Here is a 57671-nt window from a genome sequence, read left to right on the forward strand (position 1 = left end):
TTTAATCTATATGTAGATTATTCTCATAGTAACAAGGCTATTTTTTCGCTACAATCAAATGAGGCTAATAGGAAAAACTCCTATTTCCCTCGTTGCAGATTGTCTTTTATGAAAGTTTATCAAAGAAGCTTTCTGCTACTATTAGGTCTTATCCATATTGAGCTAAATAGTGTTTTGGCTTAATAAAATCAAGTCTCAAAATCATAGCAATTCATCAAAACAATCTTACGACCATGCGCGGATGCTTACTGCAAACTTGCGCTTCATAACAAGGATGACAACATGAGAAAGACTGATACATGGCAAGATAACAAAGACATTATTGCTGAGCTTAAGCTAAAAGACAGTCATTTTGCGACGATCTTTGATGAGCATACCCAGCTAGATCAGCAGATTAATCAGTTGGATAAAAACTTGGTGACACACACCAGTCGCGATGAAGAAATTGAACTGATGAAACGACGAAAACTGCATTTAAAAGATGAGATTTATAAGATAATTGATAAAAACAAACTACAATCTCATGCTTAGCGCTGCACTTATTATCACGATGCATGAATAAAAATACTTATTGATAAATAACATAAAAAGACCCCATCAACTTATGCTGATGGGGTCTTCACTTATAATGCTGATTTGATTCAAAGTATAATATACAGCACTACAAATATCTAAAGTATTGAGCCAGTTCGTTAAATCAAGAGTTAGATTTTACCAACTAAATCAAGACTTGGTTTTAGCGTTTCTTGACCAGCTTCCCAAGCGGCAGGGCAAACTTCGCCATCGTTTTCACGAACATATTGAGCTGCTTTCACTTTACGTAGCATGTCTTTTGCACTACGGCCAATACCACCAGCATGAATCTCAGCAACTTGAATCAAGCCGTCTGGATCAACTAGGAATGTACCGCGTTCAGCCAAACCTGCTTCTTCGATCATGACGTTAAAGCCACGAGTGATACGGCCAGTAGGATCGCCGATCATTGGGTATTGTACTTTACCGATCGCTTCTGAAGAATCATGCCATGCTTTATGCGTGAAATGAGTATCAGTAGATACTGAGTATACTTCTACGCCCAAACCTTTAAGCTCGTCGTAATGAGCCGCCATGTCTTCAAGTTCAGTTGGGCAAACAAAGGTAAAGTCAGCTGGGTAGAATAAAAAGATTGCCCAGTTGCCTTTTACGTCTTCTGAAGTGATGGTTTTGAATTCACCATTAACATACGCATCAGCTGAAAATTCTGGGATTTCTTGATTGATAATAGACGCCATGATTGGCTCCTTTATAGTTGATTGATAGTTAAGTTGATTAAAATTTCTTGGTATGATTGTTTCTATTAAGCCTTTACTGCTTTGGGCTACCTGACAAACTATACGCGAATTCTATCGTTAATCCAGTTAAAAGTTTTTAATGTGATGTTTTGTTTTATTAAACTTGTTAAACTATTCTCTCTACTTTTTATCATCAGTGCATTATGCGTAAGCCACTATAGAGCATGCGTCAGTCACTATACAGCCGTTAGGTTACGTTAAGATGACATCGAGTTTGGATATCGAATTGGTACACCAAATGAATCAGCATAATATATCACGTTAAAAACCCATTAATAGAGAGGTTTTATGATTACTTTACGTCAACTTGAGTTTGCTTTAGCAGTGGCCAAACACCGTCACTTCAAACGTGCAGCAGAAGACTGTAATATCTCGCAATCGGCACTGAGCTTGGGTATCGCCGAGTTAGAAAAGCAACTGGATACGCAGATTTTTGAGCGTAATAATAAGCAAGTATTGATTACCCCGATTGGTGAAGACATTTTAACACGGGCGCAGCGAGTTTTTTCTGAAGTCAATGATTTGACCACACGCGCCCATAGCCATCAATCGCCGCTGGCGTATCCGATGACTGTCGGTATCATTCCAACGATTGCGCCTTATCTGCTGCCAAAAGTCTTACCTGCCCTGCGAGCAAATTATCCAGAATTTCGTATGACCATCGTTGAGCAACAAACGGAGCGTTTGCTAGAGCAAGTGCGTTACGGTCATATTGATACCGCTATTATTGCGCTGCCTTATGCGGTTGATGGTTTGCACAGCTTTGAGTTTTGGAGCGAGGATTTTTTTGCCGTATTCCCAAAAGATGATGTGCATGCCAAGCTTAAGACCATCAACGCTGATGAGCTGGCAACCGCCAACCTCATGCTGCTCGGCGAAGGGCATTGCTTGACCGATCAGACGCTGTCTGTCTGTCATTTTGACCGTGCACAGATGAAATCAAGCTTTTCAGATGCCAGTCTAAACACCCTTATACAGATGGCACTTGCCAATATGGGGACGACATTGGTGCCAGAAATGGCGCTCGACCAGCTGCATCTGCAAAACCAAAATGCCGTCGCGATACCACTCGCTGAGAAAGGGCCGCATCGTCATATTGCCTTTGTCACCCGTTTGAACTACGCCCGCGTCGATGATGTCAATTTATTGGGTAAAGTGTTTAAGCAAGCCTTTGAAGATGCTGCTAATAAAGAATAATCTGTTGGTTATAAATTGCCAGCAGTTATCAAACGAAGGTTAACGATGGACGATTTATCGCAACTAAATACTGAGCTTAGTACGATTTTTACGCAGCATTTATCCGCTATGAGTAGCCATATCACGCTAGAGCAAGTGAGCATACTTTGGCAGGATATCGCCATGCGTTATAACGAGCCGCAGCGTACTTATCATACCTTGCAGCATATTCAGCAGTTGTTTGGACAGTTCGATCAGGTTAAGGATAATTTGCATGAGCCGCATATCATTGCGTTAGCACTGTCGTATCATGATGTGATATATGAACCGACGCGCTCAGATAATGAGCTTAAAAGTGCAGAATATGCAGTAGAGTCATTAACTGGTTATTTAAGTGCGGAGCAATGCCAACATATCTATGCGCTGATTATGATGACGGCTAGTCATCAAATTGACAAATGGTCAAACGAGGCTAAAGAGAGAGAAAAATACAGCGATGCCGCTTATTTCCTAGATATGGACTTAAGTGTTTTAGGGTCATCTTGGTCGGAGTATGAACACTATGCTCACGCTGTACGCCAAGAGTATACGCATGTCTCAGATGGCGATTATCGCGTCGGACGCATGGCAGTATTAAAAGAATTACTGGCACATCCAACGCTTTATCTGACAGATTATTACTATGCACGGTTAGAAAAACAGGTGCGAAAAAATATTGAGCACGAAATTACGCTTTTACACGCATCTTAATAAACAACTCACTGCCCTGCCGTGCAGGATGCGAATTATAGCTTGGCTCCATGATTTCAATATCAAAACGCTGCTCAAAACGCCGCTGATATTCAGCTTTTGTGCCGCCAAACGGTGGTTCTTTTCGTCCAAAGTCTTTATCAAAGAGCAAACCAATCAGCTTACCATTCGGTTTCAGTAACGCTGCCATCTGCTGCACATACTCGTCACGGCGTGATGGATTTATCGCACAAAAAAACGTCTGCTCAAGCACCCAATCAAACTGATACTGCTCAGGCGATAACTCAAAAAAGTCGGCACAGATTAAATGCTCAACTGGAAAGTTAGGATAACGCTCAGCAAACGCTGCAATCGGCGCTGGGGCAAAATCAACCAAGGTGACATTGGTAAATCCTTGCTCATGTAAATAACCTACTTCGTAAGCATTGCCCGCACCCGGCACCAGAATCGCTTGCTCTTTGGCAGATTCGGGCAGTTGGTCAATATAAGCTTTGAGCGGTGGCGATACCTGTCCCATATCCCAACCGATACTATCTTGCTCATAACGCTGCTGCCAAAATTCCGCTTGATTGACGTTTTCCATATGACATCCCTGTAGACAAACTTATTATTTAAACGACACGATTTGTATCGTTATTTCTTATCATATCAGGCTTATTAGAGCGTGTCTCATTTTAAAGATGGTGATAAAAATGAGGACAAGCCTTACGATTATGGATATTATTTAGAGAAATCGTTTAATCTAATTTTCCAGTCTTCCCTGCCAGCATATTGTGCCAATGCTGATAATCTGGCATTGCGGTTGCGACCGTTTGCCAAAAGGCACGGCTATGATTGGCATGATGTAAATGACACAGCTCATGGACGATGACGTATTCGGTGCACGCAATAGGATAAGCAGGCAGATACACAGACAACCAAATTCGGCGCGCACGCGTATTACAACTGCCCCAACGCGTATGCATTTTTTTAAGGCGTATCTCATTGGCTGTCGCACCGACAATCGGTTGCCACTTTGCAAATAATGCAGGTATCACTTCAGAAAGATGTTGCCGATAATAGGCAAGTTTTTCATCATGGTTTAAAGTGAACGGTTGCTCTTTACCCCACAATAGCAAAGTACTATCAGCAGTTAAAGCTTGCGCTAAAGCAAGTTGTTGCCGTTTATACTGCTCTAATACTTGCGGATGGTTTGCTATCGCCCATGACACGCGTTTCATCACAGCCTGCGCAGCTTCGGCTGGGCTAATAAATAGTGGTACAGATACCAGTAATTGATGTGGCTTTAAGCGGAAATTGATATTTTTGACCCGCTTTTTGCTGATATGTAGCTCAATACCTGCTTGCGCCAAACAATGTTTAGCGCTGTCTAATAAAATAGACTGATATGCTGGCGGTACATTCATGCTCAGAGCGCTTGCAGATGATTATCAAAGGACATCATATGGCATTGACTGTCTTTAACGATAGCTTGATTTGTAGTGACGATGTCTGAGTTTGGTATAGATAAATCATTGACCGTTAATCTGGTCAATTGACCTTGACCATCACTAACGATGAAACCTGATTGCACATCATGATTGTCTGTCTTATTAGCGCTCTGATGACACAACACTGATGCCCCCGCACAATCTGGCAGGCTAACGTCATTTATCAAGGTGCGAGTGTTTAAATCATAAATCGCTGCACAACCGCCAATCGGTGTGGTCACGCATAGTAGGTTACGCGCACTATCGACCGCTACACTGGCGATATACTGATGAAAGCGCTGCCATTGATTATTAGGCATAATGAGCGCTTTAAAATCAGTATCACCGCGTTTATGCATCAATACTAACGGCACATTGATATGCTTTTCGCCTTGGAATTGAATGCCTATCATCACCGTTCCATCGTCATGCATGGCTAAATGTCGCACGCTCATTTGATTGTGCTCAGGCGCAAGCTGCTCAAGTAAAACACCAGTATGACGATTAAGGTAAACCAATGAAGGACGCATGCTGTCTAGATTTAGCTCTTCACGCGACGCTTGCTCGGTTTTGATACCGCCGTTAGCGATCACCAATGTCTCGCCATCAGGATGCATAATCAGCTCGTGCGGTCCAATACCATGCGAGTCATACTCTGCTATTTTTTTATAATTATCATAAACATCATAGATACCGATTTTACCATCTAAACTTATGGTGTCATTCTCGGTCACATACAGCAACTTGCCATCTAAACTATAACAAGCATGCCCATAAAAATGACGATAAGTAGATGCTTTAATAGCAAACTTTACTTGTCCAGTTGTCGTGTCTAATACCCAAAACTTTTCGCTCGGACGGCGACCCATCACCACGACGTCTCTATTTCTACTACCGATAAATGTATTTTGAATATCAGCAACGGGCTGGACGACAATATCATGGACACGTTCAGGCATGGTGGTTTGCCAAACGATTTGTCTATCGGCATCGATACCGACCACACCGAAATCATTGTCATCACGCCTATCATCATTTGCTAATACGCTGTTTTTTGGCATAGAGGCGACACCGCTAACCCAACAAATGGGTCGCGTCAGTACGGTGGTGGTATGTAGCGCACTAAAGTCAGCGACGCGATGATGATTGGTATTTTGCCGATCATCTATCGGTAAATGATAAGCGTGCTGCCATGCAGCAGCGGCTTGGTGATAGGCGTGACTAAACCGTGCTAGCTGGGGTTTTGGTGTGGAGGTTAACGACTGCAACTGCGAGCGTATGCCTACCACATAATCTTGCAAGCTGGCATCAGGGTGACGCTGCTTGCGATAACGATGATGAATACTGACAAGCGCTACGGTACCCATTACAGTAGAAAGCATCGTCAATGCTGATGTCGCTAGCAGCTCATTATTAGACTGCTTATCTTCTAGCTGCTGTTGTGATTTTTTTGCTGTCTTAGCATCGATAGAGTGCATTTTTTAATCGCCATCAGTACTGTTAAAGCCCACACGGATACCCAGTGTCGGAATCAATTGGCGCTTAATAATACGTGTGATAGTCGTGAGGTGATCATAAAGCTCTTGTTGAGTGGCTTTATCAGCAGCCCCTAGGTCTTCTGGCATTTGCGCTAACAATGTCGTGGCATCAGCAAGCGCGGTCGATAAGTTATCCGCTACTTCATTTTCATTATTGCTGCCCAAAATAGCGGTCAAAACGGGATCCGTCATTACTTCATTCAATGTCGCCAATTTAGCATTGATAATGGCACGGCTTTGCTCTGCGGTAGCGGCTGGCAAATGACCTTTTGCCTTTCCTGTTAAGCCTAACGGTTGATCGATGGCATTAGACTTCATGGTCTCAACCAACGAGAGTAAAGAATTAAACCATTGATTCAATCCTTGATCGCTGTCAGCCGTTTTATCAATGGCTAATAGATTAGTGGCATTTTGCTGCCAGTTTTGCTCAATATCTTTTAGGCGCGTGCTCAAAGCACTGCTTGCACTCATCACATAAGCACATTGAGCAGCATCCAGACTGTCATTGGCATATAACGCTTCTTCTAATCCTGGCACCCCTTGCACGATGGCGCTCTCGTTAGCCAATTGCTCAGCGGTGAGCTTAGGATTGGCAGCGATTAGATCGGCAACGCCACTGTGTACCAGACCGCGCTCATCAGGATAGTAATTGATATATAAATTACTCATACTGGCGGTCGCTGGACCAAAGTTAATCATCTCAGCGCCTGCCCATGCTTGTGCGAGCACTAGCCATTGATCGCGCAGTGCTTGCAACTCGTCACCGCTGACTGGTGCTTGCTGACAATGCTTTTGTGCCAAATCATGCAATAAATCACTCTGCTTTGCGGCATCCGCATAGGCTGGAATGACAATGTCATTTGCCACATGGGTCAAATAGGTCTTTTCAGTCTCGGCACTAATATCGACAGCGGTAATTTTATCTCCACTACTATCTTTTTCTGCTGCGCTGGTAGATGCCGCACTGTCTTGCGCAACTTTTTGGCTATCTACTTCTGGCGCTTTATTGTCATCAGCCGGTTTGACACAGCTGATCAGCAAGCCTGCGCTTAAGGCCGATAAGGCCACCGCTAAAGCATGGTTTATTTTCATAAATTTCTCAAAATTATTATCAATAATGGTTTAAATTCTAATCTTTACAAGCTCTAGTCTCTAGTGTTTGATTGGGCGGATAACCTTATCAACACTTACTTATTTTCTCAGTTATTGCTCAGTCATTTAGCATAGATAAATGACCTTATCTCTATAATGACTGTAAGAACGCATTCAATTCAGAACGACCTTGTTTGTCGAGTTTGAGTACTTTTTGCTGTTGCTCCTGGGCTTCACCGCCGTGCCATAACACCGCTTCCATCAACGTACGGGCGCGACCATCATGCAAAAATGTTGCTTGTGGATCGACCGTTTGCGCCAGACCAATGCCCCATAAAGCAGGCGTACGCCATTCATAAGAATTGGCTAAAAACTCAACTTGGATATTTTTTGCGGGTAATTTTCCAGCAATCGTGCGATCGGCAAGATCATCACCCATGTCATGTAATAGCAAATCCGTATAAGGATAAATCACTTGTCCATGCTGCTCAAGATGGTCATCGTCAGTTTTTGGCAACTGATATCTTGGTGTATGGCAACTTTGGCAACCCATATCATAAAAGCGTTTTTTGCCCGCTAGCACTAGCGTATCGTCAGCATCACGCCGATGCGGTACTGCCAAATTTCGCGTATAAAACTCCACAAACTTAGCCACTTCATCATTGACTTCGACGGGCGACTTACCATTGCCTTGCTCATCAGCCCCAGTCGTCGCATTCATACAAGCCGTCTGTGTCGGCATACAGGATTCATGAGGACGGATATTTGAGGTCAAGCCCATGTCTTCATTAAAAGCACTTTGGTTTTGGGTGATAAGCTTGGTTTGCCCTGCTTTCCAACCAAAGCGTCCAAGGGCATGCTTGCCAGTCTGTGGATCCATCACCCAGTTGAACTTACCACTGATATCGCCATTCGTACTGTTTTTATTATCAACCGCTTGTTTTTTAATCGCTTCATCCGGTATTTGCTCGAGTAACCCAAGCCCAATCATCGGTAAAGCCACTCGCGGCGACACCATCAAATCATCATCAAATGCCCCATAACCCGGTTTGGTTAAATTAAAGGTGGGCGCACGCAATGTTTCGACATGACCATCCGCAAAAGTAACAGGCTTGTCTGTCCACTGCACCGCAATTCTGGCTTCAGCAGGCACACCTTGGATACCTCGATCTTGTAACTGACCACCATACATAGGATGAACGACTTTTTCGATAAGTGAGTTTTGCAGTTGCTGACGCTGCTCATCGGTGGTCGCTGGCATCGCAAGGCGAATAAGCAAGCTATCAGCATCGTCATCACTGGTCATAGGCGCATGACCGCGACCGTCCTTGACATGGCACGACTGACAGGCAGCAACATTGAACAATGCGCCCAGACCATCGCGGCTGTCAGTGCTGGCAGGGGCAATCACCCACGGCTGCCGAAAGAACGCATTACCAATAAAGAAATGCCCTTTTCGTGATGCCGTCAAGTTTGATGAAGGTTTAGAGTAACTCTCAGCGCTGCTAATACTGATTCCTGTATCACCACCTTGCTTGACCTCTTGCGGATCAAAGCTTGCTAATTGCTGCATTGGTACGCCAGCGAGCGTTTCGATGGTTTGGAAGCGTTCAGGTGTTAGCGTTGGGTTGTCAGCATTATTAATGGCAGATTTTTCGTTTTCAGAAATATCATCAGACACACTGTTCGTCGGCTGACAAGCACTAAGAGATAGCACGCATAGAATACCAAGCGTTGGCTTTAACAGGGTGGTTTTGCTGACAAAAGACGCATAAAAAGAGGTAGGGGTTTTGGCTTTTACAATATTTGTGGTGTTCATCGTGGTGTTCATAAAGAGTACCTTAGTTCTAATCTAGAACCATTAAAATCGCATGCTATAAAGTGTTTCACTTCTAGTCGATAAGGTACAGCAATGTAATGACGTACTGACCTATCAGGCTATTTTAATATGGTAAAAAAAACACGCTGCCAACGGTAGTCGACAACGTGTGTATTATACCTAAATTATTTTTCCATGAAAATAATTCTCATTAGCTTATAACGACTTGTCAGGCATTATCGATCAATGCTATGTCGGTCAATACTATGTCAATCACTGCTATGTCAATCACTGCTATGCTTGCTGTTAAGCCAGTAAATTCGTGATCGGTTAAAACTGCGAACCTGCGTCAGCATCTAAATTGTCAATACCGACCGCTTTTGCCGCATTTTCGATACCAGCTGTCAGCTCTTGTAAGCTAGTAATACTATTTTCAATCCAGCTACGACGGGTATTTTGCTCTTCAGCTGAAATACCTTGTTTGCTTACTTGACCAGCGGTGGCAATCATTTGATCAACTTTGATACCTTCTTTTTCACCTTTTTCAACAATCACATTAAAGGCGGCTTCTACCTTAGCAAAGTCAGTCGCCAATTTATCAGCCGCTTCTTTGTTGTTGGTATCAACGAGGTAGTTTTTAACACCATAACCACCAACGCTCTTACCAGCGACTGTCTTATAGTTGCCGTTAAAGACATTTTGGATACCACGGGCATTGTTGGCATAGCTTAGATGGGTCAAATCACTGAAGCATTCGTGCTCATCTTCGGTAGAACCCGTTACAAAAGCAACCTGTATACGCTCAGAAGCAAGCTCACCCAATGCTAGGCTGCCCATCTGATACATGATCTGGCGTAAACCATTATCGTATTTACGAGCCATCAGATCGCTACGTAAGGTATTTTCACTCTCAGGCTGCCACTCAGCTTCCATTGCAGTCAAATCATCAACCAATAATTGAGTCGCTGCTTTTAAGAACGCGCCACGACGCTCACATATACCAGCATCCTCATTGACCGTCTCACCACTGGTACATTGGCCCGCCTCAGTCACATAATCAGTCACTGGACGATTGCCTGCACCTTCGCCAACGCCGTTGGTATCTTGACCCCATAGCATAAATTCAATCGCATGGTAGCCGGTCGTCACATTGGCTTCACTACCACCAATCTCATTCATTTCTGCTAATAGCTCAGGAGTGATAGTACTGGTATCTTGTTTGATACTACCGACCGTAATGCTATCGCTATTGATGATATTGTCTTGGCTATTGTATTCACCTTCATAACCATCACTAACGTAATCAATCAGCGCCTCATCAAGTGGCCAAGCATTTACCTGTCCTTCCCAACCATCGATACTACCGAGTGCTCGTTTATCATTGGCTGTCACAAAACCTTCATCAAAACGGAAGATCTCAGTTTGCGAATACGGCTGGCGCGCGGCTTTATACGCCGCTTTTGCCGCATCAAGGTTTGCTTGGGTTGGTGTTGTCACATAGGTCTCTACTGCTGTTTGCAGGACTTTAGCAGTATCTAGCGAATCTTTATAAGCCGCATGCGCCATGTTTGCATAGCTGATCATAAGTCTATCGGTATAAGCTTGATCAACCGCTGATAGTTTCGTCGTATCTGCAGCGGTTGTGTCTTGCACCGCTGTTTGCGTATCGGCGGTAGTGTCCGTGTCTTCCTTGGCTTGCTTGGTACAACCCGACACCATTAACAACCCTGCAAGCGCAGCAGCTAAAGTAGTTGGTAAAATCTTACGGCTCGTTACTGTGGTAATCGTCATACATATCCTCAAAAAGTATCGCAAAAGAAAAATGGGCTTTGAATAAAGAGCATTAGGGCATATCCTCATTTTAAATAATGCTGATAAAAATGAGAAAAACAGCGCCCATAATATCAAGATATTGACCAGAATTTGACACTATTAGACAAAGTTTAGCTATTTTTAGTCCATCTATAAGGCAATCAAATGAACTGAGAACCTACCCTAGTATCGCCACAATAACAAAGCTTTGTAAATTATAGTGTTATTGATAATCATTATCAATATTTAATTAATATTAATATAACCATTTAGCTAACGATTGTTTTATAAATAGAAACACCAAAAATATTTTAAATTGATTTAAAGCTAACGGAATCCTGATACCTAAAATCATTTTGAATTTGAAATCTAAATATCAGGCATAAAAAAAGGCCAGTTTATCACTGACCTTTTTCAACACTATAGTGACAGCTACACTATTGTATGAATTAACGTACGTTGTTTGGCGCATTGATGGTTAATTCAACACGGCGGTTTTGCTGACGACCATACTCGGTGCTGTTATCCGCAACTGGACGAGACTCACCATAAGCGACGACATTGATACGGCTAGAAGCCACACCGCGTGCGCTTAAATAGTTCGCTACTGCGTAAGCACGATCTCGTGACAGTTTCATGTTATAAGCATCAGAACCTTTGCTATCAGTATGACCAGCAACCGTTATCGTGTTTTGATTATATTCATTTAGCGTTGAAGCAAGCTTATCAAGCGTTGGTCTAAATGATGGGTTTAAAGACGCATCATCAAATGAGAAAGTGATGTTGCCTGGCATTACTAGGTCAATATTACCATTCGCATTTGGCGTAACGGTTACACCCGTACCAGCCATTTGCTGCTCAAGCTGCTTGGCTTGACGCTCCATGTAGTAACCAACACCAGCACCCAAAGCTGCGCCAATCGCGGCATCACGACCTGTGTTATCACCACCTGTTGCTTTTGAAATTGCGCCGCCGCCTAGAGCACCTGCCAATGTACCAATAGCAGTTTTGTTCAAGCGTTGTTGTCCAGTGTTTGGATCAGTAGCACAACCGCTAAGAGCTAGACCTGACGCTACTGCTGCAATCATTAATGTATTACGCATAATATTTCCTCTTAAGTTTAAAAAATTATAGACAAAGTGTGCTTTTTATAAATATTTTCTGTTAATTCCATCTACATGCTCAATATACACTCGTCATTATTATGGCAATTACAATCTAATCATGTGTAATATTTTGTCACACCTGTGTATGAGAAGTGCAGAATGATTTAATGAGACTTTCACAATGATTGGATACGTTTGTGTTCTCACTGTTAACTACCCATTAGCGCAAGGTGTTATCACAAGTCACGTTTACACTCGTACACTCTGAACCGTTTCTGCTAAAATTGTGCAATAAAACTGGCAATGAATCATTTATATACTAATAAGACTGACCGAAAAGGATTTAGCATGCGATTGACATCTACTATTCGAAAAATACACGAACGCAACCCTAAATTAGGCAAAGCCGTTTCACTTGCGACAGCGACTGGGGTTATTGCAGCCAACAGCTTCGGTGGTAGTATTCCCTTATGGTTAATGGGTGTCGGCAAAGTCATCACTGGTGCTCCTATCGCAGACAAAGCGGTTATCAAAATCGCGACTTATTGGATCAGTAGCAACAGTGCCTTGATCGATGACATGTTGCCACGTAAAGATTGGCGCATCAGCTTACCCGATGACGTTCACATCAATGGCAAATATTTGCTGGTCAGCAACCATCAGTCTTGGGTCGATACCAGTATCGTGCAGTACATTAGTGAAAAACGCTTGCCATTGACACGGTTTTTTACCAAATTTGAACTGATTTACATTCCGATTGTGGGTCAAGCCTTTTACTTTTTAGACTTCCCAATGATGCGTCGACATTCTAAAGAAGCCGTCGCTAAAAACCCTGCTCTACAAGGCAAAGACATCGAAGAAGCCAAACGCGCCTGTGCCCTGTTAAAAGACAAACCTTTTACTTTGTTAAATTACTTAGAGGGCACGCGTTTCACCAAAGCCAAACATGCAAAGCAACAGTCTCCTTATACTCATTTATTGAAGCCACGGGCAGGCGGCCTATCTTTAGCCATTAACGCGCTAGGCGAAGACATCGATGGCATGCTAGATATGACAATCGTTTATCCTGATGGTGTGCCAAGTTATAGTGATTTGTGGAAAGGTAACATCAAGCGTTTGAGCGTCGATGTGCGTTATATTGAGATGCCTGATGCATTATTTAACGGTATTAAAAATGGTGGTTACGAAAATGATGACGCGGTAAAATCTCAAATGTTTGATTGGGTAGAGCAAATTTGGCAGCAAAAAGATCAGCGTATTACTGATATGTTGGCTGAGTTTGAAACGAACCCTAAAGCTCCGAATGCTTAGAGACATCGTTAACAGAGCAACGGCATACAACGGTGAATTACTTTAAGTCGTTTTAAAACTACGATTGAGCGCTGTTGTTTTAAACTTGAATGCTAAATGCCGATTCGTAAATGCTGACTGTAAACCCCAACTCATAAATGATAATGCGTAATTATAATGAAAGATGGGTTGTTTTTTGGCTCTATTCATTGATAATGTGAATAGTCATGAGCCCATGACTTTTTGACCGTTAGTGACTTGATAGCCCTGTACTATTTGAGCCGCTTATTTTTCGTGCTATTTATCATTTATAAGGTTTGACTGTGCCCGCTTCCTCTTCTACTAGCCTGCCTCTAGACTCAGCGCCTGTATCCAATCAGCCGCCTGATAATACGCTGCCACCGCCAAACCGACCAACGCCAAATCGCTTAAAACTCACTTACGATATCGTGATGATTATTGCCATCAGTATCGATCTATTATTGATTAGTATTGATGCTATCTTGATGAGTAGCTTTAGTAGCAATGCCGCAGGATGGCTCAGTATTAGCGATGCTCTTAGTTGGTATCAAAATACCTTACATGAGCCTTTGCGTACCGCTGGTGGATTTTTTACCCTATTTTTGATCTTTGAGCTACTGCTACGTTGGGCGATTGCGATTAAACAAAACGTCTACTATCGCTGGTTCTTTTTTCCTTTTGTCCATTGGTATGAAGTATTGGGGTGCTTTCCGCAGCTGCGTGCCTTACGTTTATTCCGAGCAGTAATCATTGGGCGACGCTTATACCAGCTTGGTTACCAAGTGCTGCCGCAGCCATGGATCAATCGGATTAGGTTCTATATCGACTTATTATTAGAAGAGCTGTCCGACCGCGTCATATTGACGACTATTCAAAACTTTCGGCAGCAACTGACCGATCCTAAAACGCATAAATCTTTTATTGAATCAACGATAACTCGTAATCGTAACGAGATTGAGGCAGCAGTGCTGTCGATACTGCGCACAGAGCTAGCACCAAAACTACAGGAGTTGACGGCAGCATCAGGTGGCGGCAGTATATTAGCCAGCGAGATGGGCAATGCTATTGAAGAGGGTTTGGCCAATACGCCTGAGCTGCGTCGCTACCTACGCATGATACCGATTGCCGGTAGCTTGATTGAATCACAGCTGCAACACGTCGGTCACAATATAGGTGAAAACGTCGTTTACGCACTGAATAAACGCCTTCTAGACCCCGAACGCCTCGATTCATTGATGGTAGCGATTGCCAACGGCATTGCCAGTATCGATACGGATAATACTGCGTTAGATACCTTGATTTCGAGTATCATTGATGACAGTTTGACAGAATTTGAAGCGCAGGTAAAAGTGCAGCAGTGGAAGCATCAAGAGATGCTTCATCTATAATCCATACTGCTAATAGCACGCCCTGCCTACAAAACATTAGGCTTAGCAAGCAAATGAATGGTATGACTCGATAATAAAAACAACACCGTGAATACAGTGACAGAATTATCTCTTGAGGATTTATATATGACAGTTTCAGACAACGACAGCCAAGGCTCGATCGCCGCGCCAGCATTACCAGCATTGGCATTTTATGGCAAGATGCTGACTTTTTCACGTTTGCAATTTAGCACAGATGATTTAGGTGCGATAGACGCCCAGCTTGCCGCAACGCTTAGTAATAAATCTAGCAATATCCCGGTCCTTATCGATAGCGAGGTTGAACAAGATCTCTTAGCATTGGTAGAGCTTTTATGGTCGTGGGGCTTACAGCCTATTGGCGTCGTGACTGGCACACTAGATGCGCAAGCCCGTGAGCAGCGATTGGCCATCTTCCCTGCTGATGGCAAACGTATTGAGCGTATATTACCTAGCAAGAAAGCTGCAACTCAAGTGAGTAAAGCTCCCGATGATAAACATACAGAATCAGCCAGCACCAATTCAACCAGTACCAATTCAGACAGTAACAATGATACTGCAGCCATCAGCGAGTCAAATACAGAAACAACGATAGCAAACGCCACAGCAGAGACACTGATGAGTGCTGAGCATATTACCAGCCTAATTTACGATCAAATGCTACGTTCAGGACAAAGCCTGAATCACGTGGGCGGTGATTTGATTTTGACCAATAGTGTCAATAGCGGGGCGGAAGCGATTACCGATAATAGCTTGCACGTTTACGGTCGTGCCCAAGGACGCTTGGTTGCTGGCGCTACTGGTGACAAAGATGCCCGTATTTTTTGTCAAGTTTTTAACCCTTCTTTGGTGTCAGTGGCGGGAACTTATTGCTTACGAGACAACTTACCTGAGCACGTGATTGACAAATCTGTACAAGTAAGATTTGTCGAAGGTGAAGGCTTAGTATTTACGGTAATGGATGACGCTTAAATTCTTTTGCCTTTAACAACAATAGATGCGTCCGTGATTTTTATAAATGTAAACAGGCTAAGCCGATTTTCATCATATATGACGCTTATCAAAAAACGTTTATTAGAAAATCTCAATAGTAAACGTTTAAACAGCGCATTTAATATTATAGTAAGTTTATTTAACAAAACTGTTCTATGATGAATCGCTAGCTCTGCCACTATCTACACTACTCGTCAGCGTCTATTTTATTATTCACAATAGGCAATATTGACCAACAAATTCTAGGTAGCACCGCTTTGTGATCCATATATAAGCTGTTTTTCTGCTTTACTATGGACGTGCTATAAATTTTTGTTTATTTATGCTAGGCTACCTTCGCAGGTAGTGTATATATAGCATGTGAATAATGTGCAATTGCGCTATTTTTTTATATAAAAGATATCCCATTGATTCATAGGAGTGTGCCATTGTGGCGAAGATAGTTGTAATCACTTCAGGTAAAGGCGGTGTGGGCAAAACCACGACAAGTGCCTCTTTTGCCGCAGGTTTAGCATTGCGTGGCTATAAGACAGTCGTTATCGATTTTGATGTAGGTCTACGTAATCTAGACTTAATCATGGGTTGTGAAAACCGAATTGTTTATGATTTTGTTGATGTCATCACCGGTAGCGCACGCTTGTCGCAAGCACTGGTCAAAGACAAACAGCTTGAAAACTTGTACATCCTACCCGCCAGTCAAACGCGTGATAAAGACGCCCTGACAGACGAAGGGGTGGCAGAGGTTATGTCTGAGCTGTCTAAGCAGTTCGACTATATCATCTGTGATTCACCAGCTGGTATTGAGCGCGGTGCACAACTCGCCATGTATCATGCTGATGAAGCGATCATCGTCACCAACCCTGAGATTTCTTCAGTGCGTGACTCAGACCGTATTATCGGTATCTTGCAAAGCCAGACCAAAAAGGTTGAAGAAAACCAAGGCTCTGTACGTGAGCATTTGATTATTACTCGTTATAATGCTGAGCGTGCAGCAGCCAACGAGATGATGGACATTGATACCATTTCAAATGATATCCTAAAAGTTCCATTACTTGGGGTTGTTCCTGAAAGTCACTCAGTGCTTGAAGCATCTAACCATGGTGAGCCTGTCATTCATTATACCGATTCAGTTGCTGGTCAATGTTATGATGACATCGTCGCCCGCTTCTTAGGTGAAGAACGCCCACTACGTCATATTGACGTGAAGAAAAAGAGTCTATTACAGCGCTGGTTTGGAGGTCAATGATGACGAAGAAAAAAGGATTTTGGAGTAGCCTATTTGGTACTGACGACGGTAGTAGCGCAGGTAGCGCTAATATGGCTACTGAGCGTCTTAAGGTTATCGTTGCGAGCGAAAATCGCTTAAACAACCGCTTAACAGCTGATCGTATCGAAAAAATGAAACGTGAGATTTTAGAAGTGGTCAACAAATACGTCAATGGCGTACAGATTGATGATGTGAATATCAATCATCGTTCTGAGGACAGCCTAGACGTATTAGAGATGAATATCAGTCTACCTGAACACAAAAAATAAGCGCTGTCTTAGAAAAACAAAAAAGCCCTAAGTTATGATACTTAGGGCTTTTTTATATGGTATGAAATAGTAGGTTTACCTATGGCAGCCTACGATTATTTTGATACTATTATTTTATACGCGCTATTAAATTGTCTTTTTTGACAAACTGATGATATAGAGCAGCACCGATATGAATAAGTGTAAAGGCAATAATGGTCGGCCAAATAATATCAGTATGCAGGTCATTATAAAAGCGTGCCAACCCTCTATCTGGTGTGACAAATACAGGGATTTGAAACAAGCCAAAAATATCGACGGGGCGTCCACCATAAACGGACATCAGCAAACCAGCTATTGGCATTGCAATTAATAAGGCATATAAGCCAAAATGTGACAGTTTAGAGGCTAATAACTGCCACTTTGGCATCGCTACAGGTGGCGGCGCCTTAATAAATACACGATTAAGCACCCGTGCTATCATCCAACATAACAAACTAATACCAAACGCTTTATGCAACCCAATATAAAGATTGTTATCCAGATTATCGTACAACAAAATCATTATCCACGTAACCAACAGTAAAACTGCACTGATCCAGTGAAATATCCGGCTGCTGACTGGCCACTTTGACACATTTGAATTGCTACTATTCATGAGCTGTCCTATTACCCTCACCACTAATTATCTATCATCAATGTTATAGACAAAACAACCACTCATTCAACGATTAGCAATCATCAAAGTAATTGGGCAACCCTATTTCTCTGATAGTAGAAATAACCCTGATATAAGCGAGAAGCTAACTGTCTAAATCGACCAATTGATGCGCAATTTTGTCTAAGTCGGGCACCAAATAAGCCTTATCATCAATCATAACCGTTTGGAAAAGATAGGATAGCATAACGTTTTCATCAAAAGGTAGGGCTGTTTTGTCGCTGTCTATATTATCGGCATGCTTAGGGCTGTTAAATTGCTCAGGAACGTCAATATCTTTAACCTCAGAAATACGCACTTGTCGGTGGTGCAGCTCGCCTGCCGTTTGTAAAGCTAAGCGATGATCGGTAGTATTGCCCTCTAATACAATCATGGTATCTGGCATTTGATCCTGTGGTAGCAGGTGACATACCACTACCTTTTGCTGCTGCCATTCATAGGTTGCCGTGCGCTCATTATAATCATCCACACTCAAAATCAGGCTGCTTGGAATAAGCCAGTCAGGTTGGTCAAATGCTGGCACAATAGTGACATCAAGCATACCGTTATTTGTGGTCAGTAAACTCACTGCCTCAAACGAATGTTTCAAAATTTGTTTCATACATCGCTCACAATCAGTTAATGCAAAGAGGCTACTACTAATCTTTCATCAATATAATCTGTTAGTTTTTGTGCTAAATCGGCTGGACTGCCAATAAAACCACAATACCCTGAATCAATAATCGCCTGAGGTTGACTTGGGCAAGCGCTTAAGCTGGGATCTTGTACCCACAATTGACTGTTGTTTTCTTGAATGAGATCCAGATACTGCGAACCATCATTACCCATACCAGAAAATATAATATTGATAAGCTCGCTACCATAAACGTCGCTGGTGTTTTTAAGAATCTGACCAATCGCGGGCTTATACTCACCCTCCCAAGCTTGCTCTAGCAATATGACTCGACCGGTAGAGTCACAAACAATCTGTTTATCAATAGGAGCTATAAGACACTGGCCTGCTCTTAAACGCTGCGAAGAAGTAATTACCTGACAATGCCAGTCATTATGGCGATTCAGGATGCGTGGCAGTGTGCCAATCATCGTTTTATTAAAATGGTGCGCCAGCAAAATACACACCGGTAGCGTCGCCGACAAGTTATCCAAAAATTCTTTTATAGCACTCGGCCCACCCATAGAAGCACCCAAAAATACTACGTAGCGCCAGTCTGCATCAGCATTATCAGGTTTGTGCACGGGTGCATCCATTAAAACGGGTAATGCCAGCATATGTGCCAGCTTACGCTTTAATTTGCGCTGCCATTTGGCATATTGCGGCGCTTCATTTAGATAAGGTGCTTGACTAAAACCCACCAACACTGCAGCAGGTTTAGATGCCGTGGTCGCGGCTACCACACTGTCGTCGTAATCACTATCTATTAGCCAGATGTCAATCGAGGTATCAGAGCGCCCCTGTTTTTCTTGCAGTTGCGCCCGTGACATACAGCCAACAAGGCTAAAACCACAACTGCGTACAGTATCTGAAAAGGCCATACGCTGATGATGGTCTTCTGCCACTACCATCACCTTAATATCATCCTTGTTTTTTCCTCTTAGCGCCAAAACACGTGCATTATCCTTCATAAGTTAAGCTGACCTTTTGACCCAGTATGTGCTGGATTTTATTAAGTAGCTCTTGTTCTTGGAATGGCTTACCCATGTAATCATTCACACCAATTTCCAGTGCACGCTCACGATGCTTTTCACCTGTACGTGATGTGATCATGATGATTGGGATATGTTGTAAGCGCTTGCTGTGTCTCACTTGAGTAGCCACCTCGAAACCATCCATACGTGGCATCTCAATGTCGAGCAATATCATGTCTGGTATCATGTCTTGTAATATCTCAATCGCATCGATACCATCTTTTGCCACGGCCACAGTAAACCCTTGGCGTTCTAAGAAACGTGACGTCACTTTACGTACGGTAACAGAGTCATCCACCACTAAAATAGTAGACTTAAACTCTAAACGACTCCGTTTAGCATCAGCAGATTGCGAGATATTTTTGACCAACTGCGCATTACGCATCAAAGCAATCAGGTCTAAGATAAGCATTACTGAACCATCGCCCATGATAGTCGCTGCTGAAATACCTGGTAGATTCGATAACTGTTGTCCTAGAGGTTTGACCACGACTTCGATACGTGACCCTGCAATCTGATCAACCTGCAATGCAATATTCTGTCCGCTACGATTCTTAATGATAATGAGTGGCAAACTGGTATTGGTATTAACGACCAGCTCATTCAGTTCATTGCCTGACAAAATCTCATTTAAATAACGCACTCGATAATCAACATCTTCAAAGTTCAACGTTGCATCGCCTGACTGGTAATAGTCATAAAGCTTCTCTGGATTAATCCGTACCACACGCTCAATCTGTACCAAAGGTATCGCATAATAGCGATCCGCGGCACGCACAACCAATGCATCAGATACCGCAACCGTCAGTGGTAAACGCATCGTAAAGCGTGAGCCTTTACCCAGCTCTGAGACAACCGATACAGCACCACCTAATTGACGAATCTCGCTGATGACCACGTCCATGCCCACGCCACGTCCAGAAATCTGCGTTACTTGCTTACTGGTACTCAATCCAGCATGGAAAATATACTGCATGATATCAAGATCTGTTAGGCTGTTATCATTTGCATCAATCAAGCCTTGAGAAATGGCTTTGTTACGAACGGCTTCTACATCGATGCCGCGACCGTCATCTATTAACTGAATGACAATCTCACTACCTTCTCGATTTACCTCAAGAGTAATGCGACCACTACGCTCTTTACCTGCTTTTAAACGCGTTGAGGTATTTTCGATACCATGATCGACGGCGTTACGGAGCATATGTTCAAGCGGTGAAGTGATGCGCTCTAGAATGGTTCTATCCATCTCATCATCGGCATTGATGATCGTTAATTCGACAGATTTATTCAGCTCATTGGCAGTTTGTCGTACGATACGCTCAAGACGTGGCGTTAAGCGCGTAAACGGCACCATACGTGAATTCATAAGCCCATCTTGTAACTCGGTCTGTGTACGAGACAGCTGTAATAAAAGGCTTTCACTGTCTCGTGTTTTTTCTAATAGAGTATGATTAATATCAATCAAATCTGAGGCTGACTCTGTCAAAGATTTGGATAACTGATTTAAAGAAGAATATTGATCCATCTCTAGAGGGTCAAACCCTTCATGATTAATCAGCTCATCGTCTATCTGCGACAAGATCTGCGCCTCAAGCTCGATTTCCATTCGGCGTAACTGATCAGCTAAGCGCTGTACCGTAATACCCATATCTTCGATACTATTGGTCAAGCTACTCATGCCCATATCGATACGAGCACGGTTGATGGCTGACTCACCAGACAGGTTAATCATATGCTCGATCAAACCACCTGAGATACGAATCATCTCATTATTATTGGCACTCTGATCTTCCTCACCCGTACTGCTGAGCATAGAGGGCATCTCGCTAATATCTTTTGCCAGATACTGTGAGTCTTGCTGTTCTCTAGCAATAAAGAGCGCTTCATGCTGCGATTGTAGGGATTCTTTAGGGATTTGCTTTAAGCTGTCAGGATTTTTACTAAATTGCTGCAATGCCTCAATCAATAGCGCAGGCGTCGGTGGATTGACATGTTGTCTAAGGATAGATATTGCATCAGCAAGCCAGTCATGACTGGCAACCAGCAACTCCAATACTTTTTTGGTAGCAGGACGACGATTATCTACAAAATCTGTATAAACCGATTCCATTTCATGTGCCAGATCAGCGATACCAGCTGCGGTGACCATTCGTGCACCACCTTTGATAGTATGCAAATCACGCTGCAATGCCTGTAATGCTGTCGTATTATTGGTATCTTTTAAGAACAGTTGCAAATACTTATTACGATTGGTGAGCTCCTCAGCCTCTTCTAAAAACACCGACAATATATCAGGATCTGGCAAACCATTCGCCCATGACTGTTTAATCATCATGTCTAGGCTCAAGGTATCAGATACGTCAGCGCTGAGGTGAGCGTTGTTAGCCACCCTACTTTGTGCTTCAGGTTCGAAGCGGGTTTTCGGTATAGGTATGATTAGCTCTACCGTTTCTGGCAAGGCTTGGGCTTTTACAAACTGTTGTAGTTGCTCAATCAGCGCTGAGGCAAAAAATGATTTTTTATGATTTACGATATGCAGTACTTGCAACGACATTGTGTCTTGCACTATTTGCATTATTTCAAGCCATTGTGCTGTCGGTATTCTTCTATTCTCTACAAATGCTTCATAGACACTTTCAGCTTCATGGGTCAGATCACCAATACTACGAATACCTGCCATTCGCGCACCACCTTTGATAGTGTGCAGATGGCGCTGTAAAACTTTTAACGCATTTATATTGCTTATATCAGTACGCCACTTATTAAAACTCTCATCCAGCGCGGCATCGAGCTCTTGAGCTTCTTCTAAAAATATCTCTAATAGCTCAGCATCAGTATCAATAGATTCAAGCTGTAGCTCAGGTGCTGCAACGGCTCTCACGACAAAGATACCCTCATCACCATTGCTATCATCGTCTTGGTAAATACGTTGTAGATCTTCAATAACTTGTTGATCAATCTTCAATGACGTGCTACCAGCCAATGCATCGAACAAACCAACCAGTTGAGCATGACCAGCGTGTAAAACCGACTGGGTATCGATATTTCTTGCTGTATCAATATTATCACTCAAATAGGCATAAGCGTGACCCAACTCATTGAGAATAAAAGTGAATTTTGGAAACGCTTTTGCTTTATTGGCTAAGTAAGCTATTTGCGATATTTGCTGCGATATATAGCCCTGAACATGTGCTGTCTCAGAGTGATTAAGTGCGTCATCTAATTCCCACTCAGCATCCAATAGTTCATCAATATTATTATCCAACAACTGCTCTATCGTTGGTTTGTTATCAGCCGTGACCTTATCATCGCTAATGACGTATTGATCACCAAGCATGGCTTGCAATGAGGCTATGTCTTGCTGACTTTGTGCATCTTCGATCGATATATTTTGCGGCTGAACGTTTTGCTTGTAGTTGTTTAAATAACCGTCCATTAGCGTAGCAGACTTCGCCAATGCTTCTAGATGTTGAGCATTCATCGCAGTATCTTGCTGCTGTAGTAGCTCTAAGCTATGCTCTATCGTTGCGCTAACCTCGCTGATCGCTGCTAAAGCGCTAGAACCTGAAGCCCCTCGCAAGGTATGGAATGCGCGTACAATCTCATCCGTCACTTCAATATAAGACTGATCTTGATGCTCATCAACGAATTGGTCAATATCTTGCAACAGTCCTTCTGCTTCGTCGATAAAAATCTCACAAAACATTTTTTCTTCTTCGCTTTGCGGTGCTAAATAAATAGGCGCTTCTGCTATCATTTCATTGACAGAATTAATCGTCTGCAGCGTGGTATCTATCGCTGTATTAAGATTATCTTGGGTCGGGCTATGCTCATCAATAGCAGGCGATAGTACTGACGCTTGGATGGTCTCATCCTCAGAACTATTTGATGCTTGCTCATACAAGGCAGAATAGCTAAATTCGTCCCCTTGCTGTTTGCTGTAGGCATTGGCGCATGCGATCCATAAAGGCACCATCACCGGATAGTTTTGGCTGTCATTTTCAAATACTGTTAGCATCGCAGGATAGGCAGCTAGCACATCCGCAATAAGCTGACGCATATCTGTTGAGACAGTCACACTATGATCCAAAATGCGATTAAGCATATTTTCTATAGCCCAAGCCAGCTCAGCCGTATAATTTGCACCGACCATACGACCGGAACCTTTTAAGGTATGGAACCCACGACGAATATCCACCAATCCGCTTAAGTCAGCTGGCAATAATCGCCAATCTTCATATAAAGGTACAATCTCAGCCAATACTTCATCAGCTTCTTCTAAAAATATCTCTTTAATATCAGGATCGGCATCATGAGCATCTGCCGCTAGCTGCTCGGTTTCTTGCATAAAGGGTTTGAGTATCGCTGGAATATCAATAGCAGATAAGTAAGCAACAGCAGTGCTCTTTTTACTATCAGCAGTTGTCTCGTTTGACTCATTGCTCATGTCGAGAGCACTTAGCAATTCAGCATCATCATCAAATGGTTGCGATAGTTCTAATGCTGAGTCTGAATCAGCAGTGACAGCATCTAATATGGTCAGCCCAGCATTGATAGGTTGCTGTGTCATGAGATTATGGCTTTGTAGAATAGTGACAGCAGGATCAAAGCTTGGAGATTGTTGCGCTTCAAAATCTATCACTAATGCTGGTAGCCGTTTTGCCGTATCCATCACCAGATTTACGACGTCATCTGTGACAGGCAGCGTTTTATCTAACAGACGATTGAGCAGATTTTCGATTGACCATGCCATCTCGCTGATGCTAAAAGCCCCAACCATACGTCCTGAGCCTTTTAAGGTATGGAACCCTCTACGCACTTCAGTGAGTGGGGTTAAATCCTTTGAGTCTTGCTGCCAGATAGGTAAAAAGTCTTCTAAATCAGCAATGACTTCCGTCACCTCTTCGATAAAGATGTCACGAATCTCTGCGTCCATCTCAAAATTATCAGGCTTAACTTGTTCACGAGCACGCGTTAATGGTTCACTCTCGGTACTATCATCATCAGCCGCATCTTGCCCTACCACACGCTCATTATCTACATCAGTCAAAGCTTGGTTAGCAACATCATTTTGACTATTAGCAGGAGCAATCTCGCCACTATCATCGTAACGCAATACGTTGGTCGCTACAGATTTTTGGGTAAGGAAAGTGTCTTTAATGGTCTCTGGCGATGCAATATAATGAGTAAGAAGTTGGGCGGCAGTCGCAGTATACTCATTTGCCCGCATTAATAGCTGCTGGTCAAAAACCTGCTGTGCAAGGTAGTCAAGCAACAATTCAATAGACGTTAGCCCTTCAGCCAATGCCTGAGTCACATCCCAACTGAGTACCTCAATCTCATGAATGGTCAATTGTGTAAATATGCTTGCCATATCATTCATGGTTTGGCGAATTGATGGCAATCCCATGTCGGCAAAAGCATCACCAATATCGGTAAAATCAGCAGCAATGGGCAGTAAGTCAATGTCTTGACGCTGTACATATTCATGAAAGCTTTGTTTGACATCTTCTACCGCGATGCGCAGCTCACGTAAACTTCCACCAACAGAAGCCGTCGCAGGACTTTCTTCCGACTGCGTCTCAATAGCTTCAAACGTTGCAGACAATGTCGTAAAAGAAGCGGCGTCCCCTATCTTGAGAGATATCGTCTGTTCGGTATGATAGATAGCGTTATATAGCTCTTGAAGCTGACGCTCAATCTGCCATTGTTCTTGCGCAAATCCTGTTTCTGATGATAGAGCCTGCTCTATGTCTGTAACAATTGCATGTATTTGCGACACGTAATAAGTCCAACCTCGACCTTCGAGTTGACTTTGTATTTTCTGTAAAGGAACGAGAAGCGTGTCTGGCTTATCCAAAGTAAAGATAAGTGTCTCAAGCTCACTGAGTATACGTGGTAAAAAACGTGATCCTATTGACGACGTTTGCGACAAATTATTTAGAAGTGACTGAGTGCGCTTGCTACTTTGAGGAAGGTTATTTAGTTCGATATACACCTTTATGGTTAAGCTTCGAATAACGCTTGATGATAACTCAGCTTGCTTAGTGCGAGACTCTATTACTTGATCCAGCTGACTTAGCAATGACGCATAATGCTCAGGTAATGGGGTATCATTATGAGCAAGGTCATTTAGCCACAGTTCCGTTAAGTACCAAAGGCGTTGTAAGTCATCATGTTGAGTGGTCTGCCATAAGTATTGGCTGACTCTTTCTAGTGTAGTCAATAAGGACGGTTGATTGGTATTGGCACTCAATAACGCTTGTACTTGCTGTCGCCAAACCAGTAATAATTGTTGATAGTGATAATCAGCTAAATGCGTCGCCGTTCTATTCGCCGGCATCATCACTTCGATGCTATTGATAGCATCGATAATATGATCATCGATAGCATGATTATTTAGATTATTATGCTGAGTATTCGCCAAGCTGACCGAGATATCTAGCGCTACCCCCAGTTTCGATAGTGCTTGAGTAAGCTCGTCAGCAGCATTATCAATTAAAATGGTGTTGTGATTACCCATACCTGCGTATTGATTCAATTCACGCTGTAGTAAGCGATGAGAAAACTGACCAATGCGGCGGTCGTTAGCAGAAATACGATCGCGACTGCTAACGTCTGCCAGCAAGCTCAGTTTATTGGCAATATCTGCTAATAAATTAAGGCGAATCATCGTTAGCGCGCCGCCAACCTGATGATAATGTTGCACCATCTGATCGTAATCAGTGCTATCAGCGTCTAACTGCCAGCCATCAGATATCTGTGATAATTGCTGATTAAACAGTGGTAATAACCACTCAAGCGTCACTATGTCATTGGGCTGGTTTTTCATAGGGTTATCCTAACTTGTCTAGGCACTAATCTAGACATTAATTTTTTGCCACACATTAACCTGTGGGTGCGCAATACGGCGCATATTTGAAGGACGCCAAAACAACGCCTCACCTGGAGCCAATATAATATATCCACCTAACGCACACTGCTCTGATAGCCTTGCCAAAATATCACGCTGATCAAACTTGCGAAAATATAGCAGCATATTTTGACAGATAATGACATGCTGAAGGTGCGAAGTGGGTGGTTTTTGCTCAATAATATTGTGTAAAGCGAAGCTAACATAGCGTCGTAATGTTGGCGCAATCTGCCAGTCGGTCTGAGTGCCAGTCATCGCCTTTTTTGCGGTAGACACCTTATAAAAATGCGATTGACTGATATCACACTTAGCTCGCCATGGCTGAACGAACTGCTGGCACAGGTCTGGAATTAACGACTGCTGCCGCTTATCATACTGCCCTAATCGTGCTTTTGTAATGGCTTGTTGGCTAACATCCGTACCCAATATCGTATAATTAATCAATTGTTCAGAAGCCAAGCTCATCGCCAATGACCATGTTTCTTGCCCACTGGCACAACCAACACTCCAAATGCGAAATAAATCATTAGCATCATTGTTGTGACCACGATCAGTACTAGTGGCAGTAAGCTGCTGTCGCTGATGCTGTAATGCACTCTTTGTGACAAAATCGATAGAAGGCATATGGCGAAAAAAACGACTTTCGTGAATCAGTACTTTATCCAATAACTGCTGGCGTATTTCATCGTTTTTTGGTAGTTGACACCACAGCTTTTCAACTGTCAATCCATGTGATAATGCCGTGTGGTCAATCGCATTTATCAACCATTGCAGCTGGACATTGGGTAGAACGAAACCAATCTCTTGTTCTATATATCGCTGCCACTGCTGCACATCAAAACTGTCTGCCTGCAGCAAACCCTTAATCAACGAGGGCTTAACTGCTTTAATTAGATTGCTGTCTGGTTGAGTAAAATTATTCACGTCACCTGCTATAGTCACTGCTGCAAATCATCGTATCTGCACAGCATATTATTAACACATTAATTTAAAAACGGTCAGTGGTCTAACACCTACTTGACGTTAACACTTGTCATTACACACTTGCTGATAACGCTTCTTCGGTGTCCAACATCTCGTTTTCTAGTAGCTCATCATCGTTCGACACTTTAAAACCAGTGACTGACTCTTGCAATGCTGCAGCCATTTCGCTCAGCTCACCAATAGAGCGCGCGGTTGCCATTGTGCCAGAAGAGGTCTGTGAGGTAATATCTTGAATAATATTCATCGTATGGGAGATGTGACCAGCAGATTCTGACTGCTGCAAAGCGGCGTTTGAGATGTTTTGAATCAAGTCAGCCAAGGTATTAGAAACGCTCTGCACTTCTTCTAGGGCTTCACCAGCATCTTTTGCCAAACGTGCACCGCGCACAACTTCAGAGGTCGTCGATTCCATTGACATAACTGCTTCGTTGGTATCTGCCTGAATGGTTTTTACCAAGGTTTCAATCTGTTTGGTAGCGTTAGCTGAACGCTCAGCAAGACGTTGGACTTCATCAGCAACGACCGCAAAGCCTCGACCAGCCTCACCTGCCATCGATGCCTGAATAGCAGCATTCAATGCCAAAACGTTGGTCTGATCAGCAATATCATTAATCAAACCAACGATATCACCAATTTCTTGCGAAGACTCACCAAGACGCTTAATACGTTTTGAGGTCTCTTGAATCTGATCACGAATCACGTTCATACCTTCAATAGAGCGCTGTACAACTTCCGCTCCATTATGAGAGATGGCTACTGAGCGCTGAGCAACAGTCGCTGATTCTGAAGCGTTGTTCGAAACTTGGTCAATCGATACGGTCATCTCATTAATAGCCGCCGATACACCAGCAATTTCTTGTGCTTGGTGCTCAGATGCTTCAGCAAGTTCGACTGCATTCATCTGTGTTTGGTCTGAAGACTGCGAAACGCGGTCAGCCGTGTTGTTAATAACCAAAACCAATTGACGTAATTGGTCAATCGCAAAGTTCACTGAGTCAGCAATTGCCCCAGTAAAATCTTCTGATACGGTGGCATTAACCGTCAAATCACCTTCTGCTAAATCACCCAATTCATCAAGTAAACGTAGAATAGCAATCTGGTTACGTTCGTTTTCTTCTTGAATTTGACGCGCTCGCTCAGATTCCGCTTCTGCTTCCTGACGACGACGCAAGGTTTCTTTTTCAATGAGTAGGCGCTCTGATCCCCCACGCTGCTTCAGTAACTGATACAGAGCAAAGAGGATGCCTAATACCCCTACGACAAATATAATCGCTGGTAAAGTAACGGATTGATTAAAATCAGCCAAGTACTGACTTACTGACGATAACGAATTGACCAGCCAAATCAGGCAGGCCACACTTATTAGCACAAAAAACCCTAACAATAACTTCCACTTGCTATTAGCGTCCTTGCCATCTGTTGTATTGTTCGTACCAGCTACAGGTTTCTTTATAACATCACTCATCGTACGTATTCCTTTCAAACAATCATCAAAGTCTCATCGTGACTGACTTTGACAATCTTATTGTTATAAAAACAACAGTGATTAGCAAAGCCTGTATGAATACTGACACCCAACCGTATCATGTCATTCGCTATTATTTCGTCATCGTTATAGCAGCCAGATAGCTGTTATCGACTGCTATATTGCAGCATCGGTATACTGCAGGTCTTGTGCGAGCAGGCTTGGCATAAAAACATACCAATCTTGCTCATTTTTAAAGAACTTACCGTGATTATAAGGAGCAAAGGGCGAATTAGGCTCTATAGCTTCGGCACGGTATTGATCATGCGTAAATTGTTCAATCCCAATAACTTGATCCACTAACAGTCCTGAAAAGAGATTGTCATGTTCAATGACAATGACTTTGCGTTGGCTCATTTGCGTTAAACGACTAGGAACCTGTAGAAACTGAGACAAATCGGTGATTGGCAATAGGCGTCCGCGAATATTGGCGATGCCTAGCATCCAAGGCTTCACTAGAGGCAAGCTGGTATACTCTGGCATGGCCAATACTTCTGATACTTGACCCATCGGTGCAACTAACCGCTGTCCGCCAATCTCGAATACCACACCTTGCCAGTCATACTCTTGTCCACCGCGGCGACCACTTTTGCGCGCGCGTGCCAAGTCTGCTAAACGCAGAAGCTCAATAAACCCTCTGGAAGCCACAATCTACTCCATTACTTTACGAATGATATTAACCAATCCATTTTCGTCAACGGGCTTTGCCATATACTCTTTAGCGCCTTGGCGTTTTCCCCAAACTCGATCGGTTTCCTGATTTTTGGTACTGATCATAATCACTGGAATATGCGCGGTGGTTTTACCTCGAGTAATTTTGCGAGTGGCCTGAAAACCGTTCATCTCAGGCATAACCACGTCCATTAAAATGACATCTGGTAAGTGATCAATGGCCATCTGGCAACCTTGCTCACCATTTATAGCCTCTAATACTTTAAAATTATGTCTGGCAAGCATGTCGCGAAATTTCGCCATCTCAGATGGTGAGTCGTCAATGACTAAAACTGTAGTCATAGGAATTTCCTTTATTTTCGAAAGTATCCATAAGGATATGTTGTTATATTATTGAGACAATCCGACTGAAAGTAGCACGCCAACCATGAATGGCAGGGCAACTCTCTTAACAGTTTCGATTAAATATTGAGCCGTTATTAGTAATATTTTATCAATACTAAATCTCTTAACCGTAATGCCTAGCCTAATTTATCTGACTCTATATAAAGCATAGCTATGCATAAATCATACCAACTTGTAAGACAATATTTAATGATATATCTACAAGTGGACTTATTTATATTAGCGGTACTGATTAATTGCCTCGAACAGCTCATCTTTACTAAATGGCTTGGTCAGATACTCATCTGAACCCACAATACGACCACGCGCTTTGTCAAATAAGCCATCTTTAGACGACAACATAATCACAGGTTTGCTGGCATAATCAGGGTTGTTTTTTATTAGCGCACAAGTCTGATAGCCATCCAAACGCGGCATCATGATGTCGACAAAAATAATATCTGGATTGTTATCGACAATTTTTGCTAAAGCATCAAAACCATCAATGGCGGTCACAACTTCGCAACCCGCTTTTTGTAATAAAGTCTCTGCGGTACGGCGAATGGTTTTTGAATCATCAATCACCATTACTTTTAAACCATCAAAATTATTTTCCATTATCAGTGTCCTATAAACGACTATTTATTCTTAATACCATCCATCAATGCAAAAATTTAACGGTTATTTCAACCTGTCATATCATTCATTATTGGACTGATATGAGACGCTAAATTTGCATTACCATATGTTATGACAGTCGACATATCATCTGCCAGTATCTGCCTGTCAAACAGAGCGTCAACATGGGCTACTATACGCACTTTCTAATTAATAAGCTTACTAAATTGCGCCAAATCTATGGCTTTTTAGACGACTTATTTTGCTTTTATTATCGTCTACTGCAACCGTATTTGGTCTAAAACGAGGTAAAGTACCTTTTATTACTGATGACCATGACGATAAAAGAGGTAAGCTCGAAGTAGAATAACCATCAACCTTATGATATTTCTGCATTATATAGAAACGCTTGGCACATTGCTGAATAATTTTCTTTTGTGATAAAAATGTATCATTGTATTTTGTTATGTTTGTTTTAGCACAGTTATCGACTAATTTCCAGTTATGAGTGAGCCAATATTCGAACTGATCAGTAATATAAAAATTTGTTCAGACTTGCTATCACTCCTAGCTTAGCTAATGACTGGATTTATCAGCCTTAATGTCAGCTGTTTATTAAGTTTTCTGCACTTATTTCACCCAGTTGCAATTCACTATATAATAAAACGATGACTACTATGGTGACTGCTATGACGGCTTCTAAATTTTTAAAAAATAGCACCTATCTACTGAGTGCTTTTCTTCTTGCTGCCTGTCAGCCATCACCGCCTACCAATGAGCCTGTGACTGCAGAAAACAGTGAGACTGTAGATACCCCTATTGTCATTATCGACGATAGTGTGACCATGACGCCAGATCATATATTAAGCATAAAACCTTCACGTTATCAGCCTAGCCTTGGTTTACAAGGTAAGATCGAACCTATCAAACAGACTAAGCTTATCGCTGCATACCCCATTAACGTCGAAGAAATACTGGTTACTGAGGGTCAATGGGTAGAAAAAGATATGCCGCTGCTTATTGTTCGACGCGTGCAATCAGAAAGCAAAACAGTAGATGCATCCAACCCAGCCAAGGAGCAATCTTCGGCATCGAACAGCGTTGCCCCAGATTCTGAGATGACGAACGATGCGGTTGATGTAAAGCAAACACACTCACAAAAAACGGACGCTAGCTCAAAACCCAATCAACCTACAGCAGAAAATGGTGCAACAACCACTAAAAACGATCCAATTGCTAACAAAGAAGAGGCAGCAGCAAAAGCCACAGTGGGCGCTCCTAAAAACGCAGTCGGCAATCCTAAAAACAATGACCAAACCAGCGCTAATAGCACGGCGAGCTCAAAACCGCAGCAGAATCAGTATAATTTGATCACTGTGCGTGCCAGTTTTTCTGGCCGCGTAAAAAACTTATATGCCAAAGCAGGTCAAAGACTAGAGGCGCGCACGCCTTTATTACAGATTAGCGATGAAACTAAATTACACTTTATCGCGACCCTACCTATTCAAGCAGAACCGCAACTTTCGGTTGGTCAGACTGTCAATTTTACAGCTGAAGGTATGTCGGAACAGTTCACAGGACAAGTCAGTAAACTGACCGCGACCAGCCAGCCAAAAAAGCTGTTGGTCTATGTTAACGTCATTGACAATGAAGCAAGTCGAGACAAGTTATTGCCAGATATGAAAGTCACGGGGCGGGTTAATTATGGTCAAATAGATGTGGGCACTATCGTACCTAAGCGCGCGTTGCACGATGTTGACTTGACAGAATTACAAACGTCACCATATAAGCCTCTGTCACCGTTGACTGCTAACGTGTGGATTATTGGACAGGATCAGCGCCTGACACGCCAGCCTATTGAAGTAGTCGAATATGACCCTATCACAAAGCAGTATTTAATTGCAGGTATTAGCAACGACAGTTTGATTTGTTTGGCTGATTTACCGGCTGATGCTAAAGGTAAAAAAGTCAATGTCTCATAGCTATGCATGCCGACAGTTACATTGTGTAGAAACATTAACAAAGCCTCTCTTGTTTTGTAACTGCGTAATTAGGCAATATGACCGTATAATATATAGCATGAACCGAGTATTATGAATCATTGGTATTAAATGACTCAATATCTTGAAAGTTTGAGAAATCTTAGAAAGTTTGAGAACCTAGAGGCTTAACTGTTTAAAATCCTAAAATCAGCGATGTATTTATCGTGATACAAAATATCAAAACAGATGAAACGTTTGGCCAACCATAACAACAACTAGAGGATAACCCATGAGCAAGCAGATTTTATTAATCGAAGATGATCCTGATCTAGCTGAGTTAATCAGCGATTACCTGACCATGAATTATTATGACGTCCATCATGCAGGGCTTGGTCAAGAAGGGCTTGATTTATTGGATGCTAAAGAGCGTGACATTGATTTGGTCGTGCTTGACTTAATGCTGCCTGACATGGATGGTATGCAAGTTTGTCAAAAAATTCGCGGCAATAAAAACAACATGACCAATAAAGTGCCAATTATCATGTTGACAGCGAAAGGCGATACCACCGATCGCGTGCTAGGTCTTGAGATGGGTGCTGACGATTATATATCTAAGCCTTTTGAGCCACGTGAGCTTCTCGCTCGAATCCGTGCTGTTATTCGCCGTCATGAGCAGCCCAATCAAGCAGATAGCCAGTCTGATAGCTTGACCTTTGGTCGTTTGAGCGTGTTCCCTGACAGCCATGAAGTGACCATCGATGATGAGCCTGTCCGTTTAACGACGCATCAGTTTCAATTATTGCATTACTTTGCCACCCATTCTGGTAAAGTATTGAATCGCGAGCAACTGTGGCAAGCCATGCCCAATGATGACAGCTCAGATAATATCGATCGCGCCATTGATGTTCATATCTCGCGTCTGCGTGCTTTAATTGAAGACAACCCACGCCAGCCAAAACGCATTATTACGGTACGCGGTGTTGGTTATCAATTTGCCACTGATCAAGTTTGATCACAAAAGCGGCAAATTAATCGATAAAAACCATACTTTTGATTTGTTTATGCAAATTAGAAGTATGAGTCGATATAAACGGCTGATAGTAGAGATGGTTTAATGCAGCAGTTGGGATTTCGTTCGGTATTTGCCAAGTTATTTGCCAGTGTCATGTTGGCACTTATTTTATTTGCAGTGGCGATGGTGCTGTTGACGCAACTTGTGCACGATAAAGATGCAAGTATTCGATCAGAAGTATTGGCCACTCAGATTTTAGGACAAATAGACCCTTTCTTGCATGAGCTGAATATCTCTGTGAGCGAGGACAATCGCTTGCAAGCGCGCTTTATGCTAGCAGTGGTCAAAAAAAGCTTTGATATCTTTGATGAGTCGTTACAGGCAAAGATGGGCTTGTATGACAGCGAAGGTCGATTGCTAATGCAAACGGATAACAGCGATTTGCCATTGGAGTTGCCCGCACCGCCCTCTTTATTTTCACGCGTTTTTCCCTCTCTCGCAGACACCTCCCCTACCAAGCAAGCTCAGGTTTATAGCAGCACCGGCTATACGCTTTTGTATGAATCACGCTTACCGCCTAAAAAACCAGTACTCTCTTCTGCGCTGAATTTATTTACTGGCACACTACTACTATTACTGATTATGGCAGGTGTCCTATGGTGGATTGCTCGTACCATCACTTGGCGCATCAATCAGATGAGCCAGCAGATGGCGCAACTGGGTGATGGTGATTTTACCGTACGGGTGAATGCTCGTGGTAACGATGAGATCGCCTCACTAGCGCGTGGATTTAACCAAGCAGCACAAAAAATTGAACACCTTATCGATGCCAATAACCTGCTCTTAGCACATGCTTCTCACGAGCTACGTACCCCCATTACTCGTATCCGCTTACAGATTGAGATGATGGATATGCTCGCAGGAGCGCTACCATCTGATACCAAAGCAAAGTTTGATAAACGTGCGCAAGCGATTAACCGCGATTTGTCAGGGCTCAATGATTTGGTAGAGAGTATCCTACTGGTGAGTCGTTTAGACGCCGGTCATGCCTTGCAGCAAGTTGAAAGCTTAGACTTATACGATCTGGTGAATCAAGAGCGGCAACATTATCCTGAAGCGACGCTCATTGGTGAACATATTGTGATCGATGGTCAATCATCGATGTTGACCCATTTGATTCGCAACTTGTTAACCAATGCCATGCTACACGGCAAGCCACCCGTAACAGTACTATTGTATGGTGTGCAAACTATTGATGAAGCAGATACCATACCTGATTACCTGCTACAAACGATACTCTGCAGTAGCTTTGCCGATTATAATAGCTCTGATTTTGACTCCTATCACGAACCAAACGAGGTTAATGAAGACGATACGCATAATCATATTGCGCATAATCATACACACTTAAACGATTCTTCTCATATTACTGGTAAAGTTAAATCTGAAGCAACGGATGCTATTATCCTGTTGCCAGCACCACCGATATATAGAAACGGAGAAAATATTGCGGTTGAGCATGATCTCAATTCCGATACCGATACCGATACCGATACCGATACCGATGTGAATATAGAGACTAAAATAGATAAGGCTGATATTAATACCAACAGCGACATTGACTCTATTGAAACCTGTGCGACCTTAACAGAATCTACTGATGTGAATAGTGTTCAAACTGACTCAAGTACTTCGACAAACTCAGTCAACAGTAACGATACCGTTGGAAGCACCAGTGCATCCTCATTGATTGCTAATTATCATAACTTTACCAATGATTTGACTGACAAAATTAAAAAGGTGGTTTGGAAAGCAGTTCCTGACACTGAAGAGCCATCTGCAGTTATCAATGACGCTAAGAGTACTGCCTTGAATGATGCAATTCCTAAATCCAAAGGTGCCATAATAAATAAAGGTGGCACTACACGCGACAAGGGTGATGCTCAAAATAACACTCAAAATCCTACAGAAGTACTCAGTACACCGCGCAAAGAAGGCTTGTTTGCCAAGCATCTAAAAAAAGCCAAGACCGATCCTGTACGCCCATTACCGAAATATGCAGTATTGGCAGTGATTGATGAAGGCACGGGTATTCCAGAAGACAAACGTGAAGAAGTATTTAGCCCATTTGTGCGGTTGCAACAAAAAAATAAAGGCTCTGGACTAGGCTTATCGCTAGTATCACAAATCGTTACCGCACATCAGGGGCGCATCATTACTGATACATTAAATGGACATACTAGGTTTTTAGTTGTCATACCAGTCAAGCACGACCCACATTATCACCAGCATGACTAGAATGGGCTAAAAATGGCTAAACATCGTCAAATAGCGTATCAATGTCTCGATATTATTTGCGCTACTTTCCTTGTTTGACGGCAATTTATCTCATTTTTATCACTATTTTTAAAATGAGGACACGACCTAGTCAGCGATGCTATAGTCGATTCAATTTAAAAGTAGTACAAGGCAACCGAGTGTAGATGTATATTTAATACTTCAAGCGAGGTTAACGCAGTAATACTTTTATAGTGGAATGACTATATAAGGTGCTATGAACAGACACTTCATTCTACTGGATCGTCTCGACTCACATTCTACAAAACCCCTCTTACTAATAGCTATTAATCATAAGCCTGTCACGGATGTTCATATCCAAAGTGCTCGATAATATGCTATATTAGCGCCCCTTATTATAGGGTTATTAACGGTTGTTTCTTAATTGGCTTCTTACATTGTTAAAGAGGCCTGACAGCGCGTTTGTGACTATTAAAAAAATTATTGAATTTTGAGCCCTCCATGAATGACATGATTGTCTTAAACAATGTGACCAAGAGTTTTTTAAGCGACCGATCAATCAAAGACAAAGATGGCAAACCACATTGGTTTACTGCCGTTGAACCGACCTCGTTATCTGTCCAACAAGGCGAAATCTTCGGCCTAATGGGATACTCGGGTGCCGGTAAGTCTACTTTGCTACGCCTAATCAATATGCTTGAGCGTCCAGATGCTGGTCAAGTCATCGTCGATGGTACCGACTTGACCACATTGTCTGCCAGTGAATTGCGTATCGCTCGGCATAATATTGGTATGATTTTTCAGCAATTTAATCTGATGTCCAATCGTACTGTTTTTGACAACGTGGCCTTTAATTTAACTGTTTCAGGATATCCGAGCCGCGACATTCATAAACGAGTGATGGATTGCCTAGAGATTGTTGATCTAACAGACCGCGCTGGTCACTACCCTGCGCAGCTGTCAGGCGGACAAAAACAGCGTGTCGGTATTGCTCGAGCGATTGCCCCCAGTCCTAAAGTATTATTGGCTGATGAGCCGACCAGTGCGCTTGATCCTGCGACGACCCGCAGCTTGTTGACTTGTCTACGCGATATCAACGAACAACTTGCCGTCACCATTGTGATTGTGACTCATGAGATGAGTGTCATCCGTAGGCTGTGTGATCGCGCCGCATTACTGCATCAAGGTCAACTCTTGGAAGTTGCGGATGTGAGAGACGGTCTGATTCAGGCGACCACCCCGATTGGCAAAGGCTTAGTGCACGAAGACTAATGAGGCAGGAGAAATAAATATGTTAACTGGTAGTGAATTATCCGCCTCGATAGACAAGCTGTTTGCCCTGCGCAAAGAGATTGTGAACGCGTTTATTGATACATTTATTATGCTGGGCATCTCAACGACGGTGGCCATTGTCATCGGTGGGTTGTTTGGCGTATTTTTGTTTTTATCCAGTGATCGACAGTTTTTGCAAAACAAAACATTGTATGGTCTGCTTGGTGGCATCACCAACTTTATGCGTGCTTTCCCATTTGTCATTTTGATGATTGCCATGAGCCCATTTACGAAGGCTATCGTTGGCACGGGTATTGGACCGATTGCGGCCTCATTGGTACTCGCCATTGCAGGTTCGTTTTATTTTGCCCGTTTGGTCGAGCAAAACTTACGTGAAGTGCCACGCGGTATCATTGAGGCGACCGAGTCTATGGGCGCACGTCCTTTGACCATTATTAAAGTCTTACTCAATGAAGCACGCTCAGGACTGGTATTGTCCGTGACGATTCTCTGTATCAGCCTGCTCTCTTATTCAGCAGCGGCAGGTATGATTGGCGGCGGTGGTCTGGGGGATTTAGCCATTCGTTATGGCTACTATCGTTATCAAACGGAGGTGATGATTTTTATCGTTATTGTCCTATCAATAATGGTTGTATCCATTCAAGCATCGGGTAATTGGTTGGCTAACCGGTTGGATAAACGATAGAAAAAAAGACTTAGACAAAGCCTGTTAACGCTAATATGAATAATACTCAAGGTTTAATGCCGATTCATCCTAAGCAAAACGCTTGACTTTGTTACTGAGACCCTTTAATTTTGATACTAACTTAACAGTCGTTAACTTAGCAGCATTACTATCCCTAATGTTGCTTTTTTAATGGCCAGCGTTTGCCCTCCATCCCATCCCTCTTATTAAGGAAGCTTCATGAAATTAACAGATATCAGCCGTCAGTTAGCGACTGCATTTGCTGCCGTTGGCGTATCAAGCCTAGTCTTGGTTGGTTGCAACAACTCATCAGCGCCAGAAGCGACTAAAGAGCCTGTTACTGAAGGCTCAACAGCAGAGACTGCCGCTAGCGACATCGATCCTGAGCATACCAAAATCGTTATCGGTACCACCGAAGGCGACTTCGCCGATATGGTGCGTAACCAAGTGAAAAGCTCACTGGAAGCGCAAGGTTACGAAGTTGAGCTGATTGCTTTTACTGACTATGTACGCCCAAACCTTGCCTTGGCTGAAGGTGATTTGGACATCAACATCTTCCAGCATAAGCCTTATCTTGATACCTTCAAAAAAGAAAACAATCTTGATCTGGTAGAAGTTTTCCAGGTACCTACTGCCCCACTTGGCATTTACTCAGGTAAAAAGACCACGCTTGATGATGTCTATAAGGGCATGAGAGTCTCTGCCCCAAATGATCCAAGTAACTTTGCTCGTGCGCTGGTGATGATGGATGATCTTGGCTGGATTACGCTAAAAGACAATATTGACCCACTCACGGCATCAAAAACTGACATCGCTGATAACAGCAAATACGACATTGAAATCATTGAGTTAGAAGCTGCTCAATTGCCACGTGCTCGTGATGAAGTCGACTTTGCCGTCATCAATGGCAACTATGCCACGGATGCTGGTATCAAGCTGACTGAAGCGCTATTTCAAGAGCCTAGCTTTGCTTACGTCAACTGGTCAGCCATCAAATCAGCCGATGCTGGCAAAAAATGGGTCGAAGATGTGACAAATGCATATAACTCAGAAGCCTTTAAAAAGTATGCTCATGAAACTTTCCCTGGTTATAAGTACCCAAAAATCTGGGGCTCTGATCACAGTGCGCACACGGATACCGCAACAAAACCTGCACCTGTAGAAGCTGCTGCTCAATAAGCTCTTAAGCCAAAAGCTCTTAAATCCAAAACACTTAAATATCGTCTTCGTCCCGATTGTAAACGCCCATTGCTAGATAGTGATGGGCGTTTTTTATGGACTCAATTTTACGATTTTTACTTTTTAACCGCGCGCTGCTGGCTATCAGTTACTAAAAATGACGTTACAGCCTGTTTGTCCTTTGTAGGAAAGCGTCACTTGCCCTTTTACTTGCCGCTAATTTTTTCTATAGTGGGTAGGTCAAATAGAGAGGGTGATCAGAATATTGATGATTCGATGCTCTATCAATAAATACATAAATACATAAATAACAAGGATAATAAGATGCGTGCTAAAACTTATAATATTCGTACCGCTGGACAAGCAAATATTCCTGTACTAGGGCTTGGCACATGGCAATCGACTGGTCAAGATTGTGTTGATGTCGTCAGTCAAGCGTTGAAAATGGGTTACGAGCACATCGATACCGCTCAAGCTTATGGCAATGAAAAAGAAGTTGGTCAAGGTATCAAACAATCAGGGGTATCTCGGGATAAGTTCTTTTTGACCACAAAGATTTTTCCTGATGACATGAAGTTTGAGCCTGAGAAATTGATTGCCGCCGCCAAACGCTCTTTAGCAGACTTAGATACTAATTATGTTGATTTGCTACTATTGCACTGGCCGGATGACCGTGTTCCTTTATCTGAAACCATTCCTGCCTTGTGTGAGCTGCAGAAACAAGGTTTGACACGCCATATCGGCGTCTCTAACTTTAATATTGCCAATATCATTGAAGCTGAGAAATATGCTGATGTACCGATTGTGGTCAATCAGGTTGAGTTTCATCCTTTCATCAAGCAAAAAACCTTGCAGACTTTTTTGAACAATCACCATATTCTACTCGAAGCTTATTCACCACTTGCACGCGGTGATGTATTCGATAATGAGATTATTAAAGAAATCGCTGACAAACATAATGTCACGCCAGCACAGATATCATTGGCTTGGATTCTGGCAGACAAGCATCGTATCGCTATTCCGAAAACGTCTAACCCTGATCATTTGCAAGGCAACTTAGACGCTATAAAAGTACAATTAAGTGCGGATGATATTGAGAAAATCAGCAGCTTAGCGCGTGCTGATGGGCGCAAAATTAAGCATCCAGATTACTCGCCTGAATGGGACGACTAAGTTCTCGTAAAAAAACCACCAAAACTTATTAGGTCGTGTCCTCATTTTAAAAATGAGATAAATTGCCGTCAAACAAGGAAAGTAGCGCAAATAATATCGAGATATTGATAAGCTATTTGACGATGTTTGGCAAAATTTAGCCGTTTTTAGCCCATTTAGAGGTTAATCGGTTGAACTGAGGGCACGTCCTAGTACCAAAATTCATGTAAAAAAAGAGCCGCTAATAATATGTTAGCGGCTCTTTTACTATGATATGGACTATATAATTACTGCTGTAGAGTATCCGTCTCATGCACCTTTTCAGCAGGATTATATTGCTCAGAAGGAGGCACTACACCGCTACGATTGTTTTCTTTCATCGATTTGGCCACTTCTGGCGGCATGTAGTTTTCATCATGCTTCGCCAATACTTCTCCAGCGACAAAAGTATCACCCTGCATCTTACCTGTCGCGACGACGCCTGAGTTTTCAGCAAATAAATCTGGCAAAATACCTTGATAAGTCACTGGTACTGTCGATTGAAAGTCCGTAATGGCAAACTCAACGTTTAGTGGATTGTCTTCTGCGCGCTGGACACTACCCGCAACGACCATACCGCCTGCTCGAATACGCTTATCTTGTGGTGCTTCACCTTGTGCAATCGCGGTAGCATCAAAGTAGTAATCGGTCTGTTGCCCAATGGCATAAAGAACCAATACCACGGCTATCGCCGCCCCTGCAAGCGTAAACATAACCCACATCAGTTTTTTGCGACGAACTGCGTTCATACCACTACCTCATTGATGAGTCACTGTTTTATAAACTATAGTCAATGCCATACAAATATATAAAACAGAAAAATTTGAAGAAACTACCATTAGAAAAACGTTCTAAAAATGTCTTTCTAATCGTACTCTTCTAATGGCTATATGGTAGCATTTTTCGGACAAATCAATAAGCCCTATAACCTCTTTGGCAGTCACCTCTTTATCAGGTGCTAAGTTGCAGATTGAGTGGCTAAAAATTAACGGCTAACGCTAGATAGGACGAACCTACTAGCTAATTAGGCTGCTTGGTGACAGGCATTGTTGTTTTAGCAGTACGCTGTGCTTGCCGCGCTTGCTGAATGGTCAACTGTTTGATTAAAGCCTGTCGTTGTTTACGACTATAAATAACAAAAGCCAGCATCATGCCAACGGTAATTGCCCAGCATGACCAAACGAACACGCCATGCTTACCCATGGCAAGAAACTCAGATACGCTATAAAAGTAAGGCTGCATAATATTTTCCTAGCCGTGATTTTTTTTGGCGACAGTCATGACCATCATTTAGCTTGCCCGCGAATGTATTCTTTGACCCACGCTTTCCCTTGATCACGATACAAGATAAGGGTATTGGTACGATAAATCGCTAATGTTGCCACTAATAAATAACTACCAATAATCATCAGTAATAATGGCATCCACATATCTGCTGACATCTTAGGCGCGGCGGTCAAAGTAAAGGTCGAGCCTTGATGCAAGGTGTTCCACCACTGTACCGAGTACTTGATAATGGGTAGATTTACTGCGCCAACAATAGACAAAATGGCGGCGGCTTTACCACGATTGGCAGTATGCTCAAACGCAGCAAATAACGCCATCACGCCCGCATACAGAAACGCCAAAATGAGCATAGAGGTCAAACGTGCATCCCAAACCCAGTAAGTACCCCAAGTGGGTTTCGCCCAAATAGAGCCCGTGATTAAGCTAATCACACAGAGCAAGAATCCTAGCGGAGCAAGCGCCTGTGCCACTAAGCTAGCCGTTTTTATTTTCCAAACCAAAAAAATGACCCCGAGCACTGCTAAGGCAAAATAGATGGAAATAGCGATACTGGCAGCGGGTACGTGGATAAAGATAATGCGGTAGCTATTACCCTGCAGATAATCAGGCGGCGCAAAAGCGAGACCCCAGACACTACCGATCAACAGGCAAATACTGGCTAATATCGCCAGCCACTTGACCCAAGGCGAAAAAATGCGAAAAAACTGCTTGGTACCCACAGTGGTCAAAAAGCCTTGCCAGATGCGCTGCCACAAGCTAGGAGATGAGACGTTATTCAAGTTGGGCATGGGAATAAACCTATTGGCACAGCGTATTGGTTGTAACCGATATAGCGCATCATGGGCGCGACTACCTGTTAACCTGCCGGCGTTAAACACTGGATAAAATCTACAAGTGATTGTTTGCTTAGTTAACTGACTATTATAGCAAAATTGCCAGTTTTCAACATGCTGTTAATACAAAGGTTTTTTATAGGGGTTTTTATTACAAACTCTCAATACAGAGAGTTGTACATAGCTTATGTCGTTTCTAATTCAGCCACGCCATTTTTAACGTCATGGCAATCACCCATGGCATCACCAAAACCGAGATAATACTGCCTGCTAGTAATAAAGCCAGTATCGGTAAACCATTGAGACCAGTGGCAAATAAATCAACCGCTCCTGTGGCAAAAATTAACACTGGTAACTGCATCGGCAAAGCAATCAAAGGCACTAGCACCGCACCATTCTTTAATGACAGCGTCAAACTACTCGCGACCGCTGACAGCATCAAGAGCATCGGACTGCCCGTCACAATAGAAGCCATCAATATCCACGCCTCAAACCAACTAAGCTGAAACAAAGGCACGGCAAGTAAACTAAGCGCTGCCACAATACCACTACTAAAAATCCAATGGATAACCAAACGAATCAACACCCATAAGGGCAATGATGCTTTGGCAACGACCAATTGCGCCAGTGTGCCATTATCAAGGGCAGGCTTAAACAAACCATCGACACCCATGACCAGTGACAATAAAGCAGCAATCCACACCGCCGACACGCCAAGGCGTTGCAATAGCGCAGGCTCGCTACCCACTGCTAGCGGAAATAAGGTGATAATGACCAAAAAAAGCACTAGCGGATAAAGCCACTGCACGGCACCCTGTTGTTTGACTTGCCACTCGCGCCGCCATAGCTGCATAAAGCTGATACCACGCACCGCAGCTAAGTCAGTATTTGAGCTTTTATTCACTGTTTGTACTGGACCGTCTATTTCTATCATTTATTTGCTCTTCTACGGATGCTTGGGACACTTATACTGAGAGTATGCAAACTAGTATTCAAACCATATAATCGGACAAGTCGAGCACTTGATTGGCAACACCAACGGCCTGATGACTGGTCATTAATATAGCGCCACCTTCATGGGCAAAATCGCGCAATCTGTCTTCCATTCGCGCTACCATATCGACATCAAGGGCAGTAAAAGGCTCATCGAGTAGCCATAATGGTGTCACCTCAGGGGTCAATAAATATAACCTTGCAAGGGTGATACGGCGGGTTTGCCCAGCAGATAAATGGCTTGAGCTAATCGTCTCAAAGCCCTGTAATCCGACCCAAGTGAGGGCATCATCAATATCAGTAACGCTTGGGCTAATCCCATATAAATTCAGCAAAAAGGTCAGGTTTTGCGCGACCGTTAGATTTGGATGTATACCTAACTGGTGCGACACATACAAAGGCTGAATAGGTAAATTCGCTACTCCTTGATAATAAACCTCACCGCTTAACACTGGCAATAACCCAGCCAGCTGCATCAATAAAGTGGTCTTACCAGTACCGTTAGCACCAATTAAATGGCAAATGCTACCAGCTGCCAGATTGAGTACAACCCCTTCGCATAGAGGGATTTCGCCGCGCTGAACGGTCAGCTCATCAAGCGCAAGTAAGGCGGTATTCAGAGCTGTCATCAAAACCTCTCATTATTTATTAAGCGGCAATCAATATTCATCACAAACACAGATGACGTTCATGGCATAATACTTTATGCTTACCCCACCCACACAGTATAACAAATTGTCGATTATTATGACCTCAAAACCTATGCAGACTTCAAAAGATAACCAAAATTTAGATATGCCAGCGCTAACCGTAGATGGCTTAATCGAGGCACAAGTTGCCTTTATGCAGCAATGGCTCCGCACGCAAGCTGAACCACTGTCGATGCAGGCATGGCAGTGGTTTGCTGCACAGCCATTGAATAAATATGTCAGTGCCGATGATTTGCAACAGCTGATTAATGACTGGCTACTCAATCAACCGATGACGGATGTGATACGTAAAGATATTCGCGATATCTTGCATACGATTATTTATCATCCAGTCAATGACAATGTGCCGTTGTCTGAGCTGGTGGACGACACTCAAGTGCAGACCCTAGCCAATTATGTTGGTAGCCACGATCAGCAGCGTAATATCTTGATTCATACGCTGGTCGGCAACGAGACTTTTGCCGATTTGCTAACCCAAACGCTATATCATGCCATTAATGACTTTATGGAAACCACGCTGGATAAAGCAGGCGCTGCTGGTAAACTAATGAAATTTGGGCGCAGCTCTTTTGAAAAAGCGACCAATAGAAATCTTGACGAAAAACTGCAGGCGTATTTGCATCGTAATATTAAAGATTTAGCACGCCGCGCAGAAGCCAATGCGCAAGAGCATTTATCAAATGACGAAGTCGCGCGATTACTAATCACTGGTTGGGCGCGAATCAAAGACCAGCCTGTCAGTCATCTACAGACTTATCTGCGTGATGAACCTGACAACAGCAGCATCGATCATATCGAAGCCAGCATTCAGCAAAGCTATAACCGCCTGCGCCAGTCACCTTACTTACACAGCCTTGTGGCAGCGAGCATCGATACTTGGTATGGTAATCATCAGTCAGATACTATTGCGACGGTAGTTTCGAGTCTTCATATTGATGAGCAAGCCATGACCCAATTGAGTACAGCGCTATTACCTGTGGTACACGATGCCATTGAAAGCGAGTGGTTGACGGCACATGCTCGTGAAATGTTACAAGCGTTTTATGAGCAACCGAATATCAAAAAAGGCTTAGCATTTAATACCTAGTCGTTTACTGTCTTAACGTATTTGTCTCAATTTTCCATATCATTCATTTATTTGACAGCACCATACTTATGAGTCAACGTAACACACTCAGCTTGTGGCAAAAACTCAAACAGTTACTGACTGGTTCAGCAGCGCAGGCTAATGAAGTTGAAATTGATATGACGCAAACAGAACCTCATGACATATATAGGAGTGATACATATAGTAGTGATACAGATGATGAGGACACTAGTGATGCTTATGATAATACCGAAATCGATTCTGAATCTGATGTCAAAAATAATAGCGAACACTCAGAAACTGACGCCTTTAACTCGAGTGCCAGTCAACACGAAACTAGCGACACGCCCATTATCGATTTTCTGAAACAGTACTTTAGTGATAAGCAATGGCACTATACTCACTATCGACCCAAAAGCAGTGGCAACAAAAACAATGACCGTCAGCAATCACATCACTTATCGCTTAGAATGCGCAATAAAAGTCTCGATTGCGGCTATTTGTTTCGCGTGCAAGAAAAAAACAAGCTGCTAGCAGTCTATGGAATTTTGCCATTTTTAATACCAGAAAGTCATCAAAGCGCGGCGATGCTACTGATTACTCAAATAAATTATGACTTGTTAATCGGCAATCTAGAAATGGATGTTAATGATGGCGAGATACGCTACAAACACGCTATCGATGTCGAAGCGGTAGGCATCGGTAATGATGTTATCGAGCATTTATTACAAAGTGTCATCGCGATGACCACGGTCGCGAATGAGATATTTAATGATTTGATCGATAATCAAAACCCTGCGGAAGACTTACCGACATTGCTGACCGAGCTACGTCAACAATCAGATTCTAGAACCTTCTTTTTGCCAACGCAATTTGTGCAGTAATGAACTGACTACCATAGCTATCCGTAGCTTTTACAATGTCTCATCAGCACCTTATTGTTAAAGCGCTTAAACCTATTTATCCTTAAAATACTTTTCAAAAAAGACATCCTCTAACACTATGCTAAAAATTGCTTACTCTGATATTTTTCGATATTCCGTGCCGGAAAAACACCGCTTTCCCATGCAAAAATACACCATGATTCCTGAGCGGCTATTGGCTGAAGGCATTATCAGTACCGACAACTTTTTTGCCCCTGCACGTTTGAGCGAAGATGAAATTTTGACCACGCATACTGCGGACTACTGGTATCAGCTGAAAACCCAAACGCTACCACGAAAGGAAGCGCGAGCCATTGGCTTTGAAATGACACCAGAGCTGGTAGAACGTGGGCGTTATATTGCTCATGCCACTTATGAATGTGCATTATATGCGCAGCAATATGGCGCGGCGATGAATGTCGCAGGTGGCACGCATCATGCGTTTGCTGATCATGGCGAAGGGTTTTGCGTGTTTAATGATGTTTGTATCGCGAGTAATTTACTATTAAATCGTGGACAGGCGCAAAAGATTTTAGTGGTCGATTTAGACGTCCATCAGGGCAATGGCAATGCCAGTATTATGGCAGGTGAGCCGCGCGTTTTTGTGTTTAGCATGCATGGCGCAAAAAACTATCCATTTCGAAAGCAAGTATCAGATTTGGATATTGAGCTAGACAATGATACTGGCGATGCGGAGTATTTGCAGTCACTAGAGGCGACATTACCACGTTTGATTAGCGACGTTGCGCCAGATATGATATTTTATCAATCCGCCGTCGATGTGCTGGCAACTGATAAATTAGGAAAGTTAGGGCTGACGATAGAGGGCTGTAAGGCACGTGATGAATATGTATTACGCCAAGCAAAAGCCGCTAAAATTCCTATCGCTATCGTGATGGGTGGTGGCTATTCAGAAGATATCGACGATGTGGTTGAAGCGCACTGTAATACCTTTCGTTTGGCGCAACAGATATTTTTTAATGAAATAACAAAATAACGCGCGCATAAAATAGCATCTAAGCAGCCAGCTGCCTCGCGAGCTATCTTATAAAAATGCCATGACTCCCTGCCAGCCGACACGAATACCAAGCACGGTAAGTATCAATAAAATAAGCTGACGAAAGCGCGCTTGAGGCAAATAGCGACGCAAGCGGATGCCAACTAAAAGCGCAGCAATCGATAGTACACTAAGTAGAATAATCAGCTGCCATTCACCACTGCTGAGCGCCATAATAGGTTCACGTAATACCATAATTTGGGCAATTTTACCCAAAAAATAGCACATGTTGCCGACTTTGGCGATGGTGTTTTTATCATCGCTGGCAGACAGTAGATACATCATCAATATGGTCGACATGGCATTGGTCGAGCCACCAATCACCCCTGCACTAAAACCAACGATGATTAACACAGGCTTGGTAGCAGGTAGACGGAGTTGCTTACCAAGCAAGCTGCTTATGACGTAAAAACCAATAACCGCTGCCAATAGTAATAAAATATAGGCGCTATCGACCCATAGTAAGAGCTTCGCGCCTAGAATACTACCGAGTAAGCTGGTCAATGCCAGTAACCAATAGCGCCTGCCGTAATAGATAAAATTTTGCCAGATCGTACGGTCGCCACCCGCGAGCCAAGTCATGGCATTAAGCAATAATGACGGAAAAATGACCAACACAATAGCATGTGGTAACGGATAGATACTAGCAAGCGCAGTGGTCGTCACCAACGTCACACCTAACCCACTAATACCGTGTAGCAACGATGCCAGCGCAAAGATTACCATCAATAACAACGTCTGAGTGCTATCACTATCCATCATATTAGCCATAAACATTAAGACCTAATATCTGGATTAATAGTGACATAACTAGGCATTGTGGCGTTGCCATATTGTCTCACCAATGATGCCAGCCAACTGCTCTGCAATCTTATCTTTGCTCGCCTTCTCAAGTGTGACGCTATCGTGCTCATAACGCTCTGAGAAAAATACCTGCATGGCATTGTCATCGCTGGCAAAACCAATGTCTGCTCGGGAAACATCATTACAAGCGATCAAATCTAGATCTTTAGACACCAGTTTGCCACGAGCATAGCGCTCGATATCTTGCGTTTCTGCCGCAAAACCGACTACAAACAGCGCTGGATGCGCAAGCGAAATCGTCGCTAAGATATCAGGATTTTTGACCAAACTCAGCGTCATAGCATCTTGGGTTTTTTTAATTTTTTGCGGGGCAGCTTCTTCAGTACGATAATCAGCGACAGCAGCCGTGGCGATAAAGATATCCGCCATTACATTTTGATTCTCGCTATGAGCATGCTCCTCATCATCAATCTCATGGCTGTGGTTATGACTGTGGCTATGATCATCGCCGCAATCACACTCGCCATGATGTTCATGTTGATGGCTATGGTCGTGATCGTGAGAATGGTCGTGCTCATCTTCAGGCACATACTGTAGCGCACTGTGCGTACCATCCACGCACTGCTGCGCCGCCATCAGCATCTCTTTAGCCGACAATACATCAATACGTGTGACATTCAGCGGTGTCGGCAGTGCCACTTTGCCGCCCACAATCAAGATAACGTCTGCACCAGCAGCCACGCACGCACGTGCTAATGCAAAGCCCATCTTGCCAGTAGAGTGATTGGACAAGTAGCGCACCGGATCGATAGCTTCTACCGTCGGTCCTGCAGTAATTACCACGCGTTTACCTGCCAATAATTGCGGCGTGGTTTGCATGGCGTTAAATAATAACACTTCTGCCAAGAGCTGCTCAGGTTCAGGCAAACGCCCTGCTCCCACATCACCGCAGGCTTGCTCACCGCTAGCAGGCGCAATAATTTGATAATTCATATCGCGCAGGGTCTGTACATTGAGATTGACCGCAGGGTGCGCCCACATCTGCTGATTCATGGCCGGCGCAATGATGACTGGTGCCGCCGTTGCCAGGCATACGGTTGTCAATAAATCATCAGCCATGCCCATCGCGAGACGCGCCAGCGTATTGGCAGAGGCTGGGGCAATGATGATTAAATCTGCCCATTTCGCCAATTCGATATGCCCCATCCCCGCTTCTGCTTTTTCATCGAGTAATGAGATATGCACCTCATTCCCAGTCAAAGCTTGCAGGGTCAGTGGCGTAATAAAAGCTTGTGCCCCTGTGGTCATAATGACACGCACCTCAAAGCCTGCCTTGATTAATAGGCGGGCAAAGATAGCAGATTTATAAGCGGCGATACCGCCAGTGATAGCAAGCACAATATTGGACATAAGCATGGCATCAATAAAAAGTTGAAAGATAAAATTGCGCTTATAGTAACAATTATGAGATAAGTTGGGTAAGAATTTCCGTATTTACTCAATATATCTGGCAGCAATCCATTCTCAAGGAGTGACAATGGCGATTAAAGACTGGCATGAAGATGATAGACCACGTGAAAAACTACTAAAATTTGGGGCAGCGCATTTATCTGATGCCGAGATATTAGCGATATTTCTGCGCACAGGTACGCAGTCACAGTCAGCTATCGAGCTGGCGCGTCATTTGATCGAACAATTTGGTAGCTTGGCAGAATTATTGGCAGCGCCGCAAGAGGCTGTACTGGCTTGTCATGGTATTGGTCCTGCCAAATACGCGCAGATATTGGCCTCACTTGAGATGGGCACGCGTTATTTGGACAGTCAGCTTAAAACTGGTCACGCACTTGGGCGCTCGCAAATGGTCAAAGACTATATCAGCACTCAGCTGCGCGGGGAGCATCGTGAAGTCTTTGCGGTACTTTGCTTAGACAATGCGTTAAATCTCATTAATTTTGAGATACTGTTTACTGGCGGCATCTCCTCTTGCTCCGTTTGTATCAAACACGTTCTGCGTCATGCCTTGAGTCACGCCGCCAGCCAACTCATCGTCGCACACAATCATCCGCATACCGATGCGACCCCTTCAACGGCGGACAACTTATTAACTTACGAGCTAAAGAAAGCCTGCGATTTAATCGATTTATCCTTGGTAGACCACATCATTGTTGGACGCAATGAGACACTATCTTATGCAGAAAGCGGCTTAGCGCCTTTTGGATAACTGATTACGACTGTTATTTTTGCCTATATGAGAAAATCTTGATACATATAATCGACACAGCGTAGCATTTTAGCTATTGATAGTTATCGGCAACTGTTTCATATTGATAGCTAAATTTGTCTTTTATTTGTCTGTCACTGGTTAGACAGTTATCAAAGCCACTTTTGTAAAATGCTCAACAAATTAAAATTTATCATAAAATATGCTACAAAATCCATAACGGCTCATTGGTTTAATTTGGTCACCAGACCCTTAAACATCAGCAAAAATAACAACAAGATTTATTCAAATACTTTAATACACACACATTTTTCGCGCTTTTGGTTTAGCGTTATAAAAGGAGACAGTCATGGCAATTGGCTTATTTATTTTGGCAATCATTATTCAATTAGCCATGGTTTTGGCCATATTTTTATTGTCCCTATCACGAGTCACAGGCAGTATCGTTGCCCTAGTTACCGTCCTTGTCACCGCCTTTATCAGTCCTTGGTCGCTCATTTTGGGCATACCAATCGCTTTACTTTGCATCGTTTTGCTCGTCGCCCCTATTCGTCAGTCACTGATTACCAGACCTGTTTACAAGACTTTGGGCGGGGCAATGCCGAGCATGAGCGATACCGAGCGCGAAGCACTCGATGCGGGTACCAGCTGGTGGGAAAAAGAGCTATTCATGGGTGCACCTGACTGGGATACTTTTGCTCAATATCCCTATCCAGAGCTGTCGGCAGAAGAGCAAAGCTTTATTGATAATGAAGTAGAAGTACTATGTGCCATGCTTGATGAATGGAAAATTCAGCATGAAGACAAAGAGCTGTCGCCTGAAGCGTGGCAATTTATCAAAGCCAATGGATTTTTAGGCTTAATCATTCCAAAAGAGTTTGGCGGTTTAGATTTTAGCTCTTATGCACAAAGCCGTATCATGAGCAAAATCGCTTCACGCTCGCCAACCGCTGCGGTTACCTGTATGGTGCCAAACTCGCTCGGCCCTGGTGAGCTGTTGATGCATTACGGTACAGACGAACAAAAACAGCGTTGGCTACCCGGTCTTGCCAAAGGTGACGAGGTACCTTGCTTTGGTTTGACGGGCCCAGAAGCAGGCTCCGATGCTGGTGCGATTCCAGATACAGGGGTGGTTTGTTATGGTACGCACGAGGGCGAGCAAGTGCTCGGTTTGCGTATGAACTTTTCTAAGCGCTGGATTACCCTCGCACCTATCGCCACGGTCGTGGGGTTAGCATTCAAGATGCACGATCCTGAAGGTTTGCTTGGCGATCCTGATAAGACCGATTACGGTATCACTTGTGCGCTCGTTCCTGCCAGCCATGAAGGTGTCATCATAGGACCACGCCATAATCCAATTGGCTCGCCATTTATGAATGGTACAGTCGATGGTAAAGACGTCTTTATTCCACTAGATTACATCATCGGCGGCGTCGAAAATGCAGGTCGTGGTTGGCGTATGCTGATGGAGTGCTTGGGCGTTGGTCGCGGCATCTCTTTACCAGCTTTATCAACCTCAGCCAGTGAAATGACGTATCTGTCTGTCGGTGCTTTTGCCAAAGTACGCGAACAGTTTAAAATCTCTGTTGGCAAGTTTGAAGGCGTCCAAGACGCTACCAGCCGCATGGCCAGTAACACTTATATGCTAGAAGCCTTTCGTCACCTCGTCACCTGCGGTCTGAACCAAGGCGGCACACCATCAGTGATGACAGCAATGGCAAAATACTATGCGACTGAAACCATGCGCAGTGTGGTCAATGACGGTATGGATGTGGTTGGTGGTCGCGCGGTACAGATGGGTCCACGTAACTTTTTGGCCACACCTTATCAGGCAATTCCAGTATCTATCACGGTTGAAGGCGCAAATATCTTGACGCGCTCGCTCATGATATTTGGTCAAGGCGCGATGCGTTGCCATCCTTATCTCTTTGATGAGCTGCAATTGCTGCAAAGCGAAGATAAAGAAAGCGCACTCAAACAGTTCGACACACTGTTTTTTAAACATTTGGGTTATACCTTTAATCGCGGCGCAAAGGCATTTGTCGCAGGTTATGTCGGTGGCAGTAATCATGCACCAAGCTTCGCGGACAGCTTTACTCGTCCCTACTACAAACACATCAACCGCCTGAGCGCAAGTTTTGCCTTAACGGCTGATATGGCGTTAGGGTTGCTCGCTGGTGACTTAAAACGTAAAGAGATGCTGTCTGGACGCTTAGCTGATATTCATAGCCATTTATTCATTAGTACTGCTATTTTGCAGTTTTATGAGCATGGTACTAAATCAGCGTCCGAACGCTTGCATGCTGAGGTTGCCTTACAAAATAGCTTATATACCATTCAAGAAGCTTTTAAAGCCTTTTTTGCAAACTTCCCTAATCGTATGGCGGCCAGTTTGGTCAGTTTTGTGACTTTCCCCAGCGGCTCTATCTTTACGCCGCCAAGCGATGAGCTTAAACGCAAGCTGGGCGATGCTTTTATGGATGACTTTGAAGCCAACCCGTTCCGTGATTATCTCAAAACCATGGTCTATTATAATACTGAAGCCGATGATGTCACTGGACGTATGGAACACGCTTATCAAACGTTACTTAGCATCGAGCCATTATGGCAGAGGTTTAAAAAGGCTGAACACAAAGACAGTTTTGAAGGGCTTACTTTTGAGGATCATGTGGTATATGCCAGCCAAAACGGCGATATTACCGAAGAAGAAGCTGAAGTGCTTATTCAGTACAACGCCATACGCTTTGACTCATTATTGACTGATGTGTTCGATAAACATTTATTGCATGCCCAAGAGCGCACCAATCCACACAGCCTTGATAATGCTGTACAGCAATTAACGGACTATGCACAATTGAAAAATAACGCGCAAGCTAGAAATGGCATTGTGACAAACATGACAGCTGAAAATGATGTCGACTCTAATGATTTGGCTACGCCCGTCAGTACAGACAAACCCACTGGCGATGCCAATCCCAATCATGGTTATGAGAATGACGGTGATGTAGAAATGGTCAAAGAGCAAGATACCATTGAGGAGGTACGTGCACAGACCGACTTTGATGAGTCTGAGCCTGAGGTGGAAGCACTAGATCATCGCCACCGTGATGCAGAGTCACACTTAAGCGAACGCATGAGTAACAACCATCGTCTGAATCAACATAATGCTGACGACCTAGAGCGTTCTGAAATATCTGAAGATGCAGAAAATGTGAAGGATAATATAGACAACCCTGCCGCTACTAATCCTAAATGGCAGGATGGTCTACGCCGTGATGAAAGTGACAAAGTCTAAAGTCAAAAGCTTTGATAATTCTTAAAATGACAAGCTTTGAAACAATAGGCTTTGAAATAACAAGCTTTGAAATAACAAGACACAAAAGAATCAGGCTTAAAATATTTAAAAAACAATAGGTGTTAAGGCTGCTATAGTCGTTTCAATTTAAAAGTAGTACAAGGCAACCGAGTGTAGATGTATATTTAATACTTCAAGCGAGGTTAACGCAGTAATACTTTTATAGTGGAATGACTATAGAAGCCTTGCACGATACATTCTGATCATTCACTTAGAAAAGACTGCCCCATTTGAGCAGTCTTTTTTTAGTTATGAATCGCCATTTTTAACCATTAAGGCGTGTTTGATGATTCAACCATGGCAATTGACAAAGACTGTTTTTTAGGCAGCTCAACATTAAAAATAGTCAGCTTAGTCATTCTAAGCGTCTACTTTTAACAATGAAATGGTAAAAAACAGCCCTGTCTCTCTCTATTAATATTGGAAATAATACTAAATTCTCCCAGCTCCATATAAGAAATGTGTTATAAAACTAATTAAGGCATGAACATTACCGTTGTTTTACGCCTTATCTGGAACAGTTTTAGCGATCAGCAGTATCTATTTTTGAATGTTCAACACGCCTTAATATTGGTCAATATGCCTTGTCATTTACCTACTTTACTCGCGAAAAATTCGGCGCAGACAACTTAACTATTGATTTATATTACCTTAGTCATAAAAAAACGTTGCAGTATCCTTAACAATTATTTTATATTGTGCCCCGAAAACGTGACACTAAGTGGAAGTTGAAAGAATTTAATAGACGTAGCAAGAGCGGTGATAATAATGGCAACAATCACATTGATGTGAGCAGCCTATCTATTCGCTACTGGGGCACGTACACAAAGGATATAAGTTATGTGGAAAAATATGGGACTGACCGGCAAGATTATTGTCGCTATGATACTCGGTATCATACTGGGATTGTTTATAAACTATTCAGGACTGAACGCTGAAGGCGGTTTCATTCATACGTACATTACCAATGGCTTCCTCGCCATTGTCGGCAAGCTATTTGTCAACTCGTTAAAAATGCTAGTCGTGCCTTTGGTGTTGATCTCATTGATTTGCGGTGTTTGCGGTATTGGTGATATTCGTTTGCTTGGTCGTATTGGTACCAAAACGTTCATTATTTATATGATTACCACTGCACTCGCTATTGCAACGGCGATTGGGCTTGGCGTGCTATTTGGTATCGGCAAAGGTATGAATATCGAAACTGAAGCGGCATTTGAAGCAGCTTCAGCGCCGCCTCTACTTGATGTTTTCTCTAACATTATCCCATCAAACCCCATCAGTGCGATGGCAAATGGTGATATGTTATCGATTATTTTCTTTGCTATTTTGATCGGTGTTAGTATCTTGATGGTGGGTAAACCTGCCAAAGGCTTAGTGCAGAGCTTAGAATTAATCAATGAAGTCATCTTAAAAATGGTGACCATCATTATGAATCTTGCGCCTTATGGTGTATTTGCTCTATTGACCAAAGCGATGGCAGAGTTGGGTTTAGACTTGATTTGGTCACTGCTCGGTTATGTGGCGGTATTGGTCGGCTCATTGGTATTCCATTTCTTTGTCACTATGATGATTGTACTCAAAGTCTCTTCAGGCTTATCCATCAAAACCTTTTTGGCAAAAATGCGTGAAGTTCAGATTTTTGCTTTTAGTACTTCAAGCTCGAATGCGACGATTCCTATTACCTTGCGTACAGTCACCAAGCGTATGGGTGTAAATAACTCAGTTGCTTCATTTACTGTTCCGTTTGGTGCGACCATCAACATGGATGGTACCGCCATCATGCAAGGTACTGCGACCATTTTCATTGCCAATATTTATGGTATTGACTTGGGCGTGACTGAGTATCTAACTGTCATTCTAATGTCCGTCTTGGCATCTGTTGGTACCGCTGGTGTACCGGGTGTTGGTCTGATTATGCTGTCCATGGTATTTGCCCAAGTCGGTCTACCTATCGAAGGTATTGGCTTAATCTTGGGTGTGGATCGTATCCTTGATATGTTACGTACCGCAGTGAACGTCGGTGGCGATGCTGCTGTGACCGCTATTGTGGCAAAATCAGAAGGCAAAATGGACTTAGCTATTTATAACGATCCTAACGCTGGCGCAAAAGACGTGTTCGATGGTCACATTGATGAAGACAATGAGCGTGAATTCTCTGAAGTCTTTAGTGATGGGATCATGGGCAGTGAGTACGATGATATCGATCGTCGTCGCTAGTCACTTGCATTGAATAGATGTTGTTAGTTTATTAACGATATAAAAAAAACCTCAGTCATATTGGCTGAGGTTTTTTTTGCTTCGCTAAATATATTTCCTTGATGGACAAGAATCAACCAAAAACGTATTTGGTTATCATCGCCAAGCACACCAATACAATCACCGGACGAATCAGCTTACTACCGCCTTTGACCACCATATGAGAGCCAAAATACGCGCCTATCGTTTGTCCCACCATCATTGCCAGCCCTACTTTCCACAAAACATTACCACCCAGAATAAAGAATATTAACGAGCCAATATTGGTCGATAAGTTCAATACCTTTGCGGCGCCTGTCGCTTCGATAATTTGCCGACCACGCAACGCCACGTTGCCGAGCGCAAAAAACATCCCTGTGCCTGGTCCAATATAACCATCATAAAAACCAATTAATGGTGCAACCACTTTTTGCCACTTGCCTTCTGAGATACGCGGCGCGGCTTCTACTTCACCGAGTCGAGGCGCAAACAAGGTATAAATCCCAATAGCCGCAATCAAAAACGGAATTAGTGTTTCAAGCAGATCCGGCGGTGACATCTGTACGGCGATAGTACCGATAACAGAACCGATAAAAGCGCCAATAATAGCCACTTTAATGCGCTGCGGTTTGACCACCCCTTTCCTAATCATCGTAATAGAAGCTGCTAACGCACCTGACGCGGCTTGTAGCTTATTGGTACCGAGTGTCAGCACTGGTGGAATATTAGCAAGCAACATGGCGGGAATCGTCAATAATCCACCACCACCAGCAATGGCATCAATAAAGCCTGCCAACGCTGCCACAGCGGTAAGCATTAATATAACCTCTAACGAAAGCGATAAATCCATGACGCTGACCTGTAAATTTTATGATGAAAAATAAGAAAGTCCTAAAAACTGGCTGTAGGAACTGAGAATAAATTATCACTATCAGTATTGCTACCAACTTTGCTATTTATTAGCCAATAGTAGTAGTACTGCTGATATGTATCAAAGCTGTGACATAACATCACAAAATGCTGCTCATTATAAAGATAAAACGCTAAAAAAAGCCAAAAACGTAAAAAAGTCTGCTAGATTTGTCTAAAGGCTCAATAAGCCTCTAAAATAAGCAGTGATCGATTAAAAAGATTTAATGACTTATCACGCTTTTGTCTGTTCTATCGACTTTATAATATCGCTATTATTGAGGTGACAAGCGGCACTTATAACTTTTGGTTGACGTATTTTGTTGTCTATATCAATAAGAGTATGAGAAACTGTTGCTTTCTATCATGTCTTTATGAGTCGTGACATAGATTATTTGAGGTTATTGGATTATTTTATAATTCGTGTTTAGTAAATTGTATTTAGCAAATGAGGATGATATGGCAATACGCAGGATTAAAGCATTTTTTGAATTTGAGGCAGCGGGCGGTATCGTCTTAGCATTGGCTGCCATTGCTGCAATGATTATTGCCAACTCCCCTCTTAATGTGTGGTATGAAGGCTTTATTCACGCACCCGTTGCCATTCAAATCGGTGAGTTCGCTATCGCTAAAGACGCTCATCATTGGATCAATGACGGTTTGATGGCGATTTTCTTTTTCTTAGTGGGACTTGAGCTAAAACGTGAAGTCTTAATCGGCGAGCTGTCTAACGTCAAGCAAATCATCCTGCCAGCTGGTGCGGCACTCGGTGGCATGATCATGCCAGCGATTGTTT

The 57671-nt window shown here is 43.1% G+C and carries 46 protein-coding genes and 1 pseudogene (1 of these 47 running past the window's edge); 22 read left to right on the forward strand and 25 right to left on the reverse strand.

Going from position 1 to position 57671, the window contains the following annotated elements; genetic code table 11:
* Window positions 1-282 precede the first annotated feature (282 nt).
* Entirely contained in the window at window positions 283-531 is a 249-nt protein-coding gene (locus INT03_RS11180; RefSeq protein ID WP_045444089.1) for a YdcH family protein, read from the forward strand.
* Window positions 532-704: 173 nt separating this feature from the next.
* Here INT03_RS11180 and ahpC read toward each other — a convergent pair whose 3' ends face one another.
* A complete protein-coding gene (ahpC, locus tag INT03_RS11185) occupies window positions 705-1271 on the reverse strand; it encodes an alkyl hydroperoxide reductase subunit C (RefSeq protein WP_045453533.1) in 567 nt (188 codons plus the stop codon).
* A 348-nt stretch (window positions 1272-1619) separates the two neighbouring features.
* Between ahpC and INT03_RS11190 the strand changes: the two genes are divergently transcribed.
* Entirely contained in the window at window positions 1620-2528 is a 909-nt protein-coding gene (locus INT03_RS11190; protein WP_193009011.1) for a hydrogen peroxide-inducible genes activator, read from the forward strand.
* Window positions 2529-2573: 45 nt separating this feature from the next.
* On the forward strand, window positions 2574-3257 hold the full coding sequence (locus INT03_RS11195) for a hypothetical protein (RefSeq protein ID WP_193009012.1): 684 nt from the start codon (window positions 2574-2576) through the stop codon (window positions 3255-3257).
* On the opposite strand, the gene INT03_RS11200 is transcribed toward INT03_RS11195, so the two are convergent.
* The 7 genes from INT03_RS11200 to INT03_RS15070 all read right to left on the reverse strand — a co-directional run bounded on the left by INT03_RS11200 (window position 3235) and on the right by INT03_RS15070 (window position 12090).
* Window positions 3235-3840 carry a methyltransferase domain-containing protein gene (locus tag INT03_RS11200; RefSeq protein WP_193009013.1) on the reverse strand — a complete coding sequence of 202 codons (606 nt, stop codon included), beginning with the start codon at window positions 3838-3840 and terminating at the stop codon, window positions 3235-3237. The genes INT03_RS11195 and INT03_RS11200 overlap by 23 nt on opposite strands.
* A 154-nt stretch (window positions 3841-3994) precedes the next feature.
* Window positions 3995-4663 carry a M48 family metallopeptidase gene (locus INT03_RS11205; RefSeq protein ID WP_193009014.1) on the reverse strand — a complete coding sequence of 223 codons (669 nt, stop codon included), beginning with the start codon at window positions 4661-4663 and terminating at the stop codon, window positions 3995-3997.
* A 2-nt stretch (window positions 4664-4665) separates the two neighbouring features.
* Window positions 4666-6204, reverse strand: a complete 1539-nt coding sequence (locus INT03_RS11210) for a DUF1513 domain-containing protein (RefSeq protein WP_193009015.1) — start codon at window positions 6202-6204, stop codon at window positions 4666-4668.
* 3 nt (window positions 6205-6207) lie between these two features.
* Window positions 6208-7356 carry an imelysin family protein gene (locus INT03_RS11215; protein WP_193009016.1) on the reverse strand — a complete coding sequence of 383 codons (1149 nt, stop codon included), beginning with the start codon at window positions 7354-7356 and terminating at the stop codon, window positions 6208-6210.
* Window positions 7357-7507: 151 nt separating this feature from the next.
* The gene (locus INT03_RS11220) at window positions 7508-9187 is read right to left on the reverse strand and encodes a di-heme oxidoredictase family protein (protein WP_226950352.1); all 1680 of its coding nucleotides are present in this window, start codon (window positions 9185-9187) and stop codon (window positions 7508-7510) included.
* 318 nt (window positions 9188-9505) lie between these two features.
* Window positions 9506-10966, reverse strand: a complete 1461-nt coding sequence (locus tag INT03_RS11225) for an imelysin family protein (RefSeq protein WP_193009017.1) — start codon at window positions 10964-10966, stop codon at window positions 9506-9508.
* Window positions 10967-11436: 470 nt separating this feature from the next.
* Window positions 11437-12090: an OmpA family protein gene (locus tag INT03_RS15070; RefSeq protein WP_055124860.1), complete on the reverse strand. Its 654-nt coding sequence runs from the start codon at window positions 12088-12090 to the stop codon at window positions 11437-11439.
* 351 nt (window positions 12091-12441) lie between these two features.
* Here INT03_RS15070 and INT03_RS11235 point away from each other — a divergent pair, with 351 nt between their 5' ends.
* The 5 genes from INT03_RS11235 to minE all read left to right on the forward strand — a co-directional run bounded on the left by INT03_RS11235 (window position 12442) and on the right by minE (window position 17339).
* A complete protein-coding gene (locus tag INT03_RS11235; protein WP_193009018.1) occupies window positions 12442-13404 on the forward strand; it encodes an acyltransferase in 963 nt (320 codons plus the stop codon).
* A gap of 326 nt (window positions 13405-13730) precedes the next feature.
* On the forward strand, window positions 13731-14792 hold the full coding sequence (locus INT03_RS11240) for a hypothetical protein (RefSeq protein WP_226950354.1): 1062 nt from the start codon (window positions 13731-13733) through the stop codon (window positions 14790-14792).
* Window positions 14793-14918: 126 nt separating this feature from the next.
* Window positions 14919-15782 (forward strand): septum site-determining protein MinC, encoded by an 864-nt coding sequence (gene minC, locus INT03_RS11245; RefSeq protein WP_193009020.1) that lies wholly within the window; start codon window positions 14919-14921, stop codon window positions 15780-15782.
* Window positions 15783-16233: 451 nt separating this feature from the next.
* Window positions 16234-17049, forward strand: a complete 816-nt coding sequence (gene minD, locus INT03_RS11250; protein WP_045444058.1) for a septum site-determining protein MinD — start codon at window positions 16234-16236, stop codon at window positions 17047-17049.
* Entirely contained in the window at window positions 17049-17339 is a 291-nt protein-coding gene (gene minE / locus INT03_RS11255) for a cell division topological specificity factor MinE (protein ID WP_193009021.1), read from the forward strand. Before minD ends, minE begins: the two co-directional genes overlap by 1 nt.
* Window positions 17340-17448: 109 nt before the next feature.
* Here the strand turns inward: minE and INT03_RS11260 are convergent, their stop codons facing one another.
* The 9 genes and pseudogenes from INT03_RS11260 to pilG form a co-directional block, all read right to left on the reverse strand.
* On the reverse strand, window positions 17449-17976 hold the full coding sequence (locus INT03_RS11260) for a cytochrome b (protein WP_193009022.1): 528 nt from the start codon (window positions 17974-17976) through the stop codon (window positions 17449-17451).
* 145 nt (window positions 17977-18121) lie between these two features.
* Complete coding sequence (locus INT03_RS11265) at window positions 18122-18637, reverse strand: hypothetical protein (protein ID WP_193009023.1); 516 nt, start codon at window positions 18635-18637, stop codon at window positions 18122-18124.
* Window positions 18638-18654: 17 nt separating this feature from the next.
* Window positions 18655-19659, reverse strand: coding sequence for a chemotaxis protein CheB (locus INT03_RS11270; protein ID WP_045444048.1), 1005 nt, complete (start codon window positions 19657-19659; stop codon window positions 18655-18657).
* Window positions 19649-26557 (reverse strand): Hpt domain-containing protein, encoded by a 6909-nt coding sequence (locus INT03_RS11275; RefSeq protein ID WP_193009024.1) that lies wholly within the window; start codon window positions 26555-26557, stop codon window positions 19649-19651. Before INT03_RS11275 ends, INT03_RS11270 begins: the two co-directional genes overlap by 11 nt.
* Before the next feature lie 30 nt (window positions 26558-26587).
* On the reverse strand, window positions 26588-27529 hold the full coding sequence (locus tag INT03_RS11280; protein ID WP_413469134.1) for a CheR family methyltransferase: 942 nt from the start codon (window positions 27527-27529) through the stop codon (window positions 26588-26590).
* Window positions 27530-27674: 145 nt separating this feature from the next.
* Window positions 27675-28748 (reverse strand): annotated as a pseudogene (locus INT03_RS11285) (methyl-accepting chemotaxis protein); the annotation flags it as partial.
* A gap of 516 nt (window positions 28749-29264) precedes the next feature.
* Window positions 29265-29795, reverse strand: a complete 531-nt coding sequence (locus INT03_RS11290; protein ID WP_055124771.1) for a chemotaxis protein CheW — start codon at window positions 29793-29795, stop codon at window positions 29265-29267.
* Window positions 29796-29798: 3 nt separating this feature from the next.
* Window positions 29799-30161 (reverse strand): response regulator, encoded by a 363-nt coding sequence (locus INT03_RS11295; protein ID WP_045444033.1) that lies wholly within the window; start codon window positions 30159-30161, stop codon window positions 29799-29801.
* A 282-nt stretch (window positions 30162-30443) separates the two neighbouring features.
* The gene (pilG, locus tag INT03_RS11300; protein WP_045453505.1) at window positions 30444-30821 is read right to left on the reverse strand and encodes a twitching motility response regulator PilG; all 378 of its coding nucleotides are present in this window, start codon (window positions 30819-30821) and stop codon (window positions 30444-30446) included.
* A 689-nt stretch (window positions 30822-31510) separates the two neighbouring features.
* Between pilG and INT03_RS11305 the strand changes: the two genes are divergently transcribed.
* The 7 genes from INT03_RS11305 (at window position 31511) to INT03_RS11335 (ending at window position 40443) form a co-directional block, all read left to right on the forward strand.
* Entirely contained in the window at window positions 31511-32803 is a 1293-nt protein-coding gene (locus tag INT03_RS11305) for an efflux RND transporter periplasmic adaptor subunit (protein WP_226951687.1), read from the forward strand.
* 289 nt (window positions 32804-33092) lie between these two features.
* A complete protein-coding gene (locus INT03_RS11310; protein ID WP_045444030.1) occupies window positions 33093-33815 on the forward strand; it encodes a response regulator transcription factor in 723 nt (240 codons plus the stop codon).
* 102 nt (window positions 33816-33917) lie between these two features.
* Complete coding sequence (locus tag INT03_RS11315; RefSeq protein ID WP_193009028.1) at window positions 33918-36113, forward strand: sensor histidine kinase; 2196 nt, start codon at window positions 33918-33920, stop codon at window positions 36111-36113.
* A gap of 501 nt (window positions 36114-36614) precedes the next feature.
* Window positions 36615-37385 carry a methionine ABC transporter ATP-binding protein gene (locus tag INT03_RS11320; protein ID WP_193009029.1) on the forward strand — a complete coding sequence of 257 codons (771 nt, stop codon included), beginning with the start codon at window positions 36615-36617 and terminating at the stop codon, window positions 37383-37385.
* A 19-nt stretch (window positions 37386-37404) separates the two neighbouring features.
* Window positions 37405-38091, forward strand: a complete 687-nt coding sequence (locus tag INT03_RS11325) for a methionine ABC transporter permease (protein ID WP_060491817.1) — start codon at window positions 37405-37407, stop codon at window positions 38089-38091.
* A gap of 219 nt (window positions 38092-38310) precedes the next feature.
* Entirely contained in the window at window positions 38311-39270 is a 960-nt protein-coding gene (locus INT03_RS11330; RefSeq protein WP_193009030.1) for a MetQ/NlpA family ABC transporter substrate-binding protein, read from the forward strand.
* Between the two features lie 324 nt (window positions 39271-39594).
* Window positions 39595-40443 carry an aldo/keto reductase gene (locus tag INT03_RS11335; RefSeq protein WP_193009031.1) on the forward strand — a complete coding sequence of 283 codons (849 nt, stop codon included), beginning with the start codon at window positions 39595-39597 and terminating at the stop codon, window positions 40441-40443.
* Window positions 40444-40709: 266 nt separating this feature from the next.
* Here INT03_RS11335 and ccmE read toward each other — a convergent pair whose 3' ends face one another.
* The 5 genes from ccmE to ccmA form a co-directional block, all read right to left on the reverse strand.
* Window positions 40710-41210 (reverse strand): cytochrome c maturation protein CcmE, encoded by a 501-nt coding sequence (gene ccmE, locus INT03_RS11340; RefSeq protein WP_045453493.1) that lies wholly within the window; start codon window positions 41208-41210, stop codon window positions 40710-40712.
* 271 nt (window positions 41211-41481) lie between these two features.
* Window positions 41482-41703: a heme exporter protein CcmD gene (gene ccmD, locus INT03_RS11345; protein ID WP_193009032.1), complete on the reverse strand. Its 222-nt coding sequence runs from the start codon at window positions 41701-41703 to the stop codon at window positions 41482-41484.
* A gap of 44 nt (window positions 41704-41747) precedes the next feature.
* Window positions 41748-42536, reverse strand: a complete 789-nt coding sequence (ccmC, locus tag INT03_RS11350; protein WP_060491821.1) for a heme ABC transporter permease CcmC — start codon at window positions 42534-42536, stop codon at window positions 41748-41750.
* A 241-nt stretch (window positions 42537-42777) separates the two neighbouring features.
* Window positions 42778-43434: a heme exporter protein CcmB gene (locus INT03_RS11355; RefSeq protein WP_045444605.1), complete on the reverse strand. Its 657-nt coding sequence runs from the start codon at window positions 43432-43434 to the stop codon at window positions 42778-42780.
* 139 nt (window positions 43435-43573) lie between these two features.
* Window positions 43574-44203: a heme ABC exporter ATP-binding protein CcmA gene (ccmA, locus tag INT03_RS11360; RefSeq protein ID WP_055124780.1), complete on the reverse strand. Its 630-nt coding sequence runs from the start codon at window positions 44201-44203 to the stop codon at window positions 43574-43576.
* Between the two features lie 133 nt (window positions 44204-44336).
* Between ccmA and INT03_RS11365 the strand changes: the two genes are divergently transcribed.
* The 3 genes from INT03_RS11365 to INT03_RS11375 all read left to right on the forward strand — a co-directional run bounded on the left by INT03_RS11365 (window position 44337) and on the right by INT03_RS11375 (window position 47291).
* Window positions 44337-45371, forward strand: coding sequence for a hypothetical protein (locus INT03_RS11365; protein ID WP_226951688.1), 1035 nt, complete (start codon window positions 44337-44339; stop codon window positions 45369-45371).
* Between the two features lie 68 nt (window positions 45372-45439).
* Window positions 45440-46255 carry a YbjN domain-containing protein gene (locus INT03_RS11370; protein ID WP_193009033.1) on the forward strand — a complete coding sequence of 272 codons (816 nt, stop codon included), beginning with the start codon at window positions 45440-45442 and terminating at the stop codon, window positions 46253-46255.
* Between the two features lie 118 nt (window positions 46256-46373).
* Window positions 46374-47291, forward strand: a complete 918-nt coding sequence (locus INT03_RS11375) for a histone deacetylase (RefSeq protein WP_193009034.1) — start codon at window positions 46374-46376, stop codon at window positions 47289-47291.
* 48 nt (window positions 47292-47339) lie between these two features.
* Here INT03_RS11375 and INT03_RS11380 read toward each other — a convergent pair whose 3' ends face one another.
* Entirely contained in the window at window positions 47340-48122 is a 783-nt protein-coding gene (locus INT03_RS11380) for a sulfite exporter TauE/SafE family protein (protein ID WP_193009035.1), read from the reverse strand.
* A gap of 39 nt (window positions 48123-48161) precedes the next feature.
* Complete coding sequence (gene coaBC / locus INT03_RS15130; protein WP_193009036.1) at window positions 48162-49565, reverse strand: bifunctional phosphopantothenoylcysteine decarboxylase/phosphopantothenate--cysteine ligase CoaBC; 1404 nt, start codon at window positions 49563-49565, stop codon at window positions 48162-48164.
* A gap of 127 nt (window positions 49566-49692) precedes the next feature.
* Here coaBC and radC point away from each other — a divergent pair, with 127 nt between their 5' ends.
* The 3 genes from radC (at window position 49693) to INT03_RS11400 (ending at window position 55948) form a co-directional block, all read left to right on the forward strand.
* Window positions 49693-50376 carry a RadC family protein gene (radC, locus tag INT03_RS11390; protein ID WP_193009037.1) on the forward strand — a complete coding sequence of 228 codons (684 nt, stop codon included), beginning with the start codon at window positions 49693-49695 and terminating at the stop codon, window positions 50374-50376.
* Between the two features lie 349 nt (window positions 50377-50725).
* Entirely contained in the window at window positions 50726-53671 is a 2946-nt protein-coding gene (locus tag INT03_RS11395) for an acyl-CoA dehydrogenase (RefSeq protein ID WP_193009038.1), read from the forward strand.
* Between the two features lie 900 nt (window positions 53672-54571).
* Entirely contained in the window at window positions 54572-55948 is a 1377-nt protein-coding gene (locus tag INT03_RS11400; protein WP_193009039.1) for a dicarboxylate/amino acid:cation symporter, read from the forward strand.
* 112 nt (window positions 55949-56060) lie between these two features.
* Here the strand turns inward: INT03_RS11400 and INT03_RS11405 are convergent, their stop codons facing one another.
* Window positions 56061-56816, reverse strand: a complete 756-nt coding sequence (locus INT03_RS11405) for a TSUP family transporter (RefSeq protein ID WP_193009040.1) — start codon at window positions 56814-56816, stop codon at window positions 56061-56063.
* A 518-nt stretch (window positions 56817-57334) separates the two neighbouring features.
* Here INT03_RS11405 and nhaA point away from each other — a divergent pair.
* Window positions 57335-57671, forward strand: the start of a protein-coding gene (gene nhaA / locus INT03_RS11410; protein ID WP_193009041.1) for a Na+/H+ antiporter NhaA. 866 nt of this gene lie beyond the right edge of the window; only the first 337 of its 1203 coding nucleotides appear in the window; its start codon is at window positions 57335-57337; its stop codon lies off the right edge, out of view.

It is taken from the genome of Psychrobacter sp. PG1 (genome assembly GCF_014897815.1).
GTDB lineage: Bacteria > Pseudomonadota > Gammaproteobacteria > Pseudomonadales > Moraxellaceae > Psychrobacter.

Coding starts and splice junctions, on each gene's coding strand:
- INT03_RS11180 (WP_045444089.1), top strand. CDS start 283: ATGAGAAAGACTGATACATGGCAAGATAACAAAGACATTATTGCTGAG.
- ahpC (WP_045453533.1), bottom strand. CDS start 1,271: ATGGCGTCTATTATCAATCAAGAAATCCCAGAATTTTCAGCTGATGCG.
- INT03_RS11190 (WP_193009011.1), top strand. CDS start 1,620: ATGATTACTTTACGTCAACTTGAGTTTGCTTTAGCAGTGGCCAAACAC.
- INT03_RS11195 (WP_193009012.1), top strand. CDS start 2,574: ATGGACGATTTATCGCAACTAAATACTGAGCTTAGTACGATTTTTACG.
- INT03_RS11200 (WP_193009013.1), bottom strand. CDS start 3,840: ATGGAAAACGTCAATCAAGCGGAATTTTGGCAGCAGCGTTATGAGCAA.
- INT03_RS11205 (WP_193009014.1), bottom strand. CDS start 4,663: ATGAATGTACCGCCAGCATATCAGTCTATTTTATTAGACAGCGCTAAA.
- INT03_RS11210 (WP_193009015.1), bottom strand. CDS start 6,204: ATGCACTCTATCGATGCTAAGACAGCAAAAAAATCACAACAGCAGCTA.
- INT03_RS11215 (WP_193009016.1), bottom strand. CDS start 7,356: ATGAAAATAAACCATGCTTTAGCGGTGGCCTTATCGGCCTTAAGCGCA.
- INT03_RS11220 (WP_226950352.1), bottom strand. CDS start 9,187: ATGAACACCACGATGAACACCACAAATATTGTAAAAGCCAAAACCCCT.
- INT03_RS11225 (WP_193009017.1), bottom strand. CDS start 10,966: ATGACGATTACCACAGTAACGAGCCGTAAGATTTTACCAACTACTTTA.
- INT03_RS15070 (WP_055124860.1), bottom strand. CDS start 12,090: ATGCGTAATACATTAATGATTGCAGCAGTAGCGTCAGGTCTAGCTCTT.
- INT03_RS11235 (WP_193009018.1), top strand. CDS start 12,442: ATGCGATTGACATCTACTATTCGAAAAATACACGAACGCAACCCTAAA.
- minC (WP_193009020.1), top strand. CDS start 14,919: ATGACAGTTTCAGACAACGACAGCCAAGGCTCGATCGCCGCGCCAGCA.
- minE (WP_193009021.1), top strand. CDS start 17,049: ATGACGAAGAAAAAAGGATTTTGGAGTAGCCTATTTGGTACTGACGAC.
- INT03_RS11260 (WP_193009022.1), bottom strand. CDS start 17,976: ATGAATAGTAGCAATTCAAATGTGTCAAAGTGGCCAGTCAGCAGCCGG.
- INT03_RS11265 (WP_193009023.1), bottom strand. CDS start 18,637: ATGAAACAAATTTTGAAACATTCGTTTGAGGCAGTGAGTTTACTGACC.
- INT03_RS11270 (WP_045444048.1), bottom strand. CDS start 19,659: ATGAAGGATAATGCACGTGTTTTGGCGCTAAGAGGAAAAAACAAGGAT.
- INT03_RS11275 (WP_193009024.1), bottom strand. CDS start 26,557: ATGAAAAACCAGCCCAATGACATAGTGACGCTTGAGTGGTTATTACCA.
- INT03_RS11295 (WP_045444033.1), bottom strand. CDS start 30,161: ATGACTACAGTTTTAGTCATTGACGACTCACCATCTGAGATGGCGAAA.
- pilG (WP_045453505.1), bottom strand. CDS start 30,821: ATGGAAAATAATTTTGATGGTTTAAAAGTAATGGTGATTGATGATTCA.
- INT03_RS11305 (WP_226951687.1), top strand. CDS start 31,511: ATGACGGCTTCTAAATTTTTAAAAAATAGCACCTATCTACTGAGTGCT.
- INT03_RS11310 (WP_045444030.1), top strand. CDS start 33,093: ATGAGCAAGCAGATTTTATTAATCGAAGATGATCCTGATCTAGCTGAG.
- INT03_RS11315 (WP_193009028.1), top strand. CDS start 33,918: ATGCAGCAGTTGGGATTTCGTTCGGTATTTGCCAAGTTATTTGCCAGT.
- INT03_RS11320 (WP_193009029.1), top strand. CDS start 36,615: ATGAATGACATGATTGTCTTAAACAATGTGACCAAGAGTTTTTTAAGC.
- INT03_RS11325 (WP_060491817.1), top strand. CDS start 37,405: ATGTTAACTGGTAGTGAATTATCCGCCTCGATAGACAAGCTGTTTGCC.
- INT03_RS11330 (WP_193009030.1), top strand. CDS start 38,311: ATGAAATTAACAGATATCAGCCGTCAGTTAGCGACTGCATTTGCTGCC.
- INT03_RS11335 (WP_193009031.1), top strand. CDS start 39,595: ATGCGTGCTAAAACTTATAATATTCGTACCGCTGGACAAGCAAATATT.
- ccmE (WP_045453493.1), bottom strand. CDS start 41,210: ATGAACGCAGTTCGTCGCAAAAAACTGATGTGGGTTATGTTTACGCTT.
- ccmD (WP_193009032.1), bottom strand. CDS start 41,703: ATGCAGCCTTACTTTTATAGCGTATCTGAGTTTCTTGCCATGGGTAAG.
- ccmC (WP_060491821.1), bottom strand. CDS start 42,536: ATGCCCAACTTGAATAACGTCTCATCTCCTAGCTTGTGGCAGCGCATC.
- INT03_RS11355 (WP_045444605.1), bottom strand. CDS start 43,434: ATGCAGCTATGGCGGCGCGAGTGGCAAGTCAAACAACAGGGTGCCGTG.
- ccmA (WP_055124780.1), bottom strand. CDS start 44,203: ATGACAGCTCTGAATACCGCCTTACTTGCGCTTGATGAGCTGACCGTT.
- INT03_RS11365 (WP_226951688.1), top strand. CDS start 44,337: ATGCAGACTTCAAAAGATAACCAAAATTTAGATATGCCAGCGCTAACC.
- INT03_RS11370 (WP_193009033.1), top strand. CDS start 45,440: ATGAGTCAACGTAACACACTCAGCTTGTGGCAAAAACTCAAACAGTTA.
- INT03_RS11375 (WP_193009034.1), top strand. CDS start 46,374: ATGCTAAAAATTGCTTACTCTGATATTTTTCGATATTCCGTGCCGGAA.
- INT03_RS11380 (WP_193009035.1), bottom strand. CDS start 48,122: ATGGCTAATATGATGGATAGTGATAGCACTCAGACGTTGTTATTGATG.
- coaBC (WP_193009036.1), bottom strand. CDS start 49,565: ATGTCCAATATTGTGCTTGCTATCACTGGCGGTATCGCCGCTTATAAA.
- radC (WP_193009037.1), top strand. CDS start 49,693: ATGGCGATTAAAGACTGGCATGAAGATGATAGACCACGTGAAAAACTA.
- INT03_RS11395 (WP_193009038.1), top strand. CDS start 50,726: ATGGCAATTGGCTTATTTATTTTGGCAATCATTATTCAATTAGCCATG.
- INT03_RS11400 (WP_193009039.1), top strand. CDS start 54,572: ATGTGGAAAAATATGGGACTGACCGGCAAGATTATTGTCGCTATGATA.
- INT03_RS11405 (WP_193009040.1), bottom strand. CDS start 56,816: ATGGATTTATCGCTTTCGTTAGAGGTTATATTAATGCTTACCGCTGTG.